We start from the raw sequence: 57,405 nt of genomic DNA on the forward strand, positions 1-57,405 counted from the left end.
GGTTCAGGAACGCCGTTATAGAGAGTATGTGGAACAGGCCTGATCATGAGATGCGCCTAATGTGGCTACATGTTTCAAATAATAAAGGACACAACTTCCACGCCGTTCATGCGGTCAAAGAATGTGTCCTTTTTAATATTGAGAATGGCTTAATTAACTGAATGAACTGAATCAAAGCAATAAACAAAGGGATTGTGCATTAAAAAGTAACCTAACCTAGCTTCATTCCTTACTTCGTAGTAATGTATGCAGCAAGTAGCTTGGCTGTATTGATTACCGCGCTTTTATGCGTGCGCTCCATAGAATGAGAAGCGTGAACGCCTGGGCCAATCAGGGCAGCGCGAATATTGTTTCCTGCACGCAAGGCAGCACTGCCATCAGAGCCGTATTGAGGATAAATGTCTACCACGTAGTCCATGCCATCCTGTTTGGCTAGCTCAATTAGACGACTTGTCATATCGTAGTCATAAGGACCGGAAGAGTCTTTTGCACAGATGGATACATCCGTTTCTTTACAGCTAAGATCATCACCCATGGCACCCATATCCACAGCAATCATTTCGCTGATCTCTGCCGGAATATATGCCGCTCCGTGTCCAACTTCTTCATAGTTTGAGATGAGCAGAGAAACGTTATGTACAGGCTTCCAGCCTTCACGATGAGCGGATTCAAGAATACCAAACAGGGCCGCTACACTGGCTTTATCGTCGAGATGGCGAGATTTGATGTAACCGCTTGGTGTAATGACAGCCCGGGCATCAAAAGAGATAAAGTCACCTACACCAATACCAAGCTTTAATACATCCTCCTTGGACGATACCACTTCATCAATCCGGACTTCCATATGATTTTCCGAGCGTTCAAACGTACGAGCATCAGGGTATACGTGCACGGATGGATGCAGAGAAAGAATCGTTCCCGTATATGCATTGCCGTCTCTAGTGTGAATGGAGCAATACTCGTTCTCGATGCTATGCATCGTAAAACCGCCAACAGAGGTCAGTTTTAACGTGCCGTAAGAGGTGATGGACCGCACCATGGCACCGAGCGTGTCTACATGCGCACTTAAAGCAATGGTTCTGGAAGGATCTTCACCGAGCAGTGTGAGCATAGCTCCACCTTTGTTGTTCAGTTCACAGGAGATGTTCAGGGAACTCGCTTCCTTGCGAATCATCTCTATAATGTGGTGAGTGTATCCGCTTGGACTGGGTGTATCCAGTAATTTTTTCAAAAAAGACAGAACGTAAGATTCATCAATAGTAAAATTCATCAATATTTTCCTCCTTTGTCTTGCAGGTACAGGTCAAATAGAATACAGCCTGTCTGGGGGAATACATGTCCATTCCGATCTACCAGCAGGCTGTTTTCTGATTGATTTCTACAACGTACCTGTATTGTTGCCTTTTTGCTGAGTCTGGATTGAATCGTTGTGCAGCTGGTGATCGTGTTCAGGTTCGGTTGAGCGGGTGGAATCCATGTTATCGTAAGAAACGGGTGTAGTAGCGCTGGCTGCAGAAGCTTCCAATTCAGCTACACGCAGATGCAGGCGTTTATTCTCCCGTTGCAGTCGATATTGACGGTAAATTCCGTAAGAGCCTACAATGATACCACCAATTAAAGTACAGCCTAAAATCAGCAAAATCAATGGAACCCGAACCGTATTGAACAGCAGGTTAACCTGAACAGAATCTACATTGATGACTGCAAAAATTCCTGTCAGCAGCGCAAAAACAAGACCTGCGATAAGTGCCCATTGCATTTTCATGATGTTGCCTCCTTGTTGTGAACCAAATGCTAACTAGAATGCATTACCCTTTTTCAAGAGTACTGCATCTCGCTTGATTATAAAATCCCTTGCCCGCCCGGGGCAAGGGATACAGATTACAGGGGATTGCAACCTTATTTGGTTAACTGTTCCATCTGTTCGATCAATTCTTTGAATACACTCATCGCTTCGCGGATAGGCTGCGGTGTTGACATATCCACACCCGCTTTTTTCAAAATATTAATGGAGTAGTCACTTCCACCGCTCTTCAGGAATCCGAGATAACGATCGACTGCAGGTTGGCCCTCTTCCAGAATTTGCTTCGAGAAGCTGGTCGCTGCCGAGAAACCTGTAGCGTATTTATATACATAGAAGCTGTTATAGAAGTGGGGGATACGTGCCCATTCCATCTCGATATCTTTGTCAACGACCATATTTTTACCATGGTACTGTACATTGAGATCGTAATAAATTTCTGACAGTAACTGTGGTGTAAGAGCTTCGCCTTGTTCAGCGCGTTCATGAATAATTTTCTCGAACTCTGCGAACATGGTTTGACGGAATACCGTAGTCCGGAACTGATCTGCATAATACGTAAGTAAATACAGTTTTTCCTTCGGATCTGTTGATTTATTCAACATGTAGTCCATGAGCAGTGCCTCGTTTGTCGTTGAAGCTACTTCTGCAAGGAAAATCGTATACTGTGCATCACGATACGAAAGGGTTGTATCCGAATAATGGGAATGCAGCGCATGACCCATCTCATGTGCCAATGTGAACATGCTGTTCAGATTGTCTTTATGATTAAGCAGTACATACGGGTGAGTGCCATAGGCACCCCATGCATACGCACCTGAGCGTTTGTTCTCATTTTCGTACACATCAATCCAACGATTATCATATCCAGCCTGAAGAGCCTCTGCATATTCTTTGCCGAGTGGCGCGAGACCTTCCTTGACTGTCTTTTTAGCTTCTTCATAGGTGATGTCCATCTTGTATTCATCCACAAGTGGAGCGAATAGATCATACATATGTAGTTGATCCACACCAAGCAATTTTTTACGGAGATCCATATAACGGTGCAAGAGCGGAAGACTTTCATGAATCGTGTCTACCAGGTTGTTATACACATCCGTTGGGATGTTGTCACCATACAGGTTCATTTCCATGACAGAAGGGTACTTCCGCACGTTGGCATAAAACATATTTTTGGTTACGTTGGCATTCAGTGCTGCGGCGATCGTATTTTTCTGTTTTGCGTAGGTTTCATATACCGCTTTGAAAGCGCGCTCCCGAACTTCACGGTTTGGGTTCTCAAGAAACTGAATATAGCTGCCGTGAGTCAATTCGACTTCTTTGCCATTCTCATCTTTAATCCGTGGAAACTTGAGATCCGCATTGTTCAGCATGCTGAAGATGGTCTGCGGTGCTTGGGACAGATTGCCGACCTGTGCGAGCAGTGCTTCTTCCGCCTGGCTTAATACGTGTGCCTTTTCCCGTTTCATCTCTTCCAAGGTAAACGTATATGCGGAGAGACTCTCATTCTTAATAAGGGCGTCAAGCTCTGAATCCGGTAAAGAAAGAATCTCAGGTGTGACAAAGGAAAGTGCTTCGCCTACCCGTACTCCGAGTTTTTGAGCTTTTTGGGACAGGCTTTGATATGTAGGATTAGCTGTGTCTTCATCTTGGTGCATGCGAGCATATACGAAAAGCCGTTCAAGCTTGAGCCCGATTTCGTCTTCGAATTCGAAGCTGGCTTTAAGGACGTCAGGCTGATTTAATTTGCCTTGAAATTCGGAGGCTTTTTTCATCATAGAAGATACTTCTTCATACTCCTGATCCCAAGCCTTCTGATCGGCATATAAATCTTCCAGTTTCCATGTATGCTCGGCGGGCACCTCGGAACGTTTCAATAGTTTACTCATGGGAATCCTCCTTTGATTATGTGCTGAAAATACGGGCATAGCCGCCTTCGTCTCCTGTGCAAGTGCAGCAGGAGACGAAGGAATAAGACTAAGAGCCAGAAGAACAGATAACGATTTCTGATATTTCAACGGCCTTCCTCCTTACCATACGAATCACTCGTCCCTAATAACTTCGTATAGTATGACCTGGGCACAGCCGAAATATTTGAGCGCCTTGAATCGCGTGTTAACACGTTCAGAATTCTGTATCAGGCTCCCATGTTAACGAGGTAATATACGATGAGGAAAAAGGCAAAACATACGAGCAATGTAGCGATTAGCGCCATTCCTCTTCTAAGACGATCCGGGACGGAATTACGTCCCAGGATCAGCGCAAACCCCAGTGCGAAGGCAAGGATAATGAAGATAACGACATTGCCTGAATCAAGCTGCATCGATTAAACTCCCTTGAAGGCAGCCATTAACGCACGCCATTCCTCTTCACGATTTTCGAAATCCTCTTTCGGGAAACGACGCTCGGCCCAATGCATTAATGCAGGACGGCTAAGGAATGTGTGGCATTCTTCGCCCCATTCTTCTGATATTTCCCGTAGAACGAGATACTTGCCTTGTACTTCTACAGTCATCATATTCCACTTGTCTGTTTTGTATATTTCATGTTTTTTTATCATAGGTAGTCTCCAAACTAACGGTTTTGGTAAAATGATACCGTACACTACGATGCAAAGCAAATTTTTTCATCAATTATGGAAAAGATAAATTGCAAAATGGAAGCCCATACAGTATAATAAGGATATTCGCCATAGATGGCGATATTTTTAGGAGGTTGTTCATTTGAAAGGTACAGTTAAATGGTTTAACGCAGAAAAAGGCTATGGCTTTATTTCAGTTGAAGGCGGCGAGGACGTATTCGTACATTTCTCCGCAATCCAAGGCGACGGCTTTAAAACATTGGAAGAAGGTCAAGCGGTAGAATTCGAAATCACTGATGGAAACCGTGGTCCTCAAGCAGCTAACGTAACTAAATTGTAAGATTTTTCCGTCATTCACGGACTTCTTATAAATGATCGATTATAGCTGAACATCACAAACACAAGCACAGTCCCCATTCGGAGACTGTGCTTTTTTTGGTTTTCAGCGCTCATGTGGAACGATGCGTTGTCGTGCGTAACAATTGAAAGCCGAAACCAATCAATGAAGCTAGTGCAAAGGACATAGCGGTAAGATAGAACGTCTGACGTCCTGTAAGCTCTAATAACAAGCCACCCAAGGTTCCGCTTAAAAGTCCAGAAGAGCTAGACCACACAATCGTAAATAAAGCCATGCCCGTTGCTCGAAAATTATCAGGAACGAGTCGGGTTATATAACGGACCGCAGTGACATAAAAGATACCGAATGTAACGCTATGCATCGTTTGAATAAGAACAACGGCTGCTGGTGTATGCGAGATAGACATGAATAATAATCGAATGGTATACATCAAGGCCGCTAAGGTGAGAAGTGGGAGTTCCTTGTATTTGTTTCCATATTTGCTTAGTAGCAAAAATATCGGAATCTCACTCACAGAGGAGATGAGCAAGGACCAGCCGATCAATCCTTCACTGGCACCCAAATCTTTGAGTGTGATCGTCAGAAAGGCTTCGTTCATCCGATGACCCATAGCTAGCAGAAACACACAGCCGAAAAAAGCAAGAACATCTCGGCGTTTCAGGATAGCCCACAATCCGGATAAATCCATTTTGCTACTGCTACCAGCAGGCTGGTCCCGTAATTGGAAGCTGATCAGTAAGGTCACAGCTGCAAGGCTAATGCAGATCCACATCGTCCATTCGGAACCAAAAGAGCCAAGGACGTAACCGATGCTAAGGGCAAAAAAAGCATATCCGATGGAACCGAACACTCGAATGGACGTGAAATTGCGACCATATTTATTCGCCGTTGTAATTGCCATCGTATCCGACAGTGGGTAGACCGGATAATAGAAAAAGTAAAATAGAGTTACAAGGACAAACACTTCGCCAAAGCTTGATGCATTGGCAAGCAGAATTCCAGTGATTAGCTGGCCGCCGAGCAGTAGGATCATCACTTTCCGTACGGTCTTGTATTTATCACTCGCCATGCTCCAGAACATATTGGAGAATACAGAAATGAGCGGTCCGATGCCATACAGGTAACCAATCTCGGCAGGACTGAAGCCAAGATGGCTGAAGTAAAGCTGGAAGTACGAGACTACCAGTGCGGTAGAACCAAAGATGGTGAACATTAGTGCCCGGAGCCAGTTCTGATCTGGCCGGGCCGTATGACTTGATTTCATGATGAGAGACTCCGTTCTTAAATCTAATTCAGATTATTTCATGATTTAGACTTCTGATAATTTGTTTCATAGATCATATGATATGACTGTGTTCCCAAATGGACTAGCCTTTCAGGGATGAAGAGCCGCGAGATGGCGGGATAGACATCGTTGGTTCTTTTTGCGTGCGCCGGATGACCAGCCAGACAATAACAAGTTCTGCAAGCAAACCAAGTGATTGGGCGGCTGCCCCGATCATACCGTTCCAAGCGGGGAAAATGCTTACAAGAATAAGCAATACTATAATTGTGCAAATCGCATTGGCGCTCTGTGAACGAAACATCGTTTTGGTCTGACCGCGAAGCAGAATAAGACCATTGCTGAAGTCCAGAAAAGGAGAGATCAGCGGAAATAACACAAAGGCGCGAAGTGTCCAGAGACTTTGCTCCAGTAGCTGGCCTTGAACGCTCATAATATTTTCGAGTACCCATGGACCTAAAGGCGTATACGCAATGGAGACAGTCATCGCGAACGGTATAAAACCGGTAACGAGCGCAAATTTCTTAACGAGTTTGGCATCGATCAGATAGAAGTTGAGCACGATCTGATGAATGTAGGTAAAAAAGCTTAACATGAGCTGCATCAAACTGCTCGCTACAGCAAAAGAGGATATAGCCAGCGCGATTCCGGTTGTTTTACCGAGAACAATGTTAATGACAGGACCTATAAACAGGGCTACAAAACTGGATAATAGCAGTGGTTTGTAAAAGCGATACACATCTCCCTTGCTCTCAACGGGATGATCCTCAAGCTTGGCAGGCATTTTTCTCATAATGTTTCTGCCTTCCAAGTAGCTAACCAGGGCTTCAATCATCATTCCCGCAGCAAAGATGATAGCGCCTACACGACCACTGTTAATAGAATCTGTGTAGATGAAGTACAGGGACAACCCATACATACCTGCTAACCTGAATACCATACCAATGGTGAGCCATTTGGTTCGATTGTTCGTGATGATTATGCCTTGGTAGATGTTGCGGATGACAGAAAAAATACTAACGTACATCAGGATCTCGTATACGTCGATCACTTTGCTTAGTAGATCCGGGCTGACGCCGAATAAATATTTGAACACACCGGTACCAATGGGTGAGTACACAATAAGAAATCCGATGAGTAGCACGCAAGCCAGAAATATTTTGGTCACAAACGTAAGAGCCTGAAAAGAGAGGCGGTCCCGCACCAGGGCGGAACAGGTTTGACGCAACAAGGTGGAGGGACGCTCCGTGAGGGTCAGCAAACTTCCCGCAATGGCATAACTTGCAATAACAGTCTCTGGATGAGCAGAGCGTGCAAGTGTGCTGTTAATGATTACGTGTGATATCGTAACTAGAGAGGCGGAGATGCCAAGTGGCACAAAAAAAGAAAATAACCGTCTCCACGAAAGTGGTTCACCTGACGACATGTCAACGACTCCTTTGATGGATAGAAATATGGATAGTATATCATAAAGCTTTGAACGGGGATGCGATTTTTTACGCGGTTTATGCGGTAGATCATTTGTACAATTAAGGGGATCATATTATAATAGGAATGGTTAAAATCGCTCTAATACGTATTCAACCAAAGTGGAGGCACATTTATTTTGAGCCAATCAAATCGAAAACGTCATCAGTACCCGCGAGGACCGCTGGCATTGATGAGAGGGGTGTACAAATACACCATTCCGGAAACGCGTAAGGCATTGGATGGATGGCGTGCTCAGGCAGAGACAATTCCAAATGAGGAATTACGTACTCAAGCACTTGCCAGTCTAAGGGATAAGCAATTTCACTGTGAAGGTGGAACTGTCTATGCATTAGCGGATATGTCCAATAGACATATTCTTATTCCGCTAATCGTTTCGTATCAAACCATAAGTGATTATTTGGACAATCTGTGTGACCGCAGCACCTCGATGGACCCGGCTGATTTTCGCTTGCTCCATCAATCTATGCTTGATGCGGTAGATCCCGAGGCAACACCTGTCAATTATTATGCGCTCCGTGAGGATCAGGATGACGGTGGTTACCTACGGAATCTGGTGACGACATGTCAGGAGCTCACTCGTCAGCTACCAGGATATGCGTCAGCCAAGCCCCAAATACAGGATCTGGCAGGCCTATACACGGACCTGCAGGTATATAAGCACATCAAACCGGAACTGAGAGAAACGGCTTTGCTCGAATGGTGGTCGGAGCATCGCCACCGCACACCTCAGTTTCGCTGGAACGAATTTGCCGCTGCTACGGGCTCTACTCTGGGTGTATTTATGCTGTTTCTCGCTGCAAGTGACGATCAGCTGACCGAAGAGCAGGCGGTTTCGATCCACACTGCCTATTTCCCGCACGTATGCGCATTACACATCATGCTCGATTATTTGATCGATCAGGATGAGGACCGTGTTGGTGGGGATCTCAACTTCTGCAATTATTATGAGAATGTAGAGATGATGCTGGATCGAATTGCTTTTATTGTGGAGATGGCTCGCAGTGATGTGCAGAAGATTCCGGGAACTTCTTTTCACCGGATGATTATTGAAGGACTGATAGCCATTTACCTGTCTGATCCCAAAGTCAGCGAACAGCATGAAGTTCGCGTCGTGTCCAAACGCTTGATGAAGAACAGTCCAATGACACGTGTGTTTTTCTTCATTTTCAGTCGCTGGATACGGAAGCATATGTAAGTCAGGTGTATTGTTGCGGAGCCTGAAGTGAAACTAGAGGAGGAAGAAACATCATGACAGCAGTAAAGAAAATCGCAGTGCTAACGAGCGGTGGCGATTCACAGGGGATGAACGCGGCTGTTCGTGCGGTTGTTCGCAGCGGACTATTTCACGGATTGGAAGTGTTCGGTATTCAGCGCGGATACCAAGGGCTTTTGAACAATGATATTTTCCCGATGGATCTGCGCAGTGTTGGGGATATTATTCAGCGCGGGGGAACCGTTCTGCAATCTGCACGTTGTAAAGAGTTCTATACCGCGGAAGGCCAGCAAAAAGGAGCAGATATTTTGCGCGCACGCGGTATTGATGGTCTTATTGTTATTGGCGGAGACGGTTCATATCATGGTGCAAACAAATTGAGCAAGCTTGGCATTAACACGATGGGTTTGCCAGGTACGATTGATAATGACATATCATTCACGGATTACACGATCGGATTTGATACATCCGTAAGTGTTGTGGTTGATGCGGTGAACAAATTGCGTGACACGATGTCTTCGCATGAACGTTCTTCCATCGTTGAGGTTATGGGCCGTCACTGCGGAGATATTGCGCTCCATGCCGGACTTGCTTCGGGAGCAGAAACCATTCTGGTGCCGGAAGTACCCTTTGACATGGACGAAGTGGCTGAACGTATGAAAGCAAACTTTGCACACGGCAAACGCCACAGTATTATCATCGTAGCTGAAGGTGTAGGTAAAGGCGAAGACGTGGCCAAAGAACTGATGGAACGCTGCCCGACATATGAGCCGCGTGTTACCGTTCTTGGACACATCCAGCGCGGTGGTACACCAACGCCATTTGACCGTAACCTCGCTAGCCGTCTTGGTGACTTCGCTGTTCGTAGTCTGATTGCGGGCGAGACGGATAAAGGCTGTGGACTTGTCAAAGGTGAGCTGGTTCTTACGGACATCGATAAAGTCGTAAATACGAAAAAAGCATTTGATATGGAAACGTATGAGCTTGCACAACGCTTGTCTCAATAATTCCTTTCAACAAAAAAAGAGCACACTCCGTATGATTCGGAGCTGTGCTCTTCTTTTTGTATTCGGTGTATTCTCTTTCTTCTGTGTGAAGAAAGAAGAAAAGCATGCGAGGAGAACGCAGTTTGCTTACGCGCGAAGGGAAGCTTTCTTCTGAACCCGGAACAGTCTCCACAACAGCGCAGTTGCCCCCACTGCGAGTCCTGCAATAAGACCAATCCAGTATCCAAATGCCCCAAGTGAAGTGTAAGTTGCCGTAAAATAACCAACGGGCAGACCGATAATCCAATAAGCGACAAAGGTAATGATTAACGCCGGATTGACATCTTTGTACCCCCGTAGTGCTCCTTGTGTCGGCGTAGCAATGGCATCGGAAATTTGGAAGAAAATTGCGTAGATTAGAAAATGCTGCGTTAGTGTAATTACTTCCTGTTCGTTGGAATAAATTCTCGCAATGGGCTCTCCGAAAACCAGCAAAATAATCGCTGTAATCAAGGAAAGGCCAATAGCTCCCCCGATTCCTAGTAGACTATACTGTCTGGCGTCTTTCAGCCGGCCTGCACCATTTTCAAAGCCAACCAGAATGGTGAGTGCCATACAGATGCTCACAGGTAACATATAGAGTGTAGAAGCGAAGTTCAGTGCTGCCTGATGGGCGGCTATCGTGACCGTATCGAATCGGCTCATCAGCAAGGTGACCGCAGCGAAGATAGACGTTTCAAAAAAGGTTGCAAATCCAATCGGGACCCCAATGACCAGAAGTTCCTTCCATTTGCTAAACGAGATCCGTGACCATTGACGGAAAATAGAATACTTGGCGAATGGCTCGATACGATGGGCGAAAAACAGGCTAATCAAAAAAATAAGCCAATATGTACATGCTGTGGCCACACCTGCACCAACACCGCCTAATTGAGGGAAACCCCACCGCCCAAAAATGAGCAGATAGTTGAGCAAAATATTAACGGGGAGCGAGACGAGTGTGATGAGCATGGTAACACGTGTCTGTCCAAGTGCATCCATAAAACTGCGAAGTACTGTATATCCGAATAGGGGCATAATGCCAAAAGCTAGCGCACACAGAAAATAAAACGCTACATTTGCAACATGCGGCTCGAGGGGCATCGCGTTTAAAATGGGACTCAACAATAAAGCGCCTGCTCCTAGCACAATAAGACCTACAGCAATGCCCAGGTAGAGCGCCTGAATGACGCTCCGTCCAATCTGATCATGTTGCCTGGAGCCGAGCAGGTGAGAGACAACAGGGGTTATTCCCATTAAAATCCCGCTAAGTCCGGTCTGCACGGGCATCCATAGGCTTGTACCTATAGCGACTCCTGCGAGATCAGCTGGAGAAAATTTGCCGGACATATTCGTATCAAAGAACGACATGGCCGAAAGCGCAATTTGAGTGGTGAAGATGGGCAAAAATATAATCAGGAACTGTTTGATCTTTTGTGGAAAGCTCGATATGTTCATATTCACTTAAGGTGCCTCACGATCTATATAGTTATCATGCTGATGTCATATCAGACAGCTATTAATTGTAGAGGATTTTTACGAATTTGGATAGTGCAACAGGAGAAAGGGGCTTGAAGCAGGAACAGAGTGCCTTAACAAATATTCAGGATGTTAAAATATAAAAAACCTCGCTCCCGCGATAAACGGGACGAGGCTCGAGATTATGGAGTTCATAATCAAATCTGCGGTTAAACGAATAAAATTTTATAAGTGCTAATTAAGTTATTTGTACTGTACGCCAGGAGTATAGCGATTGGATGCATTCCATAGCAAATATTCATCCACATTCATTTCTTTCATCGCTTTAATCTGATCTTCGACCTGTTTCTTACCGTATTTGATATAATGTCCGCTACCCAGCCAACTTGCGGTGAAGTCTTGAATCCATGGCCGAATGATTGGTTTGAGTTCTTTGGTAGGGTCGAGCTTCTTATGTGTATCCTTCATAGAACCTTTAATCGTTGTGTAGGGGTCTTTGTCAGGGTCTTTCACACCATACCAGCCGGTGGAATAATGACTTGGATAGACCATAGGTGAGATGACATCCACGTTTTCTGATATTTTCACAAAATCCTGACCAATACCTTCGGCTGCCGGCACAGAGGCTGCATATCCAAAAATATCTACCGAAACTCGGACACCAAGAGGTGCGAGCTCTTTACGTGCGTATTGCACAAATTCGGCGACAACGTCAACGCGTGATTGATCGGTCTGTGTGTACTTTAGTGTATCTGCGCGTGTTTCAAATCCCTCGGGAAAGCGAACGTAGTCAAACTGAATTTCCTTGAAACCGAGCTTCGCCGCTTCTTTGGCAATTTCAATATTATAATCCCATACCTCTTTGCTGTAAGGATTCACGAAACTGTCTCCTTTACCGTTGGCCCATACAGAGCCGTCCTTATTACGAAAGGATAGTTCGGGGTTCTTCTTCGCTAGAATGGTGTCCTTGAATACAACAACTCGTGCGATAGGATACACTTTGTGTTTCTCTAATCGTTTCATCAAGGCATTGATATCTCGAATAAAAGATTTTGCTTCGCCCATAGTTTTCACGGCTTTGTTTTTGGACGGATATGTGATATACCCGAGATCATCCTTGATATCAATAACCATAGCATTTAGTTCTGTCTGATCGGTTAGTTCGAGCAGTTGTGCCATTCTTGCGCCACCAGCACTGTACGCTGTGACATATATGCCTTTAACAACAGGAGCATCAGGTTGCGGATCGACCTTGGCAGGGGGATTGTCAGCATCAATGACGACTTGTTCTTTTTGTGATTGAATAATGGCTGTGTTAAAACTGTTGCTTAACGAGGGTAATTGACTATTATTGCTATGACCCAGATCCGGAGCTACCGACGTTCCTCCGAAACCTCCCAAGGCCATTGCGAACAAAGCCCACAGTATGTTCATACTTTTTCACTCCCTTTATGTACATTCCATACTTGATTATACAACAAAGCCTCCGTGCTTTTAACCATATTAATCCTTTTATGAAACATGTGGAAAAAATGAAAACCGCTCCCTGACTGAGGAATACCTCGTCAAGAAGCGGCGTAATCGATCTGAAAAATATTATTGAATATACACATCATTCTGATGCTCACAAATACTGTACTGAATGATTTCCATTGCATCTCCCTGTTCCAGGATGCCCAGCCCATCCCGGAGAACAATCAAAGAGTCGAGTTCATTCGGTTTTAAGAAAGGGAGCATTTCCGGGCACCATTTGTTGACAATTTCAAACAGTTTTACCGTTTCCGTATCCACAATAATCACCCTTTCCTACTCGAATTCCAAAATGGTAAGTCATTCGGCGCGAATCGGGAAAGCATATGGCTTTGTGAAAAGTAAAGGTTAGAACCTGCTTACAACATATTTAAGAGCGGTGCACCATTATTATACCACAAACTTGCGAATTGTTAACGGGCAGATAACTAACTGCGGCGGAATGAGCCCATCACGCCTACGGTTTCCACGATGTTAACAAATGCTTTTGGATCGGTCTCTTTGATAATGCGTTTGATCTCAACCAGTTCGTAACGGGTAGTCACAGTCATTAACATATCCTTTTCAATGTCAGTGTATGCCCCTTGGGTTTTAATTTTTGTGACGCCGCGTGGACGAGTCAGAAGTTTTTTCAGCATCGCTTCGGTTTCATTGGTGATGATGTAGAGCGTAACCTTGACGTGACTGATATGGATGAGATCCAGCACTTTACCTGTAACATAGATTGAAACCATGGAGGCCAGAGCGGTATTCCAGTTATTATTCAGATAACCAGCTAGTAAAATGATCGCTCCATTCATACCCGCCATGACGGTGCCAATCGGGAAATCACGATTTCTGGTGAAAATGGAACCGACAATATCCAAGCCTCCGGTAGAGCCGCCCACTCTAAAGGAAACACCGGTACCTATTCCAACCAGCACGCCGCCAAACACACAGCTTAGAATTGGATCGGTCGCTACAGCAGAAACAGGCAGCAGTCCAATAAACCAGGAAGTGGCTGCTACCGACACAATGCTCAATATAATGAAACGTCGTCCAAGAATAAACCAACCTGCAATGAGCAGAGGGATGTTAAGAACAAAATACATTATACTAAGATTCAAATTGGTAAAATAACCTAAAAGCATGGAAATACCGGATACTCCACCGCTCAGAAGCTGGTGGGGCACCAAAAACCAGTTAAAGCCGCAAGCAATAGCTGCAGCACCCAAAATGATCACCAAAGAGTGCCAAATTATTTTGGGCAATTTAATCACCTCATTTTTATTTAAAACCAGATTGCTGGTAATCTTGAATAGTTTTATGATATAATGATTTGTGGATATTCTTGAGTAGGAAACTTTTCCCAAATCGAAAGCTAAAATTTGAAATGTTTCAAACACATGATTGTAGTTTTAGTCTTATCTTGGGGACCCATTCATGGAATTATGTTCGTTCATGAAAATAATTCGTCCCGTTGGGATACCCTATAAATATTAACGCTACTTAAGAATACAGACAACAAAGTGGATTGTCCACCATGTCCACCATATAAAAGGAGTATGAATAATTTTGACAAATTTAAATTTCACAGATTTCAATCTTGAACCACTGGTGCTGCAAGCCATCACTGAGCTCGGGTTTGAAGAAGCAACACCGATTCAATCCAAATCGATTCCTTTTGCACTTGAAGGTAGAGATTTGATCGGTCAAGCTCAAACAGGTACAGGTAAAACCGCTGCATTCGGTATTCCGTTGATCAGCAAAATCTCCAAAACGGATGATAAAATCCGCGCCCTCATTATGGCACCTACACGTGAACTTGCGATCCAAGTCGCTGAAGAGATCGAAAAACTTACTCGCTTCAAAGGTCTACGCTCCCTGCCAATCTACGGCGGACAAGATATCGTACGCCAGATTCGTGCATTGAAAAGAAAACCACAGATTATCATCGGTACACCAGGACGTCTCCTTGACCACATCAACCGCAAAACAATCAAACTTGATGATGTACAAACTGTTGTATTGGACGAAGCAGATGAAATGCTCGACATGGGTTTCATGGAGGATATTCAATCGATCCTGAAACAAGTTCCAGACGACCGTCAAACGATGCTGTTCTCTGCAACAATGCCTCCTAACATTCAAAAATTGGCTCAACAATTCTTGACTAATCCAGAACACGTTTCTGTTATTCCTAAACAAGTCAGCGCTCCGTTGATTGATCAGGCTTATATTGAAGTACCTGAGCGCCAAAAATTCGAAGCTCTTAGCCGTTTGCTGGATATGGAATCCCCAGAACTGGCAATCGTGTTCGGACGTACAAAGCGTCGTGTTGACGAATTGGCTGAAGCTTTGCAAAAACGTGGATATTCCGCTGATGGTTTGCATGGTGACCTGTCTCAAAACCAACGTGATACGGTAATGCGTAAGTTCCGTGATGGCAGCATTGATGTACTCGTTGCAACAGACGTGGCGGCGCGTGGTCTCGACGTATCTGGCGTAACACACGTTGTGAACTTTGACCTTCCGCAAGATCCGGAAAGTTATGTTCACCGTATTGGCCGTACAGGTCGTGCGGGTAAAGAAGGTGCGGCATGGTCTTTCGTAACTCCGCGTGAGATTGATCACTTGCACTTCATCGAGCGTGTAACACGTCACCGTATTCCGCGTAAACCGTTGCCTACGATGGCAGAAGCTGTTGAAGGAAAACAACGCGTAACGGCTGAACGTCTCCTGGAGATTGTACAATCCGGTGAGCTGAACGAATACAAAGGTATTGCCATTCAAATGCTGGAGCAATATGATTCCGTACAATTGTTGTCCGCAGCTTTGAAACTCCTGACAGGCGACAAAAAAGATGCTCAGGTTGATCTGACTCCTGAAGATCCAATCCGTGCTAAACGTCGTAGACCAGATGTTCGTTCTGGCGGACGCAAACCATCAGGTTACAGCGGTAACCGTAGCAGTGGTGGCGGTGGTGGTTACAACCGTGATCGCAACAGCAGTGGTGGTGGACGTGGCGGTTACAACCGTGACCGCAACAGCAGTGGTGGAAGTGGAAGCAGAGAAGGCGGCTACAACCGTGATCGCAAACCGCGTCCAAGCAATAACGAAGGACGTCGTCCGGCTAGAGATAACTCTTTCGAATAAGTGTAACATTTAATGAGGATGGGGCAGGAAGCTGCTCCATCTTTTTTTACTTTGTAAAAGTTCATAAACTTTCCATTTATTAGAACGATCAGTCTTGCCTAAAGTGATCTACTTTCGGGAAGTGCTGGCTTTTCCTATATATAATAAGGTATATTAATATTAGAATTCAGGTTAGACGCAAGGTGCGGAGGAGGAGAAATGTTTGGAATTTAAAGGAGCTATGGGCGGGCTTTACCGGCTGACAGAATGGATTACAAGACTGGCCGCAAGCAATCTCTTGTGGGCGATCTGTTCTTCACCATTCTTGTTTTTCATGATTATGAAGCTGCTCGTCATGCAACAGAATCTCGCGAACGAATCATTACAAATGAACTGGGCTATAGCCATTGTGGCACCGCTTACACTGTTTCCGGCGACCTCGGCTTTGTTCACGGTTGTTCGTAAATGGAATATGGGAGATACGGATGTGCCGATCTTCCGTACATTCTTTACAGGTTACAAGGAAAACTACAAACAAAGTTTAATTGGTGGCATTTTTTACACACTGCTGTTCGCAATCATGTATCTGGACTATACGGTTTATATGACCCAGTTCCGTAATATGCAACTGGTTGGCATAATTATGCTCGTGTTGTTGCTGCTATTGTTTGTATCACTGTTTAACTTCTTTTCTATGGTTGTACATTACCATATGTCGATCGGCCTTATTATTAAAAATGCAGTCCTGTTAACGCTGATTCGACCTTTCCGTGTGTTCTCCACATTACTGGGAAGCGGGTTGTTGTTCTATTTCGGATTGCGTTATCCGGTGCTGTTTATCTTTTTCATCATGAGCATCGTGGCTTGGTTTGCGTTCTTTAACTTCTATGCAACCTACAACAAAATGCAGGAGCAGATGCAAAAGATTCAATTGCAAAAAGAGGAAGAAGAGGCAGCTGCTTTGGCTGAAAAATCAGGAGAACAGGATGAAGCACAGAGTTCTGAATCTGCTGAAAATAAAGAGTTTACACAGCAAAAATAAAACATGTCTGTATGGCATTTACTTTTTACACAGTTAGGGATATAATAGGTGTACATCCTGCGATGTACGTTTCGGTTATTCGTTGTTTTGAACCAATGATGATGTCTTCGGGAGATTAATACAAAGTGTTGCTGAAAAGCCCTGTCTATACGACATGGGGACTTCAAATGCATTTTTGCAGTCACCCACCTGCCAAGCAGGTTCATAAGACAATGTAGCCGGACGGCATAGGCGGGTTTCTAATTTCACCATGTACAGCACCCTGACTTTTCCTTTTTACGAGGAAGCCAGGGTGTTTTTATGTTGATTTTTGGGTGGATCTGATGAATGATTTAATTCGGATTATTGTTGATCCTAGTATTTTTGTTAAATATGATGCTTACCCTTTTGTTACTACTTGAACAATGTTACACTAGAATACATAATGGAACGGTTACACTCAAAGGAGGAAGGGTCTTGACCTTAAAGAGAACGCTCGTCGGTATCATCCGAAGTATGGAGGGGACCAGCGATCGAGCCAAGGATCCCAAATTAAAAACACGCTATTACAATTTATCCAAAGAAAAAGCCTGGGAAGAAGTATCTTCGACACTAAAAAAAATTCCGGGTTATAAAGTACTGCATGAGGTGCACTCTGTAGGCGAGATTATACTGGAAAAACGCACGACGTTTGGGCGTACAATGGATATTACGGTTTCCATTATTTCGGTGAGTCCTGTACGAAGTGCAGTGGATATGTACTCTGCTTCCCGCGGTTCATTGGGAGATCTCGGTTCCAACTATCGTACGATTATGCACTTGTTCTCCGTACTTGATAAAAAGCTCAGCAAGTATAAGGCGAATGAGTGAAATAAATGATGAAATAATAAAAAGCGAGAGAAGGATGACCTTCCTCGCTTTTATTCTGCAATTACGAAAGTTGTTTTACAGCAAAGCTTTTACTGCAGCAATGGCTTGCTCGAAGTTAGGGGAGTCTGTCATTTCAGGCAAGTACTCCACATATGTAATTTTGTCTTCGGCATCCAGGACAAAAATAGAGCGCATGTCCAGTTGGAATTCTTTGATCAGAACGCCATAGTTTTCGCCGAAAGAGCGTGTTTTGTAGTCGGAAAGGGTAACCACGCGGTCAACACCAGCCGCACCGCACCAACGCTCCTGTGCGAATGGAAGGTCTACGCTGACGGTCAGAACAACAACGTTCTCGCCGAGTTCAGCTGCCTCAACATTGAAGCGGCGAGTCTGAGCATCACATACGCCAGTATCCAGAGAAGGAACAACGCTGATTAATTTAATCTTGCCTGCGAAGTCTTTCAGAGATGCATCTTCAATCAAGTTTTTGCTCACGGTGAAGTCAGGTGCTTGATCGCCCACTTTCAATTCAGGTCCGATCAATGTGATAGGGTTGCCTTTAAATGTGGCTGCGCCTTTACGTTCTTGTGTCATAAATAATGTTCCTCCTTATAAATTGGTGATCCGTGCCAAAATCCATTATAATCTTTTATGAAAGACATTGTCCAATCTGGACGTGTATCATTGTGATGGATTCAAGAGAAGGTCTGATTTTAACAGGGTGGAGTGAAAGTGAAAATCTATGATATTTATCCGTTATGAAAATTGGAAAGATTACTTGAAGTACTTCCCTTTGACGTCGATTCTTTTAATTGCGAATGTTGTTATGTTTATCGTGTTAACGTTTAATGGTGGCTCCACCAACAATATGGTACTGCTCAAGTTTGGGGCGCTGACGAATTACGAATTGTTTGCCCAGGATTGGTGGCGTTATGTGACTTCCATGTTTTTGCATGCAGGGTTCGGTCACCTCTTGTTTAACAGTTTTGCGTTAATTGTATTTGCTCCGCCGATGGAACGCTTGCTTGGATCGTTGAGATACGGTGTCTTGTATCTTGGGGGAGGAGTAGTAGGTAATATTCTTGCTGTTGCCTGGTATAATTCGATCGACAAAATTACGATTTCGGTAGGCGCGTCTGGTGCAATCTATGCTGTCTACGGGGCATTTCTCTACGTGGCATTGTTCCAGCGTAACATTATGGATGAAACCTCGCGCAAAACGATGTATACACTGTTGTTGTTCGGGATTATTTTCTCCTTTGCAGTGTCTAATATCAATTGGATGGCGCATTTAGGTGGTTTGCTCGGTGGATTCTTTATTTATGGTTTGATTATTCGTTTATGGAAACCACGGATTTTTAGGAAATAGGTAGAACGTTCTCGAGATGGAATGTGCGGTGAACGATATAGTAGGGTATAACAGATTGGAGCGATCAGGCAAGTGGAATTAAGACAGTTGCATTATTTTCTGAAAGTTGCTCAAAAGGAACATGTTACACAGGCGGCGGAAGAGTTGCACGTGGCACAGTCTGCGGTCAGCAGGCAGATTCATCAGCTTGAAGAGGAGCTTGGTGTGGATCTTTTTATGCAAAAAGGACGGAATTTGCAGTTAACTGCGGTAGGACAGCTTTTTTGCAAACGGGTTGAAGGTATTTTAAAGGATCTCGACAAAGCTGTAGGTGAAGTACATGAATTTCTTGACCCGGAGCACGGGGAAATTCGGATCGGCTTTCCGCACAGTCTAGGAATTCATCTCATACCTTCTGTAGTGGCGGCTTTTCGTCAGAAGTATCCGAACGTAAAATTCAGATTTAAGCAAGGGATGTACCCGACATTGATTCGGGATGTATTGTCGGCAGAAGTGGATCTTGCATTTATTTCACCATTTCCAGAAAAACATGATCAGGTTGCTGGTGATATTGTGCTTACTGAGGAATTGCATGCGATCTTGCCGCCGAATCATCCGCTTGCAGGAGAAGAGACCATTGCACTCGAACAGCTGAAGGATGAGAAGTTTGTGTTGTTCAGCAAAGGTTACTCCCTGCGGCCTATTGTATGGCATGCCTGCCTGGAAGCTGGATTCACACCGAAAATCGCCTTTGAAGGCGAGGAGACGGATACGATTCGTGGTTTGGTAGCGGCGGGCATGGGTGTCAGTCTGTTGCCGGAAATGGCGTTATTCCAGACGAATCCCTTGCAACCTGCACATGTGGCGATCTCTCAGCCGAAAGTAACCCGCACGATTGGGTTGATTCACCGTGCAGATGATAAGTTGCCACTCGTTGCTCAGTCTTTCCGCTCATTTTTGCTTCATTATTTTGGTTTACAACAAAACAATACCCCATCCGAATAACGGTGGGGTATTGTTTTGTTTTTATTTATTTAACTTGTTCATTGAGTATCTGCAGCAATTAGTCCCGGCTATTAAAGATTCCGATGTAACGAATCAGTTCAAGTAAAGAGATCAATGCAGCGGCAACGTAAGTTAAAGCTGCGGCATTCAATACTTTGGCTACGCCTTTTTCTTCTTCATTACGGATATATCCTTCTGATACCATTATTTCACGTGCTCGATTGCTGGCATTGAATTCGACCGGTAATGTAATCAACTGAAATGCAACAGTGACAGAGAAGAAGATAATACCGATTCCGACCAGGTTCATCGCGTTAAAGAGGAAACCTGCAATCAACAGGAATGGTGCGAGTCCAGAAGCAAAGTTCACAATCGGAAAAATCCGGTGACGCAATGCAAGCATAGGGTAACTTTCCTTGTGTTGAATGGCATGGCCGACTTCGTGACATGCAACGGATAATGCCGAGATGGACTTTTCGTAGTACACAGGTTCTGACAAACGTACAACCCGATTGATCGGATCATAGTGGTCAGAGAGTGAGCCACGAACTGGTTCAATCGGCACATCGTGCAGACCGTTAGCATCGAGCATATGACGGGCTGCATCGTAACCGGTCATTCCGTTCTGGTTCGGTACTTCGGACCAACGTCTAAAGGTGCCCTTAACGCGAAATTGCGCCCATAACGAGAGCAAAAAGGCGATGATAATCAATACGAACATACCGTTATTAAAACTCATATCCATTCCTCCGCTTTCATAATAAGCTACATCATGGTGTTTTCAAGCAAGATTTTTAATGCCTCCATTGTACCCGCGCTTTTGGTGAGTAGTCCTGCCATCATCTTACGTGCTTGTACAGGTTTCATCTCTCCAAGCAATGGTTTGAGTTCATTGACCTCTCGCTCAAGTTGCTGAACATGAAGTTCAAGTGTTGTCAGTTTGCTGGCTACTTGTTCTTCAGTACTGACCAGACGCCACTTCTCAAGAGATTGTTTAATCTCTTCGAGACTATACTTCTCTTGTTTCATCTGTACAATACGTTCAAGTCTGGTTAAGGTTTCATGACTATAAAGACGATAATTTTTTTGGGTTCGTTCTTCAGGAGCGATTAACCCGAGCTTTGTGTAATAGTCAATTGTCCGTTCGCTTACACCAGCCGTTTTGGCGAGTTCGCCAATTCGAAAAAGTTTCATATCCCCAATGATATTCACCTCGCTTGCAAGTTCAAATGTAGGGAAATGTAGTTTCCACAAGCGCCTCAATGTACACGCTCAATTTTTCTTTCTAATAAGTATGATACATGATCATGAACCGTACAGTCAAACGTTATGCTTTGAAGATAGCTTGCTTTATTCCTATATCTATGTACTCAAAGTGTATGAATATGTACTTAAGTGCAAGAAAAAGACGTAAGACTTTATTCCCATAAAATATTTTTGGAAATGATAAAAATACTCTTGTCAACTTTCCTTACTTCTGCTTATAATGACATTAAGAGTTTCACGATATGTAAAGAAACATAACACAAGAGGGAGTGGGGCAAATGAGAAAGAAATGGTTGGTTTCAATGTTAGCAATGCTTACTTTACTGGCTTTTCCGGTAAGTGCATTCGCTGCTGCGGAGGGTCCAAGTACTATTGAGCTTCAAAGCGGTCTGAACTCGGCATTTACGTTTCTGGCAGTAGTGCTAGTGTTCTTTATGCAAGGGGGGTTTGCACTCCTTGAAGCGGGTTCGACACGAATGAAAAATGCAGGACACATTGCTGGTAAGACGATCCTGACATTGGGTATTTCAGTTATTGCATTCTGGGGGCTTGGCTTTGGTCTAGGCTTCGGTAACGGTAACGGATTCTTCGGAACAACCGGTTTCTTCATGAGTGGAGACAACATGGCAGCTTCCTTTGAATCACTCGCTTTCTCCGATGTTCCACTAACGATTAAATTTGTTTTCCACCTTGCATTTGCTGCTGTCTCCCTGGCTATTGCCTGCGGTGGTATGGCAGAACGTGCAAAGATGAGCGTATATATCGTGTTTGGTACACTGTATACCATTATTATGTATCCGGTCGTTGCTCACTGGGTATGGGGCGGTGGCTGGCTCGCAGAGCTGGGTATGCAAGACTTCGCGGGTTCAACAGTAGTTCACTTAACGGGTGCGACAGCAGCGTTGGTAGCTACCATCTTGCTGAAACCTCGTATCGGTAAATATAACAAAGACGGCAAACCTAACATCATTCCGGGTCACAACCAAGTGTATTCCGTACTCGGGGTCATCATCCTCTGGATCGGTTGGTTCGGTTTCAACCCAGGTAGTACGTTGTCTGCGATGGGTGAAGGATTCTTCGGTTACGTGGCGCTCACTACAAACGTGGCTGCTGCTGCGGGTGGTGTTGCCGCACTGTTGATCTCCTGGGCAGTTCTCGGAAAATCAGATATTCCTAGCATGTTGAACGGGGTGCTTGCTGCACTCGTAGCGATTACTGGTGCTTGTGCGTTCGTAGAACCTTGGGCTGCACTAGTCATTGGTGCAATCGCAGGTATCATTACATTCTTCACGGCTCAATATTTCGATCGCAAAGGTATTGATGATCCGATCTATGCGTTCTCTGTACACGGTATCGCTGGTATGTGGGGTGCCATCTCCACCGGTTTGTTCGCAACACCTGAGCTTGCTGAGAAAGTAGGCGTAGGTCAAGCGGGTCTGTTCTATGGCGGTGGATTCCACCAACTGGGTGTTCAATTGTTAGGTCTTGCTGGCGCATTTGCCTTCGTACTCGTGATGTCCTTCATTATTCTCGGCGGTATGAAAGCTGTAATGGGTATTCGTGTCACGGAAGAAGAAGAGACAATGGGGCTTGATCTTAGTGAACACGGGACATATGGATATCCTGAGCAAATGAAACATGCAGAATCCAAATCAGGTGGTACATTCAGCTCCTGAGGTAAATCAAGATTGAAATTGCTTCAAGGAGGCTGGATATGATGGAACCTATCTCAATAACAAACCTTTCCTGGTCTTATCGAGGGATCGATGGTGCAACTTCTGCACATGAACTGCGCCAGGCACGTGTTATTTTGCAGAGAGAACTCCAGAAATCAATGTCCGTTTCCTTGTCGCTGGTCGAATGGTACGAGATGGTAAATGAACTGCATGACCGCATTGCACGGAAAGCATTAGAGTTATGCATTCAGGGGATGGTAGAGGAGGGCTTCGGCCAGCCTCCCGTCCCCTATGCCTTTATCGTATTTGGAAGCTCCGGCAGGGAAGAAGCGACATTATGGAGTGATCAGGATAATGGCATGATTATCAGTGATGCTCCGCATGCAACTAAAGAAGAATATTTCAAGGAACTGGGAAACCGTATTGCGGATTTATTGGAAGAGCTGGGTTATGCCAAATGCGAGGGCAAGGTGATGTGCTCGGAATCTCTTTGGCGGAAAACGCTGGCGGATTGGCAAAAGCAATTATTCGAATGGAGTTCCGACTTAAACTGGGAACCGGTGCGTAACCTGATCATCGCTTCTGATATGCGTTTTATTGCAGGGGAATCTAATTTGGCAGAGGCTTGGCTTACGAGCTTTTATGAACAGTTTCGCCGGGTTCCACAGCTCTCTGATGCGGTATTACGTAATACGGTAAAACATAAGGCGACATTAAATATACTGGGTCGTGTCGTTACAGAGCGATTTGGTGAACATGCGGGCGGCTTTGATGTCAAATATGGCGTTTATATCCCGCTGGTCAACAGTGCAAGATTTTTGGCTTTGCAGCATGGGATTCAGGAATCATCAACATTAAAACGTATGGAAAGGCTGACTTCGCTTGAGGCCATTCCTTTTCAGTTAACGGACACATGCCAGCGTGCATTTACGTCTGCTTTGAAGCTACGTCGAAACACGCCGGTTGTTATACGTGAGGATTTACAGCAGAGCAGTGGTTTTCTGGATGAGAAACAGATGAAGCAGAAGCAAATTCATTATGAACTGAGGGAGACACTGGGATTGGTCAAGCGAGTGCATCGTGCTTTGCAAAGACAGTTGCGTTTTGCAGAAAGGAGACGTCCATGAGAGAGCCGGCAAGGGGCAGTACAGGGTTTTGGAATTCGCTGCGTCAGGGAGGGGTTCCTTCCGCCATCGCTTCCATTATGGGAGCCCCTACGGCGCAACATATGGCGTTTATCCGTTCCATGATGAGGGAGCAACGTAGACCAGAAGTGTTGCATACGCCTCTGGGCGAATTGGATGCTGTTGTATTTGATCTGGAAACAACAGGTTTTTCCCCCCAGCATGGAGATGAAATTTTGTCCTTTGGTGCAGTGCGTCTTCGAGGTGGCGTTGTGTTGGAAGAGGAACAGTTCTATACGCTGGTCCAGTCAAAAACGGCAGTGCCGAAGCATATTACCGAACTCACCGGGATTACGCAACAGATGACAGAGAAGGCGCCTACACTGCTTCAAGGATTGCATGATTTCATGTCCTTTGTGGGTGGGAACGTACTAGTAGCTCACGCGAGTGCGCATGACCGGGCTTTTCTCAATGCAGCGTTGTGGCGAACCTCCAAAGTTAGGTTGACTCATCGTTTAATTGATACGATGATGCTCGCCCGCTGGCTTGAACCTTCGAGACCCGGATACGGGCTTGACGAACTGCTTGAATCTAGAGGCATTCCAATCTATGGACGGCACCATGCGCTTGAAGATGCTAAAATGACGGCGCAGTTATGGTCTTGTTATCTTGAGGATATGCAACGCAAAAATATAGAGACCTTGGGTGACCTTTACACCCAATTAAGTCATGCGTAACGTTAATGGTGTTAAGCTGTAGGGGTATAGTGGAAACGAAGCCTCACCACGTGGCTGTGCTTCATTCGATATAATTTGATAAGCGTTCAGGAGCATAGATGATTTGGAGTTCTCTGAAGCTGAAACCGAGAGATCGGGTGCACCAATCAGATATGTGTGCATCATTCCCGCGAAGTTCGGGAGGGCTTGCAGGTCCTCTTGCGAAGGAATCGGCAATGAACACGGATGGGTGTGGAAAATGCCAACGATCGTAACATCAGAGAAAAAACATTGAATCCATTCCGATTGATCCAGCGAGAAGTGATGCAGCGGGTCAGGCGCTACGTTACGAATGGGCTGAAACCGACTGATTCGTATGCCGCCCGCTGCGGATTCACCCAGCACAACCCCGCAGGCTTCTTGCGGCAGCGAAAGATGCATGTGCCTGGACATTTCTCGTTCCACCGAGCGAGGAAGGGTTAAGGTATTTTGCTGCCCGTGAAGTGCTGCCATTTGTATTCACCCCTCTCTCTTTTGGCTCCTGCTTCATGCAGGAGTCCTTTTTTATTTTATTTTGTTCGGTGCCGATTGTAAAATTTTAAGGGAAAAGGGTACAATATGAGAAAGGAATGATGTAATTCCATTGGATACACATTGAATGAACAAGAGGGTGGCGAGTGATGAAACGTAACATATACATACTGCTCGGAGCTGTCCTGCTTATTGGTATAGCTCTTGCTCAGAATACGGATAGTGGTATTGCCGCAGTTTTTAAACAGGAACAGCCTATGCCAACGGAGACGGGGCCGAAGGCAGGGTTACTGGCACCGCCATTTTCGCTGACTGGACTCGATGGCAAGACGTATAGCGTAGGCGGGGCGAAAGAGAAAGCGACCTTTGTCAGTTTCTGGGCGTCATGGTGTGACCCTTGTAAACAAGAAGCACCTGAACTGAACCATCTGGCTGAAAAATACCAAGATAAGCTGGATCTTTACGGTGTAAATGTTACTTCATACGATAAATTGAAGGATGCCAAAGCGTTTGTGGACGAGTACAAGTTGACATTCCCGATCCCGCTTGATGAAAAGGGAACCGTCTATGCTCAGTATAATGGCGTTGCATTTCCAACGAACGTTCTTATTGACTCCCGGGGCGTAATCCAAGAGATCGTTCTTGGCATCCTGCCAGAAAAAGAGTTGGAGAAAAAAATTAAAAAGCTGATCGCAAACTAAAAGAAAAGATTTTTTGCTTATCGTTTTGCATTGAAAAAGCTTCCGCCACCATCGTTAAAGGTGACAGAAGCTTTGTTTATTTTCCGGGAAATAAGAAGCAGGATCATGTGTAGTGTTTGATTTAGACTTCTAGTGATTGATTAGACCTGGGGTTGGCATCGAAAAGGATTCCGGCTCATCCGAGATATTTTCCTGGAGTAGAGCATACCGGAAGCTGTGTACGAGCGCTTCCCAGCTGGCTTCGATGACGTTCTCGGATACACCGACAGTGTTCCATGTGTTCTCGGTATTTTTGGATTCGATCAATACACGAACCTTTGCGGCGGTAGCATCCTTTTCATCCAGTACACGAACTTTGTAGTCCGACAGGTGCATATGAGCAAGAGAAGGGAAGTACTGCACAAGTGCTTTCCGAAGTGCATTATCCAGTGCGTTGACCGGGCCGTTTCCTTCTGCTGCGGTATACACACTTGTTCCGGCAACATTCAGTTTGACAAAAGCTTCGGATACCACGGATTTGCCTGCCGTTTTCTCCACAAGCATTTTGAATGATTCAAAGGTGAAAAGTTCTTTCATATCTCCGTTCGCTTCACGAATCAACAATTCCAGCGATGCATCGGCGCCTTCGAATTGATAACCTTGATGCTCCAGGTCTTTGATTTTTTCAATGATTTGACGGGAGTTCGGGCTGCTTGGATCAAATTCCAATCCCATTTCCTGTGCTTTGGACACAATGTTGCTCTGTCCAGCCAGTTCGGAGACAAGCACACGTTGCTTGTTGCCGACAAGTTCAGGCACGATATGCTCATAGGTTCGGGAATCCCGCAAGATGGCAGACACATGGATACCACCTTTATGAGCAAATGCCGCATTACCTACATAAGGTTGGTTGATTGGCATATTCACATTCGCAATCTCGCTGATATAACGAGCAACATTCGTGAGTTGTTTCATGGAATCCTCAGAGACACATTCGTAACCCAGTTTGAGCTGCAAGTTCGGGATAATGGAAGCGAGGTTAGCGTTACCGCAGCGCTCTCCATAACCGTTCATTGTGCCTTGAACCTGTCGGGCCCCTGCTTGTACAGCACTAAGCGTGTTTGCAACCGCTAGCTCACAATCATTATGGGTGTGGATACCAAGATGTGCTTGCGGCAACATCCGATGCAGGGTGGATACGATCTCGTGAACTTCGTGAGGCATCGTTCCTCCATTAGTATCACACATGACGAGCCAGTCCGCCCCGGCTTCGTGGGCTTTGGTCATGACAGCTTGTGCATAATCCGGGTTGTTTTTAAATCCATCAAAGAAATGCTCGGCATCAAAGATCACTTCCATGCCATTTTGTTTCAAATACGCGATGGAATCATAGATCATGGACAGATTTTCTTCAAGCGTAGTCTGCAAGGCGGTATGCACATGGAAGTCCCATGATTTTCCGACCAGCGTTGCAGCCTGTGCACCGGATTCGATCATACGTTTCAGATTGGCGTCTTCGCTGGCGATACTGCCTTTGCGGCGAGTGCTTCCAAATGCAACAACTTTGGCGTTCAGCTTCAATTCCTTGACTCTTTTGAAAAACTCAATGTCTTTGGTATTGCTACCGGGAATTCCGCCTTCAATATAGTGAGCACCCAGGTCATCCAGCTTTTTGGCAATTTTGAGTTTGTCATCTGCTGATAAGCTGACACCCTCTCCTTGTGTGCCGTCGCGTAATGTTGTATCGAAGATGGAAATGGCCTTTGACATGAAGATCCTCCTTAAGGTAAAGCGCTTTTTTATAAGTTTTGATGGTATGGTTGAAAAAAGGTAAGAACGTTAATGGATAAATCCTTCGATGTAGCAACGCTACACTGTGTTAAACTGGTTAGATGGATTTGTCCCAAACTCGTGAATTTGTATAATTAATTATTATAGCATCATTATAGCCAAATGCTACATAGAATTCGCAGGTTGACGTAAACAATTTTGATTTAATTGTGAAAAAGGGTCCGGGGTATCAAAAGGCGACCTATGTTATAATTTTAACAACGACAATAAAGCGAACTCCCGGCCGGGAGGAGAGAAAGGGTGGGGGGCGTGAAGTCTTCAGACAACAATCCTCCAATGAATGTAAGCGAGTATTATCCAGCGGCTGGCAGAGTGATTCTGCATGTCGACATGAACGCCTTTTATTGCTCAGTACATGAAGCAGAAGAGCCGGCGTTATATAGAGGAAAAGCGACTGCTGTTGCGGGTAGCAGCGAGTTGCGTAAGGGTGTTATTGTCACTTGTTCTTATACAGCCCGAAGCAGAGGGATTTCAACCGGCATGGTTGTGCAACAGGCGATGAAAAAATGTCCTGATCTGATTGTCATTCGACCGGATTTCCACCTGTATCGTCAATACTCCAGAGCGTTTATGCAGATTGCGTATAGTTATACGCCTTTGCTGGAAGCAACCTCAATTGATGAGTGTTATCTGGATATTACGGGGTCGAAACAATTCGGTACACCTATTGAAATCGCTGAACAGATTCAGCAGAGAATCATGGAGGAACTTGGCCTGCCCTGTTCCATTGGGATTGCGCCGAACAAGCTGCTTGCCAAAATGGCTTCGGATCTGAAAAAACCGAACGGCATATCGATTTTGCGAATGAGGGACGTGCCGCGCATTTTATGGCATAGACCATGTAACGAGATGTTTGGTATCGGGAAAAAGACGGCCGAGAAGCTTAAAAAGCTGGGCATTGATACGATCGGCCAACTGGCTAAGTCGGACGAAAAAATGCTGATAGACCTGTTTGGTGTAAATGGAACTTGGCTCAAAAATTCGGCTAATGGCATTCATCACTCGCCTGTCGTTGCGGAGCGGGAAGCGAATAAATCGATTGGGCATACAACAACACTGCCAGCCGATGTCTCTGAAATGGGGGATATCCACCGCGTGTTTCTCAACATCAGTGATCAGGTAGCCCGAAGATTACGCAAACACGAAATGCTCAGTCAAGGCATACAGATCACGATTCGTACACCTGATATGAAAACGATCACGAGGTCCCGCATGATGGATATACCTACAGAGGACGCGGCAGTCATCTATCGTGAGGCCTGTAAGCTTTTTGCAAAACACTGGGGAAATGGAAAACCTGTACGAATGCTTGGCATCACGTTGCAGACATTGATTCCGCGAGAAGAGTCAGCTGTGCAGATGGATTTGTTTGAATATGAACAAAAGCCGAAAAAGGAAAGTTTAATTCGAATTATGGATCAGCTCCGGGATAAATTCGGTGAGAATGCGGTAGTGACTGCAGGGATGCTGGGGGATGACCCTTCCGTATTGCTTCGTAATCACAAAGTAAGGGGAACGTCACTGCAAAAAGATAACTTGCAAAGTTTCGACTAAACAGGGATAATGTAAAGTTGTGGTTGTTGCAATTTGATTTGTAATTATTCAAACTTTGGTTTAATATGTTTTTAGATAAAAACACGGTTCGTGGTGAACTCTAGGAGGAGAGATTGTACAATGAGTAAATATACTTGGGTTGAAAAAGACACATGTATTGCATGTGGTGCTTGCGGAGCAACAGCTCCAGATATCTATGATTATGATGATGAAGGTTTGGCAGAAGTGATCTTTGATGGCGATGCTAACAAAGGAATCAAGGCCATCCCTGATGATTTGTTCGATGATATGCAGGATGCATGCGATGGTTGCCCTACAGACTCCATTAAAGTAGCGGACGAGCCTTTTAATAAAGAAGGTTAAGTTTTTTCATTTCATGTACATCAAAGCACATTTTTTGTCGCAGAGACAGAAGGTGTGCTTTTTTATATGTGCCAAATTCAATTGGTTAGTACCAAGTACTGAAGTCCTATGCATATTTTGACGCTGGATGCCGATATATAACTCTATAAGCTTACGCCGGAATAGTGGAGGATTAGATGCAAAATACGGATCTAAGGTCATATGTCAAGAAACATCCAGATAATAAAATGGCATGGTATTTGTTAGGCAAAGAGTACCTTGGCGAAGGACAGGAAGGAAAGGCCAATTATTGTTTTCAGCAAGCGGGCGAAGTGTATGAAGCTTTCGAGCGGAGTAAAGCCCCTGCTGACATATGGATGGACTATCAGGATAAGTTAGTAGAGATGTCTGAGCTTAAGGAGAAAAAGAAACGCAGACGCAAAATGTGGCTGACTCTGTTAATGATACTACTTTTAGCGGGTTTACCGCCTGCAGATGCCCCTGGTGCCCATAAAGGGGCGACGGATGCCCTGTCTGAAGCCCTGGAGTCAGAGGACGACACACCTCCTGCAGAGCTTGCTAAAGAGCAACAAGGAGTGAGTCCAACGTCCATAGAGCAGAGCAATGTGTTCACAGCGGCTGGATTTGGCAATGGAAACGATGGGGGAGATGCTCTTGCTACTGCCTGGTCTGGATCAGGTGCTGGAATGAATACGACGGCTGTTCTCGGCATGCAGACCTCAGAGAAATGGTCTGTCTGGAAGCGGGATATGCCAGTCAAATACATTGTGCAGACCAATGAAAAAGGCAAGCTCACGGCCCAAAGTTATGATGCAGAACAATGCAACTGTGAACCGCCTAAAGTATCCTCTAAGATCAAACGTATGGCATCCGCGTGGACAGCTAAACAGGAGACAGCCGCAGCGTTGTCAAGTGCAATCCTTTCATATCATAAACAACACAAATCCTGGCCAAAGACTGTCACAGCACTGGCCCAGCCGTTTCCTAACAATATTTTGGGAGAAACTTCAGCTGAAATGAGTGAGATGTTTCCACAGCTGTTAGCCACTCATCAATCCAAGGCTCAAGAGGCAAGTTCTAACGGTAACGGGAAACAACAGGCTACCGGGTCATCCAAGACGAAAAAGGCACCGTTTGCTGATACGTTAGGGGGACAGCCTTTTTTTGAAGAGCCGCTTGAGATTGTGATCGACAAGAGTAACCACAGGTTGGCACTCATCAGCGGGGATACGATCATTCGGATGTATGAAGTGGGTCTGGGCGGAGAGCGGACGCCTGAGGGCTCTTATGTCATTACGGATAAAGTGGTTAATCCGAATGGCCACTCTAATGGAGAGTTCGGAACTCGAGGCATGCAGCTCTCGAATACGAATTATGCCATCCACGGGACTAATGAGCCTGATAGCATCGGCCTTGATGAGTCCCTTGGATGTGTGAGGATGAGCAAAGCGGATGTGGAAGAGTTGTTCGCTCTTGCTCCGCAAGGAACTCCGGTGCGCATTGGTAAAGATCTGCTCCCAGAGCTAACATCTGTGCCAAAAGCCGAACAGCGGTATAAGTACAAACTTGTTCCTCAGCAGAACAATCCAAACAAAACATATCACTGGCTAAATTGACCCTGCAGTTCTCTGATATAATTGTAAAGTTCCCTTTAAGCTCAGAGATTACTATATGTAAGTTCGGTTAGTGGATGCTGATTCAACTACATATTGGCAATAATAAGCAGAGCACCAATGATAACGATCAAACCGCCAACGCTGGCTGCTGTCCATATGATGGCTTTGCGATTGACCTCTTCTTTTTTTTGTTGCAATGCAGGTGGTTTACGTTTCTGAGCCATGTCTTTTTTCCTCCTTCATAGGTATCGAAATGGTCTAGAGTAACCATGCTTTCATTGTAAAGAATTCAGCCTGCTATTTCCAGTGGGTAGGTCGATTTCTTATGCTTAGATCATCTGATTTGAAATTTGTTTGTCTATGCGTAAATGACTTTCTTTTTGAAGGAGAAACGGCTAGACTTGTGTGTAGAGTTTTTTTACATATAAGAGACGGAGAGCGGCCATATGGCGTACCGAACCAGAACGGAGTGAGTGATTTGTTATACAAAAGTCTTGCTAAACCTTTATTGTTTAAGATGGACCCTGAACAGGCCCATCATCTGATTATTGGTGGCCTAAGCGGTGTGGGTAGTGTCCGTCCAGTTCCATCCGGACTACGTGTCATGTACGGCGTGCGTGAAACCCCGGATCTGGCGGTGGACATGTTCGGTTGTCATTTTCCTACACCGGTTGGTCTAGCCGCAGGTCTGGATAAAAACGGACAGGCTGTTACCGGCTTCTCTTCGATTGGGTTCGGATTTATGGAGGTTGGAACGGTGACCCCGCTCGCACAGTCCGGTAATGATCAACCCCGTCTATTCCGTTTACCGCCAGATGAAGCGCTGGTGAACCGGATGGGCTTTAACAATCTCGGTGCAGAAGCGATGGCGGGTGAGCTTGCGCGTCTGCAAGAACGTCGTATCCCTGTAGCGGTCAATATTGGAAAAAATAAAGTCACTCCAAATGAGGAAGCTCATCTGGATTATGCGAAATGTATACAAGCGTTATATACTTATGCAGATTTGTTTGTGGTCAATATCAGTTCACCAAATACACCGGATTTGCGTAATCTGCAACATGGGAATGAATTGAAAGAACTGCTGGCTGCAGTGATGGAAGAGATGAATCGCCAACAGGCTAAGGTTGGTGGAGCAGCCAAATCCGTACTTGTCAAAATAGCTCCTGACGTGAATGAGCAAGAACTCGAATATATGGTTGGTACGATTGCGGCGAGTGGGGTGTCGGGTATCATTGCGACGAATACAACAATCAGCCGTGAAGGTCTCTCGCATCAGCACGCGAAGGAAACGGGCGGGCTCAGTGGAAAGCCGCTACGTGAACGTTCAACAGAAATCATTCGTCAGGTATACAGACAGACTGAAGGCAAGCTCCCCATCATCGGCTCCGGTGGCATTTTTACCAGTGAGGATGCTTATGAGAAAATTAAAGCCGGAGCAAGCCTGGTAGAAATCTATACTGCGTTAATCTATGAAGGACCAGAAGTAAACCGTAAAATCCATGCTGGATTGCGCGAATTACTGCGTAAGGACGGATATCATCATATTTCAGAGGCGGTTGGTGCAGACCACCGTTAAAGAGCGATATACCCCCAGAACACGGAATAATAGAAGCGTGGGAGAGTGTAGAATGGATCGGGACTCTTCCCCCCGGCAAACATCATGTATAATGGATAAGAACAGGGGATGCTATAGAGACAGGAGGCTTAACGATGGACGGTAGAGACTGGGGTACATTTTTACTTCCTTATGAACAAGCGGTAGAGGAATTGAAGGTCAAATTCAAAACGATGCGGGCCGAATTGAAGAAACGGGAAGAATATGCCCCGATAGAATTCGTTACGGGCCGTGTCAAAAAAATCTCCAGTATTCTGGAAAAATCAAGACGTCTGAATGTGGCACTGGATGATGTGGAGACGGGGATAGAGGATATTGCGGGTATTCGGATTATGTGTCAGTTCGTGGATGATATTAGGCGTGTTGCCGAGTACATCAGAGCACGGAAAGATTTAACCGTATTGATTGAAAAAGATTATATAACCAACTTCAAAGAAAGTGGTTATCGCAGTTTTCATATGATCATTGAGTATCCTGTACAGACGGCCTTGGGGCAGAAAAAAGTGCTTGCCGAAATTCAAATTCGGACACTTGCCATGAATTTTTGGGCAACGATTGAACATTCTTTGAGCTATAAATACCGGGAAAGTCTGCCGGAGGACATGCGAGCGAGACTTAAGAAAACAGCGGAGGCCGCTTTCGTCCTCGATAATGAGATGTCAGCGATCCGTCTGCAGATTCTGGAAGCGCAGAAGGCTTTCGAGGATGATTCCAATATTGTGTCAAGAACGCTCAGTATCATTCAACAGCTGTATTTCTATCATCTGGTTCATGAGGCAATTGAAGCACAGAGACGATTCAATGACTGCTGGGAACGGAATGATATGGAGGGGCTCAAAGTGCTGCTGGATGATGTGAAGGAACTTCTGAACAACGCCAGAAAGGGCGAAAATCCAGATGAGCAGTTATGAACCGCTCTACATTGATTATCTGATTTATTTTAATCGAGATCGGGATTATTTCGAGTGTCATGAGGTGCTTGAAGAATTGTGGTTGGAAAGAGATCGAGACCCGCTATACAAAGGCCTGCTGCAAATCGCGGTGGGACTGTATCACTATAGAAATCGTAATTTTCGCGGTGGACGAATGATGCTGCAAAGTTCTCTCGAACTGCTGGAATCGTATCCTGACAGTATTCTCGGTATCCATCTGGGCGATTTGAAAGCTGACGTTCACAGAATTGTGAACGAGTTACAAGATCATGATTCTGAAAAACTGGAGTATCGTGATCTGTCTATCCTTATTGAGGATAAGGCACTTGTACAGCATATACAGAAAAGGTCGCTGGAGCTGAAACCTAATGTTCCGCAGCGGCGAAGTCCAACCCGGGGACGAATTTACGAAGAGAAAATGAAGGCACTACATCAGACAGAGTTACATGAGCATGACGAGAACGCTAATCATCAAGCAAATAATTAGGGTCCTACATCCTATGTTTGTATAACAAGACACCCCGACGATTCCTTTACAGGAATGATCGGGGTGTTTTTGGTTTATTGAATTTAATTTTACCAAAGTTCATTGAACTAGCTTTTACTTGGAGTTGCACTGCCTTTATACTTATCAAAAAATTGCTTGTAGTCGTCCAGAGTATAACCGTTGTCGCTTCCGTTCTCTTTCAAACCGCCAACCATGCGGTCTTTCTCAACGCCATCTTGGTAATAAACGAGTGTAGGTGTGAATTCAATGTTGTAATCTGTCCAGCCGGATTCGAACTCGCGCAGGTTAAACTGTGGAAGCTTAATTCCTTCACTGTCTACCAGCGGCATCAATTGTGGTGTCGTTGCACGGCAGTGTGAGCAGTCGGAAGCAAAGAAATAAACAAAGAAGCTATCCTTGTTATCGATTCTAGCTTTCAGATCAGCCGGCAGGATGATTTGTTGATAGTTAGGATCTTTGAGCAACTCTCTTGTAGCCGGATTAAGCTTGGAAGCTGCAATGCCATAAGCGTTTTCTACAGTATCCATCTGTTTCTTGGATTGTTGGTTCACGAGAACCAGCGCAGCAATCATGACGACTAGTATGCCGAGGAAGATAAGGATTGTAGCGCTTTTCTTTTTCTTCTTGGAATTCATTGTTCATCCCCCATTTTTCATATCGAGATAAAATTTGCAACAAAAATGCAGGCTGGGATAATATGCATAAACAACCGAATTTTTGCTGATAAAACAATCTATTAGCATTATACTACATTACACGCTGTAGTGGAATACACATGATAGGATAGGCAAGCAAAATCAGGATATGATAACATAGAGCAATATGTCATTTTAACAGGATAGGATGAGTGGAACTATGGCCGTACAGTTGCCTTTGGACTTCGCAGAGCGAATGAAACGTTTGCTTGGCGATGAATTTGAATCTTTTATACAATCGTATGAACAATCCCCGCATGCCGGGCTCCGCATAAATACGCTTAAAATATCAATGGAACAATTTAAAGAGATTGCCCCGTTTGACTTAAGACCTATTCCCTGGTGCGAAACGGGTTTTTACGTGCCTCATGGGGTGAAGCCTGGTTTGCATCCCTATTACCACGCGGGTCTCTATTATATTCAGGAACCGAGTGCAATGGCTCCCGTGGAGCAACTGAACGTCCAGCCTGGAGATCGCGTACTCGACTTGTGTGCTGCTCCTGGGGGGAAATCAACCCAGATTGCTGCCAAGTTGCAAGGTAAGGGCGTGCTTGTCACGAATGACATTCATTCAGAGCGTACCAAAGCACTTGCCAAAAACGTGGAGCTGTACGGCGTAAGAAATGCCGTTGTGCTGAATGAGTCACCTGAGCGCATCGCGGATGCGTTTCCTCATTATTTTGATAAAGTGTTGATCGATGCACCGTGCTCAGGCGAAGGCATGTTCCGTAAGGATGAAGACATGGTGAAATCCTGGGAACATCATTCTGTGGAGAAGTGTGTGTTGATGCAGCGAGATATTCTCGAAACGGCAGCGCGGTTATTGGCTCCAGGAGGAACGATTGTTTATTCGACCTGTACCTTTGCGCCGGAGGAAAACGAAGCGATGATTGCCGAGTTTTTGAAGTTAAATCGTGATTTTGCTGTAGTTAATATTGCTGATACCGCTGGATTTGCCCCAGGACGTCCGGATTGGGTGCGTGAGATGTTGCCAGATCAGGCGACGGAGACAGAAGAAGTGCTGGATCAAACGCGCGGTACAGCCCGATTGTGGCCTCACTTGTTAGAAGGAGAGGGACATTATGTTGCTGTGATCAAACACTCTGATGAATCTAATCTAGAGTTAGATAAAGAGTTACATGAAGAAAAACGTGGTGCTGGACAACGTGTGCCTGAGTCCAGATTGTTGCATGAACCGAGTGAGGATCGTTCCTTTTTACGATCGGCTTCGCTTCCTATAACCAAAGCCGATCGTAAAAAGGAACGTTTGTTACGGGTTGAATCTAGAGCAAGCAACGACAAAAGTACACGCGGTGGTAAACACACCGCGAAACCAGGCAAGAAAGGGAAAGAGGCTGGTGGTCGCAAGTCTGACCGAGGGCAAGGAAGAGCTTCGGATTCCAGCTCCGTTGATCCATTAGCGGTCTATGCTCAGTTTGTAAATGAGAATCTGGTTATACCGCTTGAAGGTGAAACGGTATGTTACGGGGATCGTGTATACCAGTCAACGGTAGGTGCTGCCCGTCTGGAAGGGTTGAAAGTGATTCGCCCCGGATGGTTTATGGGCACGGTTAAAAATGGGAGATTCGTTCCGTCCCATCCCCTGGCGTGCGCATTGCGTGCATCCGAGGCACATCGAAGTGTGCATCTATCTTCTGAAGATGGAGAAGCAGTAAGGTACTTGAAAGGGGAAACGCTGAATATAGAGCAAGAACGGCTTAACCTTCTGGAAGGAGCAGCGCCTAAGGGGTATGTGCTCGTATGCGTGGATGGATATGCAGCCGGCTGGGGCAAATGGCTGGATGGTGTATTGAAAAATGAATACCCTGCAGGATGGAGGTGGACATCGGTATGAGTGGGAAAGGCAAACAAACACAGCGATTGGATAAAATTTTGAGTCATATGGGTGTAGGTACACGCAGCGAGCTTAAAAAAATGGTGAAGCAGGGACGTATTCATGTGGATGGCAAAGCGGTAAAGGACAGCGGCATTCAGGTTGATCCGGCAATAAACATCATTGAAGCGGATGGTGAGCGGATTGTTTACCGTGAAATGATCTATCTGATGCTTCACAAACCGCCCGGTGTTGTATCTGCGACGGAAGATGCTCGGGATAAAACGGTGCTGGATCTGCTGCGCAAAGAAGATCGGATCTTTCAACCATTCCCGGTAGGGAGGCTGGACAAAGATACGGAGGGACTTCTTATTTTGACAAATGATGGCCCTCTTGCCCATGATCTGTTATCGCCTCGAAAACATGTACCCAAAACATACGAAGCACGGGTGCTCGGGAAAGTGGATGTGGATGACGTGCAGCGTTTCGCAGCCGGCGTTAGACTCGATGACGGGTATGAGGCCATGCCGGCGGAGCTGACTGTGCTGGGATATGAAGAAACAGATGAAGGCATCGTATCGCTTATTTCGCTTATTATCCATGAGGGGAAGTTTCATCAGGTCAAACGCATGTTCCAGGCTGTGGACAAACGTGTCATCTATTTGAAACGTGTAGCCATGGGAGAACTTAAGCTGGATTCCGATCTGGCAATCGGGAGTTACCGCGAGTTAACTGCAGAAGAGCTGACTTGTTTGCGAAATAACAATGCAACCAACTAAACACAGATGGGATGAGAAGCATATGACGTACAAATTGATTGCACTGGATGTTGACGGAACTTTATTGAATGATGATCATGAATTGACTGAATGGACACAAGAAACACTGATTCAGGCCTCACGCCAAGGGGCGGAGATTGTGCTTTGTTCAGGCCGAGGCCCGGCCAACACGATTCCTTTTATGAAACAGATGGGTCTGGATGGTTATGTTATCACGCATAATGGTGCGGTTACTGCGCATGTGGAGACACGTGAAGTTATTCATCAGTTTGCTCTGGATACCCAGGGACTTGAACCTATTATGACGTACTGTCGTGAAAATGATGTGCATTTTGACATCAATACCGCCTTTGGTCTATATGTGGATCAACCCGAAGGTTTGGAATTACAGGTAAGGCAGATGTATTATAATTTCCTGGCTGAGCCGCTTAAGCTACCCCGTTGGGCAGATATGACTGAACCTCTGGCGAAGTTTACAGCTTTTGGCCCCATCGAGCAGATGGATATGGTCCAGCGCGAGTGGACGTCCTGGAATCTGCCGTATTACATGACACGTAGCGGTGACTTTTTCATTGATCTGATGCATCCCGAAGCTTCCAAAGGTACGGCGCTTAAAAGGCTGGCAGATTCCAAAGGCATTGTGCCATCCGAGATCATGGCCATTGGTAACTATTTCAATGATATTACGATGCTTACTTTTGCCGGTAAAGGGATTGCGATGGATAACTCTCCAGAAGAGGTGAAAGCCGCATCCGATGAAGTGACCTTGTCCAACAATGATGAAGGGGTTGCGCACGCGATCCACAAGTATATTTTGTCCGTATAAACCTTCCGCTGTTTCCTTACTTGATCTACGAAAAGGCTCCATCATCGTTCGAAAATGTACAGTGCCTCATAAACTACTGTCTCTAGGGGCATCCTAAGAGAATACGTTAGGAATGAGGAGGACTGTCAATGGTACAGATTGATTTAACGGCGGATCTGCGCACAGCAAGTGGTGAAGTGCAGGATATTATGGTAGATGGCAGATATACAGGTTCGCTTTTACTGATCTACAGAGAAGGGGAGCGTCTGTCAGGCAGCCTTCAACTGGAACAGGAGTCTATAGAAGAGGAAGTAGAGCAGCTCATTATTGATAAGGTACATGCTTATGTTCGTACGCTTGCAGATGCGGTGGCGGCATCCTACTATGAAGTATTGGTGAGCTGTGGCACGTTGCATTCCGTCCTGCAACCAGCGGAACGAAGTGAAGAGACGTTATGGTCTTCTCGCGGAACAGCGGCTACGGAAGATGATGAACTGTATGACGAAGAGAGCCGTTATGGTGATGACTTTTCAGGCGAGGTGAATATCATTCCCGCATCTCGGGATGGATCGTTTACATATGAAGACCAGGAACATTTGCTGGAAATGGAGATGATCAGTGCCGGTCGTAACTTATCTAGCTATGTATTCAATGATGTTGAAGGGGAAGAGGTAGCAGAGGCTACGCTCAAACAGTATGGAGCCGATGCACAGGGGGAGATTCACTGGTACGAAGAACCTGACGACATGGTACAGGAAGCTGCGGCAGAATTGCTTGTACGGGAACTGGATGAGGAGATCATTGATACGATTACCATTCGGATATGGCATCAGGGGAACGAGTTGCAGACGCTAGAATGGGTGCATCGTGATTTTTCCGAAGAGCTGGAGGAAGATGAAGAGCAAGATAACTCCATTGATGCGATCGGAGATATGATTGAGCCAGAAGAGGCGGAAGAAGCATGTTATGTAATGCTCAGGAACAAGGATCGGGAGTTCAGAATATATGATCTTTTCGTTCAGGAGCGCGGAGGTTTGCCCGTGGGCACAGCGACCATCGATACGTCACATTCTGATTTGACAGGTTATATGGATTACGATGTGCCAGGCACGAGTGTGCAGCGTAAAACGTTGGTAGAAGTGCTAATGAGGGAGCTAAATAAAGAGATCGAATTCGACTCACTACATCTCACGATGCTCTACCGTAATCAGATTATTGACGAAGCCAGAATGGAAGGGTAAGAGGCGGACGCCTTTTATCCTTTTTTTAGCATTTAAATTTGATTTTTTGACGAAAAAAACTTTTCTCGGTATATTACGACTAGTTCTTATAATTAATGCAGTTGCGATGGTATCGAATGGGAGCGACTTTTGGATTTGGACGTAGTCCAAACCAAGGGAAGCGAGCAGTGGAAACCGGAGCATATAGGAGGGACATGATGACACACACATTCACCATTCACAGCCAGTACATTAATGATGGCTTTGAAGCTGTTCAAGCACAGCCGGAGGACACGGAAGAGGTGCTCTCATTGCTTGCAGAGACGGCATCCTGGTTGAAAAGTAAAGGCTCTTCCCAATGGAATGCATTGTTACAAGGGGAAGATTCTCATGATACACCTTCGGCCATTCGCCGAGGGGACGTCTTTGTTTTCAAAAAAGAAGCGCAGATTGCTGGAATGGTCATTCTCATGCAGAAGCCGAGTCCATGGGATCTCAAGTTGTGGGGAGATCAGGCCCACGCGGAAGATGGGGCGCTCTATCTACATCGACTTGCCATACGAAGAAAATATGCTCGAACAGGTCTGGGGAAGTCCATATTGGAATGGTCGAGTCGTGGCATACAATTCGCAAATAAGTCTCTTGTACGATTGGATTGCGGGGCTGACAATGTCACGTTAAACACGTTTTATGCAGGAAATGGATTCGGCTATGCAGGTAAGCATGATGGGTTCAGCATTTACGAGAAACCGGTTGACTTGTAGCAAGAATTCGTAACGAGTTGTTGATGACATCATGAGGAAGGACCTGGAAGCAGTTAAGCTTATGCGTCTAATTTTCTATATTCAGCTTAGTCCTTTGATGAAGAGATAAATGTAAAACATAAGCTTCTGCATGTGGAGTTGACTGAATATGTTGTATATACGACTCAATAATTAAGTTGTCAAAGCGGTGGATGTTCTTGCTTTTCTATGTCATAATAAACATTAATGGTATGCAATAAAATGCATGAAAATACATTTTCGTGTAAAGAACGGAGTTGGAGGCTCAAGAGCCGCTTTACTGAACATATGTTCTAATATATCATAAATGAATGTGGAAAAAGAGAAATGAAGTTGGAAAGGGGGATAATGACGTTGAAATTGCTACAGGCTCTATTCTTTCCTCCGGAGCAGCCCGGAGGTGTATCCTCTATGATTCCTTATATGCAGGAGAGGTTTGCAAGCCCAAGATGGGAGATGGACCTGTTTTCCTTGCCCAAACGTATTCGTAACAAAGGGAGAGAGGAAGTACAGTTTGATACGTTTGACTGGACCCTCTATCAGGATAGTCCTGTGGTACAAAAGTATATTCAGACATATCGTGACTATCTATGGTGGACCAAGCTTCGCATTCAGAAGCCCTATGATCTGATTCATGCGCATCATCCTATTGCAGGGCTTGCCATGAAGTCGGTGTTTCCTGAGGTTCCCCTCATTCAAACCATTCACTCCAGTTATGAGAGAGAGCTTATTTTGAATGGCCGTATAGAGCCTGACGGGCTGGAACATCAATTCCTGCAGGCCATCTATGGAGAGCTTGAGTATCGTGCCGAGCGTCTGCTAACGGTATCTGATTCGTTCCGTCGATATTTGAGCCCGTATGTGAAACATCCAGACCGCATCGGCATCATTCCGAATGGTTTTGATGAGAAGCGGTTCAAACCGATTCCCCATGATAATGCGGTCCCGCAACTGGTAACGGTCTGCCGGCTTGTTCCTGCCAAGGGGCTAGATATTTTGTTTAAAGCATGTGCGGAGTTAAAGGATAGGGGACATGATTATGTACTTCATATTATTGGAGATGGACCGATTCGTCCTGATCTGGAAGAGCTCGCACAGCGTCTGGGAATTTATAATGAAACGATTTTTTATGGATATACGCTACATCCTGAAGAGTTTATGCCATTCTTTGATGTGTTTGTACTGCCATCGCGTGCAGAAGCCTTCGGTTCAGTGTTCGCCGAAGCGGCGCTTAGCTGTCTGGCGCTTGTAGGCACCGATGTGGGGGGAATCCCTGAACAGATTGAGGATGGTGTAAATGGACTGCTCGTACCGCCTGAAGATCCAACTGCGCTGGCTGATGCCTTGGAAAAGGTCATGCTGGACCCGGCATATCGCTATGAACTGGCTCGTTCCGCTTGTGAAAAAGCCAAAACATTTTACTCGCTGGGTAGATCGGTGAATGATTTGAAAAAAATGTACTTGCAATTTCAGTCGTAAAACTGGGAAAGCAAATATATGAAACAAGCCGCTGTAGTGATACAGCGGCATTTTTGTATATAACGTATTTTACAACAGCCAATCCTCTGGATTGTTTGCTAATTCCTGAACAGCATTCATGAACAATCCGGCATGGAAACCATCACAAACTGAGTGATGAACCTGTAGTGATAATGGTAAAAATATCGAATTACCTTTGTGGATGAATCTCCCTGCCGTAATGATGGGAAGAAGGTAACGGTTATTATTGTTGATATTTAAGTTAAATCCAGTAAAAGATGTCCAAGGAATCATCGAAAGGGAAAACACATTTTCAGGTATAGGTGTCTTGGGAAACAATTTGCCTGAACGTTTATATTTTTCTACATCGATAATGTAGGCATCTTGAAACGTGTTGAAATCATCGGTAACACGAGTCCAAATGGCAGAGAACGACTCAGATGAGTGATCAAAGATGGTATAGAGCGGTTCCAGCATATCCCAATATCCCAGATCTCCATCCTTGTTGTAACCCGTTCTAAAAGCACGATTTGAGTTAACCACACTTGAAATTAAAAAGATAAATGCAGGATAGAATCGATATTCTTTTTGTTTGATGAGTTGATATACAGCAGTTACATCCATTTCATTGGTTAGGCTGAATGAAGTATTTTGATTCATATAGTGATGAAATATGTCTGTTCTATTCCAAGTGTTAAAATCAATTTTGTTAAAATTCATTAGATGAGCCTCCTAAATTTTATCTAAAACGAATTTAGGAGGCCAAGTTGTCTGCTTTTTTCATCAGAACCCATCCTTTACTAAGGTTTACTTTAAATTGTACCATAACTTTATCCATTTAAACTGCTTCAATCTCATATCTAAGCCTTCAATTCATATTATTCCGACCACGAAATGTACCCCAGCGATCCCTAATGAGCTTACCCGCCCAAAAGAGTGCCATGCATCCGAAAATGGGATAAAGAACGGATAAAAGGGAGCTGAATCCAAATTGGCTAAACGAGTAACATAACATCATGATGACTAGTGTAATCAACCGGGGATGAACATCGATATGTTGTCTAAGTTGCAAAGTCATGCCGTAGATGTCGGCAACAAACGTTGTAAATATTTCCATGAAAATCAATGAGACATATACAGATTGCACTATCCATCCCAGTTGAAAAGCGATACTTCCCATAGGGATTTCAAACTGTACGATGCCTGGCATCTGGGCCGACATTGCAAAATGGGCTGCCATCAGCATAAAACCTACGCCAATCCCGCCTAGAATTCCGCCCCATTTTAATGTATTGCGATGACGAATCTGACTGCCTACAGGTACAAGTACCGCTTGAGCGAGCGCAAGGTTAAATGCGGTGTAAAGTAATGGGGAAATCCATGCCTGAAACGGATTGCTATCTGTTGTCAGTGTGACAAAACGAAAGACACCCGGATGATGTAGCGTACTGAAAATCATAAGCAGGGACAGCAGAAGCATCATGGGCACCACAATACTGTTCATTTGCAGAATGGCCTGCATTCCACGTCCCAGAAGAAGATATGTACCGATCAAAGTGATGATCAAACCTGTTTGGTAGTGCAAACCCAGATGTTCCATAAAGACAGAACCCGCCCCGGCGAGCATCACGCTGTTTACACCGATCAGAACAATAAGAGTAATCCATGTAATCCATTTGCCAGCTTTGTGACCAAACAGATGTTTGTTAAGATCCTCATAGGAACGCGAACGGGTATCATGAGCAATAAGCATCATTTTGGTTCCGAGCCAGACAAAGAGCATGGTGGACAAAGCAATGGTGATTGTGGCCCACTTGCCATATTGGGTAAAAAACTGCAATATTTCCTGTCCTGTGGCAAAGCCGGCCCCGACAACAGTTCCGATGTATGTGAATGCAATCTGTAGCACCCGGAATACCTGTTTCATGTGTTTCCCCTTTCAGGTCCCGGGATTGTTGGACATGCGGGTACCATAGTACAAGTTATGCTTGACCAATGAAAGTCATGACTGCAGGATCGGCTAACGACTCTGAATTATCAGGTTCTGTGGACTTAGGGTTGATTTCGCTTGAACTTGTAGCTGGATATATGATACTTTATACCTCATAGGATAGGCTTGGGAGGTCAAATCATGGACGTATTAAAACAACGAATTTTACAAGAGGGTGTCGTCATCTCGGATCAGGTATTGAAACTGGATGGTCTTCTGAACCATCAGATTGATCCTGCATTAACGATGGAGATGGGACGGGAGTTTGCTGCTCGTTTTCGCGAGAGTGGAGTTACTCGGGTGATTACGGTGGAATCATCAGGGATTCCGGTTGCTTTTGCCGCAGCACATGAACTGGGAGTACCTTTGGTATTTGCCCGCCGCAAAAAAACGCTTCTGGCCGATCCTGATGCCTACTGCGAACGTGTACCATCCTTTACGAAAGGAATCGTAACGGATATTATGGTGTCTCGCGAATACATTCATGAAAATGACCGCATTTTGTTCATTGATGACATTATTGCAAACGGAGATGCAGCCCGCGGCGTAATTAAAATTATTGAGCGTTCCGGCGCAGAACTTGTGGGATTTGGTGTTGTGGTGGAGAAGAGCTTCCAGGCTGGTGCTCGCACCATCCGTGAACAAGGGATTCCAGTAGAAGCTCTTGTACGCATTCGTTCACTGAATAATGGCACCGTGCAATTCGACGATAATGAAATGTGACTTTTTGAAGGAAATTGGGCCTAATTTTTGAAGTATGACTTTGCATGGCCTTAGATTTCCTTTATAATGGGGTTATGTTAGGGAGAGGAGGCAACACCATGGGGAACCAACCGGCAACAGAACAATTCTTTATTGATAAGCTGGCGGAATCGAAAGTTCATTTTGAACGTGCCCTGGATTGTAAACATACGGAATTCGATGACCTTTATCCCTATATGATTGAACATCCTCAATTTTTCTGGTACAAACGCTATGTTGCCTGGTCAGAATTACTGACGATTGTAGGCTTGTGTGAAGAGTTGTCCTTCTCTTGGAAAGAACAATTTACACCGCACCAAGTAGAGTACCTTGAAGAACGTGTGATGTCCGCCAAAGTGCTTGATTTTTGGTTCGAGAAGAACGACAGCAAAGAGCACGCGCAGCGGTAACTCTCAGTCGGGACATTTTTTTCGAATGACATGACAGTCCAATACAGTCACGTGAGACCTAAATGACTTTTCATTTAGGTCTCTTTTTGTAAAGAAATTTGAGTATAGGAGTTATGACATGATTAGTGATACAGAATTGGATGCCCTGCGTTTGTCAGGGGAGAAGGTAAGAGTAGTGCGGGATGAACTGGAGTCTAATGATGTAACGGGCATCGTGGTAGCCTGGGATGATGAGCAAGTACTTATTCGCAGGCAAAATCGCCGTGTTGTGAAGCTGGATCGGTCTTACCGTTATCAGCTGTTCAGTGAGCCTCGTCAAAGTGTTTTAAGTGAATAAATGACATGAGTGCTTAGCTTAACGGATTCACGTTACCGGAAAGCTCCTTCAAAGAGAATGTCTGCTACACCAAATGTTTGGAATTACCATCAGGATCAGGCATATTTGCGACGCACGCGAGAGAAGATAGGTACAGTGGAACAATTCGCTGTATTTACAGCCGAAAGGGTGTGTTGCAAGTCATGACATTGATGAATGATAAAGTTCATGCGTATAAGGATCAGATTGGCGCATTAAGCGACGTTCTCCCGGATGTGGTGAAATCATATCATGAGTTTACGGGAGAGTGCTTCCAGCCGGGTGTGCTTGACGCCAAAACCAAGCAGTTAATTGCGCTAGGTATCGGTTTGTTTGCTAATAACGAAGTGTGCACGTTCTATCATGTGGAGGAAGCCCGGTCCAAGGGAGCGACCGATCAGGAGATCATGGAGACGGTAGCTGTTGCTGGTGCAGTGGGCGGCGGACATGCTCTGTCACAGGGAGCAATGAGGGTGCAGAAGGCGCTCCATTAGTGAATGAAGTAAAACAAAAATTAACAAGGTCATACACCTCTTTAATAGAGGCGTATGACCTTGTTTTTTTATAGCTCATCTTTACTTTCTTTACTGTAAGGAGGTAGCCAAAGGCTACTCCCCGTTCTTTAAATTCAATTAAAGTTTACCCAACATTTTGTTATACATAAATTGACCTGTCACCCGTCTTGCGGTTACATAACGATCACTGAAATACGGATTGGACAACTTGGTGATGCTGACACCTTTGCTGCTGGAGGCATGTGCGAATTGACCTCCACCGATGTATACTCCTGTATGTGAGATGCCTCTACCTGTTGTGTTGAAGAAGACCAGATCTCCTGTACGAATGCTTGCTTTGGAGACAGGTGTTCCGGCTTTCGCTTGTTGTTGCGACGTGCGAGGGAGCTCAATGCTATATTTGTTGAAAAGATATCTCATAAACCCGGAACAATCGAAGCCAGCCATGGTTGTGCCGCCCCATTTGTACGGGATGCCTGTCATATTGTTAACCATCGTATTAATTGTGCTTGCCTCTGTGCTTGTTGCCCCGGATGTAAATAGTACAGCAGCCCCAAAAATGGAAATAATCAGTTTTTTCAAAATCAATGTTCTCCCTTCGATGCCTACGGAGTTAGCTAAGGGTTCGGTAGAAGGTTCCCTATATTTCCTATGTATAAGAATAATTCACCCAAAATGGTTCCCCCGTTTTCAATCCTGAAACTCGGCAAATGAATAATTAAGTTTTTGTAACTATTTGAAACTATATTGCATAAATGCGTAATTGTCAAACCTGTTTAAAGGTGTTCATTTAGCCTCAATGTTAGCGGAATTATCGATTTTAGTTATCATTTTGTTGAAATTAGGGAGTTAAAGATTACAAAAAAGTCATTTGTGTTTCATATGAGAGAACTTGGATAATAAACAAGATTGTTATGAGCTAAAAAGGAAACCATTCTGTTTAACAAATTTTTTTGGTTTGTTGCATATATTGACAAAAATATATTTATTGCATATTATAACCATATTAAATACATAATTTGTATTTAAATTGTTTTCATTGGAATATATGTGATAAAGGTAATCAAATTTGTGAATGGGGGAGAGTGTTGTCGAGTGAAAGCAAAAAAATTAGTAACATTTGTACTGGCGTGTTCTATGGTATTCTCCGTAGCGGGAATGGCTATCCTTCCTGTACCGACCGTATCGGCAGCTGATGCTTCCGGTACAACGGCGAGTATGTCCGATATCTTAAAGAATCAGCGCCCTGATGGAGGCTGGAGAAAAGATTACAGTCAGACGTCAGGTGAATGGGCCAAATCAACGATCGATAACAAAGCTACATACTCAGAAATCAGAAGGCTAGCAAGTGAATTCAAAAAAACAAATGATCCGCGATACTCTGCTGCAGCGGTCAAGGGCATCAACTTTTTGCTTAATATGCAGTATTCCAATGGCGGTTGGCCTCAAGTCTATCAAAGTTCCGGCTATCATAAACATATTACCTATAATGATGATGCGATGATTAATGTGATGTACATGCTTGATGAAGTCGCAGGACGTAAGGGGAACTTCTCCTTTATCGACAGTTCTCTTGCAAATCGCAGTAAAAATGCAGTTTCCAAAGGAGTCGATGCTATCCTGAATACCCAGGTGGTATCCGGTGGGAAGTTAACGGCCTGGGGACAACAGCATGATTCCAGTTCACTTAGACCTGCGGGAGCCAGAATCTATGAAGTGCCTTCATTAACGGCAGGTGAAAGCGTGAACATTGTGAAGTTTCTGAAAACGAGACCGGCTAATTCAAGAATCACTGCATCTATCAAAGGTGCCGAAGCCTGGTTTAATAAAGTGAAAATTACAGGATATCGGTATGAGAGAGCGAATGGGGATAGCCGAATTATTGCTGATTCCAGTGCATCACCGATTTGGGCACGTTTCTATGAACTCGGTACGGACAAACCGATCTTTGTGGGACGTGATGGCGTTGTGAAATATAAGCTGAGCGATATAGAAAAGGAAAGAAGAGGCGGTTATGCATGGTACGGCAACTGGCCGTCCAAGCTATAGAAAATTGTTTATTTAACCAATTTTCTAATAAGTCCACTACTTACGGATATATAAGCTTAATCTGAAGCAGGCCTGATAAGTGCGAATCGGATACATATCTGTTTCGCACTTATTTGGTGATGAATAGATGTGTTGACATGTTAAACTACGCGTGGTATATTAATTCTTGTCGCCGATATTAGTTGGAAAGATACAATATATGCGGTCGTGGCGGAATTGGCAGACGCGCACGGTTCAGGTCCGTGTGGGCTAACCCCCCGTGGAGGTTCGAGTCCTCTCGACCGCATTAGATAGAAAAAGACCTCTTAGCAATAGCCTAAGAGGTCTTTTTCTATCTAATGATATAAAGAACAATCAACAGTCTTTAATTACAGTATTGTCTCAAAATAGACGAGTAGAGCAACTTAGGTCTATTCCACATGGGAGCTTGGCTACTTTTTGCCCAGCTAAAAAAGAAAAAGGTTTAGAATCAGATAACTTATGATGCTGCTGTCACCGTAATGTTATCAATGTTGGGTCCCTCTGTACCTGTTGTTACGATTCGGAGTGTATTCGTACCTGAATTCATAGGTACTTGAATTGTTTTTTCACCCCAAGTAGACCAGCTTCCTGTTTGAGTAAAGGGCTCATTACTGAGTACTTTTGTGCCATTAACATAAATATCTAGAGTCCGCGTACCACTTTCCAAAGCGTAACGAAACTTTACATTTTTGGTGCCTGTGATTGTGTTATTGATATCATTCCATTGGATTGCGGAGCCTGTATAAGCGTTGAAGTTAACATATCCAGAACCGGTGAAGCCCGGATAAGCTGTTTCAATGACTGCATCCGTAAGTGTTGTTCCTGTTTCGGCCTCATATGTGGTGCCCGTGCCTACATTGCCGCCACCGTTGCCGCCAGTAATATTAGCAACAAATGTTGTTACACTCTGTGCTGGGAGTTGAGCTGTGAATGCGCCATTGGAAACGTTAATTGGTGCAAGACTTGCCAGATTACGACTGCTGTCTGTTACATACGAAGATACAGTGGATGCATTGCCATTTTGCAACACAAAGCGTTGACTTTTTGCCGAAGTGCTACGGTTAATGGCTACGATGACGACCTTGTTATCACCTTTGTAAGCGGACACGTAAGTATTTGTATCCGGATTTTTGGAAGCATCTACTCTGACATAGCCTGGGCGAACAAATTTGGAGAAATGGGCCATATTGTATCCGCGCTTACTGATTGTACCGTCTTCCTTCATTGGTCCATATTGCCTGCGGATATACCACCATACATAGGCTTGGAAGTCGCCTTCAACCATGGCATTATGCATGTGGTAGGAGACGTCTAAGGCTTCCGGCCAGCGGTCAGCGGAATTGTTGTCACTGTTTGGATAGTACACTTCGGTCATCCAAAGCTCTTTGCCAGCTCCTTTCTGTTTGAAAAGAGGATAAGCAAAATTGTTGACCTGTGTTCCATACAAATGCGCTCCCAAAATGTCCATGTTAGCAAGTGCTTGTGGATCATTCAGGATTGGGTCGGATATGTTTTTCAGGTATTGGAAGGATTCTGGAGCCATGACTTTGGTACCTTGGATGCTACCTGCATTTTCTTTCATGAAACGCAGGATTTCCTGTGGAGTCCACCAGGTCCAGTCATGGGCATAATCCGGTTCATTTTGAACGGATATGGCATACAGATTCACGCCGTTATTTTTCATAAATGTTACAAAGTCATTCAGATGTTGTGCGTAAGCAGCGTATTTGTCATAACGTAACCGCTTAGCATTGGTATCACCATTTCGATTAAACGTCTCAACCATGCTGCTTGGAGGGTTCCAAGGCGAGGCAAAAACGATAGCTCCCTTTTCAATCGCACGTTTGGCTGTAGCAACTTCAAGAGCCCAATTATTGGGGTTCGGGTCTACCCAGATTCGGAGTACAGAGAATCCTAGCTGATTCTGATCATTTCCGAAAGCGGTTTCACGTTGTGCTGCAGTTAAGTCACCAACCCAAACCGGATGGTTGATACCACCAAAGCCACGGATTACTTGTTTTTCCGAGGATAAGTTGATGTTGGCGTCACTTGCTGCAGATACGTTGGTTGGAGTCAACATTAGGGGGAGGGCAGTTAAGCAGGCTAACAACAGGTTGACTGATTTTTTAAATTTAAACCTCATCTTCAATGTGTTCACTCTCCTCAATATAGATGTGACTTGCGAAAGCCTGGACAAGAAAAATAAATTTCTCGGCATAACTTCGAAAAGGGAGGCATCACATCCTCTCAGAAATGATTGGGATAGATCTTTTGACAAAAAAAGGATTTGTTTTGTAAATTCTACTATATTATTCCTGTAAAAAATACCCGATATATTGCAGTTGTTTGTAATTTTTTATGTTTTTTTGACTCGAATGCTATTTTCATAGGATAACAGCGTTGTTTAAAATTTATGTCAACCGGTTGACATATTGAATCATCAGCGTTTATGATAAAGCTGTATTCAAAATGTAAACGCATTCATAACAAACATCAGGGGGGAAGTTAAGAAATGAAAAAGACGTGGGTACCGTTTGTTGGCGTATTGATACTGATGTTGGTCATTACCGCCTGTTCCTCGGGTAAAACAACGGATTCTTCAGCAAAGGGCTCTGACAAACAGGCTGGAGAGGCTTCAAAAGAGGTGAAATTGACCTTTTTTAACACATCCGCAGAAGTCAACGGTGTTTTTGAGAAATTGTTCAAGACGTATCATGAGCTGCATCCTGAGGTAACCATTGAGCTTATTCCTACCCCGATTGGTGGAGCGCAGCTGGAGAAGTTCCAATCCTTGCTTGCTTCAGGCAATCCGGCAACAATTGCCAATCTGGATGCAGGCACAATCTTGCAATATAAAGACAAATTCCTCAATCTGGATTCGGAAAAGTCAACGTATGAAGGGTTAACGAAGCCTGGTGCGGTAGATGGAGCGCTACTGGATGGTCAGTTTTTGGGTATCCCATGGACAGCACAGGGGTATGGCCTTTTATACAATAAACGGGTTGTAGAAGAGGCGATGGGTGGCTCTTTTGATCCAAACAGCATTAAAACTCGTGACGATCTGGAAGCTGTTTTCAAAAAAGTAGAGGCGGCTGGCAAAGCACCTGTCATGCTTCATGGCGCAGATTGGTCACTTGGAGCGCATTATCTGGGACTGACCTATTCTCTTCAATCTAAGAACGTGGAAGACAATCGTAAGTTCGTAAAAGACTTGGAAAATGGAACTGCGAAGCTCGCGGACAATGCTGCATTTAACGGATTAATCGATACCTTCGATCTGCTGAAAAAATACAACGCACGTAGTAAAGATCCACTCGTGGCAGATTACACCAAGGATAGTACGGATTTCGCCAAAGGAGATGCGGCTTTTTATTTCATGGGTGACTGGACATGGGCTGTTATAGGTAATCTGGAAGGCCGCGACAAAGAGTTTGGCATTATCCCTGTTCCGATTAGCAACAACCCTGAAGATTACGGAAATACTCAAGTAGCTTACAGTGAACCGAAACTCTTTGCTATTGATAATTCAGGTTCTACGGAAGAACAACAGACTGCAGCCAAAGCATTCATTCAGTGGATGGTGACGAGTGATGAGGGGCAGGATGCGATTGTAGCACAAATGGGGCTGGCACTGCCATACAAAGACGTCAAAGTGAAAAGCAGTAACATTTTATCTGAAGCAGTGAGTAGTTACGTAGACCAAGGTAAAGTGTTGAATATCAGTGTGATTAATTATTTACCACAGGATTATTGGGCAAAAACGGGTGCATCAATGCAAAAATATTTGGCAGGTGTAATTGATCGAAATGGACTGGCAGAGGAAGTGCAAGCTTACTGGGCTAGTCAGGCAGGAAAATAGAATTATAAACGTTCGAAAGAGGATGTGCATCCATACAGGGGGCGCATCCTCCATTGTTCCAAATCGTTCATCAAATCTTTCGTCAAGCCGTTACCAAGGGAACCACAGGAGGTCAACATGGATAGAAAAATACGGATGAGAAACGCGGGAACCTTTTTACTGTTTGGAGCTCCTTCCGTTGTCGCTTTTCTCGCAGTGGTTGTGATCCCGTTCATCGTTGGATTGTACCTTACGTTCACCAATTGGGATGTTCGTACCGGGGATAACACATTTATTGGTATATCCAATTATATCGCGGTTTGGCAGGATACCGTGTTCTGGACTCAATTATGGTTTACCCTTAAATATGTATTTTTCACTGTCATTATCGCAAACGCTGCTGCTTTTTTTATTGCTCTTGTGCTGACGGGTGGTGGGAGAGGCGAGCAATGGCTTCGCACTGGTTTTTTTACACCCAATCTGATTGGGGGCATCATTCTCGGATATCTTTGGCAGACTTTGTTCTCACAAGTACTTCCTTACTTAGGGCAAAAGTATGGCTGGTCTTGGTTTGAAACATCCTGGTTAACCAATACAGACACAGCTTTCTGGGCGCTCGTCATCACAACGTCATGGCAGTTGATTGGTTATCTCATGATCATCTATATTGCCGGCTTTGCCGGGGTTCCGAATGATGTGCTCGAGGCTGCCAGCATCGATGGGGCAAGCCGCATGGCAACGATACGCCGGATCATGTTACCGCTCACCATTCCAGCCATTGTGATCTGTGTATTTATTTCGATTTCTCGATCGTTCCTGACCTATGATATTAACCTTGCGTTGACCAAAGGGGGGCCGTTTAACTCTACGGAGCTCGCGACTTATCATATCGTGCAAAAGGCATTTCTGTCTAACCAGTACGGGGTCGGTCAAGCGGAGGCTGTGGTGCTCTTCGCCGTAGTCGCCATTATTGCGTTGACGCAATCGTATCTGCTGAAGAGATTGGAGGTCGAGTCCTGATGTCGATCCGCCAATTCCTTCCTTCGTTGAAGAAAATACTACTATACGTGTTGCTGTTTCTTTTTCTCACGCCGTTTTTGTTGATTATTATGAACTCATTCAAATCGACCCAGCAGTTCGTAGAAAATCCGTTATCGTTGCCAACGGGAATTCAACTGGACAACTATGTCAGTGCATTTGACAATATGAATTTTCTGGATGGATTTCTGAACTCGTTGCTGATTACCGTCGGCTCCGTGTTGCTGATTCTTTTTTTCTCATCCATGACGGGGTATCTGTTTGTTCGTTTTAAATGGCGTGTGAATGGCATTCTTTTCTATGCGATGCTGGCTTCACTTGCTCTTCCGTTTCAAGTTTTAATGATCCCACTGGTGATGTTATACGGCAATATGAGTCTGCTCGACTCCAAAATAACCTTGCTGTTTATGTACCTGGGTTTCGGTGTACCTTTTGGCGTATTTACGTTCCATGGATTTATCAAGGGTATCCCTTATGAACTCGAAGAATCTGCTTTTATCGAAGGGAGTTCGCGTATGCGGACGTTCTTCCAGATTGTGCTTCCTTTGTTAAGGCCGGTATTTGTGACATTAATTGTGCTGGATGTGTTATGGATCTGGAATGACTACTTGCTACCAAGCCTGGTGCTGTTATCGCCGGAGCACAAAACATTACCACTATCTACGTACAATTTCTTCTCGTCCTATTCAGTGGATTATGCGCCGCTCATGGCTGGGTTGATTATGACGATTATTCCGGTACTGATCATGTATTTGCTTCTGCAAAAACAGATTATCAAGGGGATTACAGAGGGGGCACTGAAATAGCACTGAAGTACCAAGAAGTGAACTGGAGTGAAATGGAAAACGATTAAGCTTATAATGGATTAAAAAGAGCAAGGTGGTTAACGGTTATGCCCAAGATTGATGATGTTGCCAAAAAAGCAGGAGTATCGGTTACAACCGTGTCCCGCGTATTAAATAATAGAGGATACATTAGCGAAGAAACGCGCGAAAAGGTCTATCGGGTAATGAAAGAGCTTGATTATCAACCCAACGAGATGGCCAGAGCTTTGTTTCGTAAAAAATCGAATATGATTGGTCTGATCATTCCAGATGTATCCCACCCTTTTTTCAGTGAGATGACTTATCATCTGGAGTATTATGCGGACAATTCTGGTTATAAGCTTTTATTGTGCAACTCCAATCGAGATGTTAGTAAAGAAAGCAAATATATTGATATGTTGAAAAAAAACAAGGTGGATGCCATCATTACAGGCAGTTCTGTTCTTGATGTACAGCATTACCTGAATCTGAATCTTCCGATTGTTTCATTGGATCGTGAAGTGGCCGACAACATTCCGGTCGTTTCTTCGGATAACGAGATGGGGGGCAGGCTGGCTACGCAGCTACTCCTTGATAAAAATTGCAGCCAGCCAGCCTTTCTCTATCGAGGGATTGGAGGGCCACACCATGTCGCTTTGCTGGCAAATGGCCGAGCACAAGGATATGAAGCCGTGATGCAGCATGCAGGACTTGAACCGATTCATCTGCAACTGGATGCTTCAGCCGGGGATGAGCTGGAGATTCAAGAGGAGATCATAGGCTTCCTGGAGCAGCATCCAGCCGTTGATGGTATATTTGCGAGCAGTGATGTCATCGCTGCTGAAGCTGTGCAGGCTTCTCGCCAGGCGGGAAAACGTATCCCTGAGGATATGCGAATTATCGGTTATGATGATGTGAAAATCGCTTCTCTGCTCAGTCCACGTCTGAGTAGTATACGGCAGCCAATACAGGAGATGGCTGAACGAATCATCGGCTTGGTTCTACAACAGATTCAGGGAGAAGAAATTGCTTCGGGTACAAACCTGTTCCCAGTCCAGCTGATTGAGCGGGAAACGACATAGAAGGGGTGCTTTCAAGAAAGCACTCTTCTTGTTTGCTATATATGTCAACCGGTTGATATATAAGGTGTAAGCATATCTTTGTTCATTATATTTTTTGTAATAATGTTCTTGTATATATCGATTGTTCAACTTATATCGTTCATGACTATAGCTTCATTAATTAAACATTGGATCGAGACAGGGGGATACAGAATGGATTTTATTAATAGAGTTGCACCGGAGCTAAGGGCGGGTCTGTTAGGACTTGAAGTTATACAGCTGCCTGAAGACCTGATGAGAGCACGTAAAAATGCAGATCCGAATGTATCACAAGTTGATCAGACTTCAGACGCAGTTCAAATCGTAAATGAGTATATTCAAGGATCGGATGGAAACGAACTGCAACTGCGCATTTATTCACCTGTACATGAGAATACACAAGAGAGGCCGGCACTGCTATGGATTCATGGGGGAGGAATGATTCTGGGAAGTCCAGAAGGGGATGACCAGCTCTGTACAGATTTTGCGATTCGAGCTGATTGCATCGTTGTCTCTCCGAATTATCGATTGGCACCCGAACATCCTTATCCTGCAGGACTTGAGGACTGTTATAGCACACTTCAATGGATGTCAGAAGAAGCCGAGGCACGAGGCATAGATCTGAAGCGTATAGCCGTTGGGGGAGCCAGTGCAGGAGGCGGGCTGGCGGTAGCCCTCACCCTTTTGACAAGAGATCGCAAAGGGCCTGAACTGTGCTTTCAGCTACCGCTATATCCGATGCTGGATCATCGGAATGGCACATCGTCCAGCTATGAGATGACACATCCTTCGATATGGAATCGGGCGCATAATGTAGCGGCCTGGAAGATGTATCTCGGACACCAATTTAACATTGAAGTTCCTGTATATGCTTCTCCCAGCCTTGCTACCGATCTTACAGGCCTGCCGCCTGCGTATATTTGCGTGGGTGAGCTGGATCTGTTCCGGGATGAGATCTTAGAGTATGTGTCTCGTCTGTCCAGAGCAGGAGTTAAGGTTGAATTTCACTTGTATCCCGGGTGTTATCATGCTTCAGAGCATGTTGCTCCCGAGGCAGAGAGTAGTCAGCTGATTCGAACGGAGTATATTGAGCGTTTAGCTCAGGCGTTAAAACGTTAACCGGAGAGGGCAACCTCTGATTTTTGAAAAAAGTGATCGTCTTAATGAAAGTATTGTACAGCAGATAGCCCTACAATAAAGGAGTCATGTCAGTCAGGTGACAGCTTTTTGAATGAATACCGTGATTGGTTCAGGGAGGAATCAGGATGATTGGGCTGGATGAACGGATGAAACTGGAGGATCGCTTCAATGATCTCTTGGCCATAGGGGAACTGCTAGTAGACATGATATCGAATGAATATGGTGATCATCTGGGTTCTGACGGGTATACGCGTTTTGTTGGAGGCTCCCCCTCCAACATTGCCATTAATGTCAATCGGCTGGGTATCCGTTCGCATATCGTCTCAGCTGTAGGGGAGGACGGATTCGGCACTTTTCTGCTGAATCGTCTGGGTGAAGCGGGCATGGATACTGGCGGGGTTCGGCGCGTTAATGAAGCGACAAGCATGGTTGTTGTTAGCAAAAGCAAGGGTACACCTGTCCCGATTTTCTATCGGGCGGCTGATTTTCAACTATCATTTGAGGCAACTCTCGTGGAATGGCTTCGCAATTCCAAAATCGTTCATTTCTCTTGCTGGCCGTTATCTCGCCAACCTGCCAGAGAAACCATTGAAAAGGTTATTGTTGAAGCAAGAAAGCATGGTGTATTGATCGGTTTTGATCCCAATTTCCATAAGATGATCTGGCAACCGGGAGAAGATGGTGCGGCTTATGTGCAATCGATTATTCCGCAGGTGGATTTCATTAAACCTTCCAAGGATGATGCAGATCGTCTTTTTGGTGAAGCATCTGCCGAGGAACATCTGAAACATTTTCTAGCGTTAGGGGCACGACTGGTCATTCTGACGTTAGGTGAAGAGGGAGCACTGGTTTCGAATGGCCAAGAAACAGTGGAATTTGCGACCTGTGCAACGAAGGTTGTAGATACTACAGGAGCGGGTGACGCGTTCTGGTCAGGGTTCTATACAGGTCTGGTAAAAGGTTACACAGTTCAGGAAGCCTTAAAATCGGGTTTTGCTGTAAGCGCGTACAAATTGAAGTATCACGGTGCGATTGTAGAACTGCCAGCTCTGGGGGCAATCAGAGAACAGTATGGACTGGAAGAGGGGGAGCATTTTGCTTAAAAATCAGGTTCAGTTAATTACCTATCCGGATTCGCTTGGTGGCAATCTGAGTACACTGAATCATTTGCTTCAGAACGAACTGGCTGGTCTGTTTACAGGAGGCGTGCACATTCTGCCGCCTTTTCCTTCATCAGGAGACCGTGGATTCGCTCCATTAA

At 44.9% G+C, this 57,405-nt stretch carries 59 protein-coding genes, 1 tRNA gene, 1 other RNA gene and 1 riboswitch (2 of these 62 running past the window's edge); of the genes, 39 read left to right on the forward strand and 22 right to left on the reverse strand.

The window, feature by feature from the left end:
• Positions 1–43, forward strand: partial view of a hypothetical protein gene (locus H7T88_RS01210; protein WP_221786521.1) — the 3' end only. The gene continues 902 nt to the left of window position 1, outside the view; the window shows 43 of its 945 coding nt (coding positions 903–945); its start codon lies off the left edge, out of view; it ends in the stop codon at positions 41–43.
• A 186-nt stretch (positions 44–229) separates the two neighbouring features.
• On the opposite strand, the gene H7T88_RS01215 is transcribed toward H7T88_RS01210, so the two are convergent.
• From H7T88_RS01215 to H7T88_RS01235, 5 genes are all read right to left on the reverse strand, one after another.
• Positions 230–1,270: a M42 family metallopeptidase gene (locus tag H7T88_RS01215; protein ID WP_221786522.1), complete on the reverse strand. Its 1,041-nt coding sequence runs from the start codon at positions 1,268–1,270 to the stop codon at positions 230–232.
• A gap of 108 nt (positions 1,271–1,378) precedes the next feature.
• Entirely contained in the window at positions 1,379–1,765 is a 387-nt protein-coding gene (locus tag H7T88_RS01220) for a LapA family protein (RefSeq protein WP_154886587.1), read from the reverse strand.
• A 134-nt stretch (positions 1,766–1,899) separates the two neighbouring features.
• A complete protein-coding gene (gene pepF / locus H7T88_RS01225) occupies positions 1,900–3,690 on the reverse strand; it encodes an oligoendopeptidase F (protein ID WP_154960060.1) in 1,791 nt (596 codons plus the stop codon).
• Positions 3,691–3,938: 248 nt separating this feature from the next.
• Positions 3,939–4,124 carry a hypothetical protein gene (locus H7T88_RS01230; protein WP_090924720.1) on the reverse strand — a complete coding sequence of 62 codons (186 nt, stop codon included), beginning with the start codon at positions 4,122–4,124 and terminating at the stop codon, positions 3,939–3,941.
• Positions 4,125–4,127: 3 nt separating this feature from the next.
• The gene (locus H7T88_RS01235) at positions 4,128–4,361 is read right to left on the reverse strand and encodes a hypothetical protein (RefSeq protein WP_090924721.1); all 234 of its coding nucleotides are present in this window, start codon (positions 4,359–4,361) and stop codon (positions 4,128–4,130) included.
• A 163-nt stretch (positions 4,362–4,524) separates the two neighbouring features.
• Here H7T88_RS01235 and H7T88_RS01240 point away from each other — a divergent pair, with 163 nt between their 5' ends.
• The gene (locus tag H7T88_RS01240) at positions 4,525–4,722 is read left to right on the forward strand and encodes a cold shock domain-containing protein (protein ID WP_056700251.1); all 198 of its coding nucleotides are present in this window, start codon (positions 4,525–4,527) and stop codon (positions 4,720–4,722) included.
• Between the two features lie 109 nt (positions 4,723–4,831).
• Here the strand turns inward: H7T88_RS01240 and H7T88_RS01245 are convergent, their stop codons facing one another.
• Together H7T88_RS01245 and H7T88_RS01250 are read right to left on the reverse strand one after the other, a co-directional pair.
• The gene (locus tag H7T88_RS01245; protein ID WP_221786523.1) at positions 4,832–6,004 is read right to left on the reverse strand and encodes an MFS transporter; all 1,173 of its coding nucleotides are present in this window, start codon (positions 6,002–6,004) and stop codon (positions 4,832–4,834) included.
• Positions 6,005–6,107: 103 nt separating this feature from the next.
• Positions 6,108–7,448: a polysaccharide biosynthesis protein gene (locus tag H7T88_RS01250; RefSeq protein ID WP_154886581.1), complete on the reverse strand. Its 1,341-nt coding sequence runs from the start codon at positions 7,446–7,448 to the stop codon at positions 6,108–6,110.
• Between the two features lie 180 nt (positions 7,449–7,628).
• On the opposite strand from H7T88_RS01250, the gene H7T88_RS01255 reads away from it, so the two are divergent.
• Together H7T88_RS01255 and pfkA are read left to right on the forward strand one after the other, a co-directional pair.
• The gene (locus tag H7T88_RS01255) at positions 7,629–8,708 is read left to right on the forward strand and encodes a tetraprenyl-beta-curcumene synthase family protein (protein WP_186809557.1); all 1,080 of its coding nucleotides are present in this window, start codon (positions 7,629–7,631) and stop codon (positions 8,706–8,708) included.
• Between the two features lie 53 nt (positions 8,709–8,761).
• Positions 8,762–9,733 carry a 6-phosphofructokinase gene (gene pfkA, locus H7T88_RS01260; protein ID WP_123064288.1) on the forward strand — a complete coding sequence of 324 codons (972 nt, stop codon included), beginning with the start codon at positions 8,762–8,764 and terminating at the stop codon, positions 9,731–9,733.
• Positions 9,734–9,859: 126 nt separating this feature from the next.
• On the opposite strand, the gene H7T88_RS01265 is transcribed toward pfkA, so the two are convergent.
• The 4 genes from H7T88_RS01265 to H7T88_RS01280 all read right to left on the reverse strand — a co-directional run bounded on the left by H7T88_RS01265 (position 9,860) and on the right by H7T88_RS01280 (position 14,010).
• Positions 9,860–11,209 carry an MATE family efflux transporter gene (locus H7T88_RS01265; RefSeq protein ID WP_221786553.1) on the reverse strand — a complete coding sequence of 450 codons (1,350 nt, stop codon included), beginning with the start codon at positions 11,207–11,209 and terminating at the stop codon, positions 9,860–9,862.
• A 264-nt stretch (positions 11,210–11,473) separates the two neighbouring features.
• On the reverse strand, positions 11,474–12,664 hold the full coding sequence (locus H7T88_RS01270; RefSeq protein WP_221786524.1) for a putative glycoside hydrolase: 1,191 nt from the start codon (positions 12,662–12,664) through the stop codon (positions 11,474–11,476).
• A gap of 162 nt (positions 12,665–12,826) precedes the next feature.
• Positions 12,827–13,021, reverse strand: coding sequence for a hypothetical protein (locus H7T88_RS01275; protein ID WP_090924726.1), 195 nt, complete (start codon positions 13,019–13,021; stop codon positions 12,827–12,829).
• Between the two features lie 167 nt (positions 13,022–13,188).
• Positions 13,189–14,010, reverse strand: a complete 822-nt coding sequence (locus H7T88_RS01280; RefSeq protein WP_090924727.1) for a YitT family protein — start codon at positions 14,008–14,010, stop codon at positions 13,189–13,191.
• Between the two features lie 304 nt (positions 14,011–14,314).
• On the opposite strand from H7T88_RS01280, the gene cshA reads away from it, so the two are divergent.
• From cshA to H7T88_RS01300, 4 genes are all read left to right on the forward strand, one after another.
• Entirely contained in the window at positions 14,315–15,895 is a 1,581-nt protein-coding gene (gene cshA, locus H7T88_RS01285) for a degradosome RNA helicase CshA (protein WP_154886576.1), read from the forward strand.
• A gap of 202 nt (positions 15,896–16,097) precedes the next feature.
• The gene (locus H7T88_RS01290) at positions 16,098–16,916 is read left to right on the forward strand and encodes a YesL family protein (protein WP_154960063.1); all 819 of its coding nucleotides are present in this window, start codon (positions 16,098–16,100) and stop codon (positions 16,914–16,916) included.
• A 51-nt stretch (positions 16,917–16,967) separates the two neighbouring features.
• Positions 16,968–17,158: non-coding RNA, 6S RNA (ssrS, locus tag H7T88_RS01295), on the forward strand.
• 214 nt (positions 17,159–17,372) lie between these two features.
• On the forward strand, positions 17,373–17,765 hold the full coding sequence (locus H7T88_RS01300; RefSeq protein WP_090924730.1) for a DUF1499 domain-containing protein: 393 nt from the start codon (positions 17,373–17,375) through the stop codon (positions 17,763–17,765).
• Between the two features lie 75 nt (positions 17,766–17,840).
• On the opposite strand, the gene tpx is transcribed toward H7T88_RS01300, so the two are convergent.
• Positions 17,841–18,359: a thiol peroxidase gene (tpx, locus tag H7T88_RS01305; RefSeq protein WP_090924731.1), complete on the reverse strand. Its 519-nt coding sequence runs from the start codon at positions 18,357–18,359 to the stop codon at positions 17,841–17,843.
• A 148-nt stretch (positions 18,360–18,507) separates the two neighbouring features.
• Between tpx and H7T88_RS01310 the strand changes: the two genes are divergently transcribed.
• Entirely contained in the window at positions 18,508–19,134 is a 627-nt protein-coding gene (locus H7T88_RS01310) for a rhomboid family intramembrane serine protease (protein ID WP_090924732.1), read from the forward strand.
• Positions 19,135–19,206: 72 nt separating this feature from the next.
• Positions 19,207–20,118 carry a glutamate biosynthesis transcriptional regulator GltC gene (gene gltC, locus H7T88_RS01315; protein ID WP_090924733.1) on the forward strand — a complete coding sequence of 304 codons (912 nt, stop codon included), beginning with the start codon at positions 19,207–19,209 and terminating at the stop codon, positions 20,116–20,118.
• A 58-nt stretch (positions 20,119–20,176) separates the two neighbouring features.
• Here the strand turns inward: gltC and H7T88_RS01320 are convergent, their stop codons facing one another.
• Both H7T88_RS01320 and H7T88_RS01325 read right to left on the reverse strand, forming a co-directional pair.
• The gene (locus H7T88_RS01320; RefSeq protein ID WP_090924734.1) at positions 20,177–20,857 is read right to left on the reverse strand and encodes a zinc metallopeptidase; all 681 of its coding nucleotides are present in this window, start codon (positions 20,855–20,857) and stop codon (positions 20,177–20,179) included.
• A gap of 26 nt (positions 20,858–20,883) precedes the next feature.
• Positions 20,884–21,312, reverse strand: coding sequence for a MerR family transcriptional regulator (locus H7T88_RS01325; RefSeq protein WP_090924759.1), 429 nt, complete (start codon positions 21,310–21,312; stop codon positions 20,884–20,886).
• 350 nt (positions 21,313–21,662) lie between these two features.
• Between H7T88_RS01325 and H7T88_RS01330 the strand changes: the two genes are divergently transcribed.
• Genes H7T88_RS01330 through H7T88_RS01340 form a run of 3 tightly spaced genes read left to right on the forward strand, consistent with a single transcriptional unit; the run spans position 21,663 to position 24,921 of the window.
• Positions 21,663–23,060 (forward strand): ammonium transporter, encoded by a 1,398-nt coding sequence (locus H7T88_RS01330; protein ID WP_154886570.1) that lies wholly within the window; start codon positions 21,663–21,665, stop codon positions 23,058–23,060.
• A gap of 41 nt (positions 23,061–23,101) precedes the next feature.
• Positions 23,102–24,187 carry a DUF294 nucleotidyltransferase-like domain-containing protein gene (locus H7T88_RS01335; RefSeq protein ID WP_423246115.1) on the forward strand — a complete coding sequence of 362 codons (1,086 nt, stop codon included), beginning with the start codon at positions 23,102–23,104 and terminating at the stop codon, positions 24,185–24,187.
• Entirely contained in the window at positions 24,184–24,921 is a 738-nt protein-coding gene (locus tag H7T88_RS01340; RefSeq protein ID WP_154960065.1) for an exonuclease domain-containing protein, read from the forward strand. Before H7T88_RS01335 ends, H7T88_RS01340 begins: the two co-directional genes overlap by 4 nt.
• Here the strand turns inward: H7T88_RS01340 and H7T88_RS01345 are convergent.
• Positions 24,907–25,413 carry a M67 family metallopeptidase gene (locus H7T88_RS01345; RefSeq protein ID WP_221786526.1) on the reverse strand — a complete coding sequence of 169 codons (507 nt, stop codon included), beginning with the start codon at positions 25,411–25,413 and terminating at the stop codon, positions 24,907–24,909. The genes H7T88_RS01340 and H7T88_RS01345 overlap by 15 nt on opposite strands.
• 167 nt (positions 25,414–25,580) lie before the next feature.
• Here H7T88_RS01345 and H7T88_RS01350 point away from each other — a divergent pair, with 167 nt between their 5' ends.
• Positions 25,581–26,132, forward strand: coding sequence for a TlpA disulfide reductase family protein (locus H7T88_RS01350; RefSeq protein WP_090924739.1), 552 nt, complete (start codon positions 25,581–25,583; stop codon positions 26,130–26,132).
• Positions 26,133–26,261: 129 nt separating this feature from the next.
• Here H7T88_RS01350 and cimA read toward each other — a convergent pair whose 3' ends face one another.
• A complete protein-coding gene (gene cimA, locus H7T88_RS01355; protein ID WP_221786527.1) occupies positions 26,262–27,881 on the reverse strand; it encodes a citramalate synthase in 1,620 nt (539 codons plus the stop codon).
• A 357-nt stretch (positions 27,882–28,238) separates the two neighbouring features.
• On the opposite strand from cimA, the gene H7T88_RS01360 reads away from it, so the two are divergent.
• From H7T88_RS01360 to H7T88_RS01370, 3 genes are all read left to right on the forward strand, one after another.
• On the forward strand, positions 28,239–29,516 hold the full coding sequence (locus H7T88_RS01360; RefSeq protein WP_221786554.1) for a DNA polymerase IV: 1,278 nt from the start codon (positions 28,239–28,241) through the stop codon (positions 29,514–29,516).
• A gap of 120 nt (positions 29,517–29,636) precedes the next feature.
• Complete coding sequence (locus tag H7T88_RS01365) at positions 29,637–29,879, forward strand: ferredoxin (RefSeq protein ID WP_090924741.1); 243 nt, start codon at positions 29,637–29,639, stop codon at positions 29,877–29,879.
• Positions 29,880–30,055: 176 nt separating this feature from the next.
• Positions 30,056–31,495, forward strand: a complete 1,440-nt coding sequence (locus H7T88_RS01370) for a L,D-transpeptidase (protein WP_154983999.1) — start codon at positions 30,056–30,058, stop codon at positions 31,493–31,495.
• Positions 31,496–31,581: 86 nt separating this feature from the next.
• Here H7T88_RS01370 and H7T88_RS01375 read toward each other — a convergent pair whose 3' ends face one another.
• Complete coding sequence (locus H7T88_RS01375) at positions 31,582–31,719, reverse strand: hypothetical protein (protein WP_167375854.1); 138 nt, start codon at positions 31,717–31,719, stop codon at positions 31,582–31,584.
• 254 nt (positions 31,720–31,973) lie between these two features.
• Between H7T88_RS01375 and H7T88_RS01380 the strand changes: the two genes are divergently transcribed.
• From H7T88_RS01380 to H7T88_RS01390, 3 genes are all read left to right on the forward strand, one after another.
• Positions 31,974–33,071: a quinone-dependent dihydroorotate dehydrogenase gene (locus H7T88_RS01380; protein WP_154886558.1), complete on the forward strand. Its 1,098-nt coding sequence runs from the start codon at positions 31,974–31,976 to the stop codon at positions 33,069–33,071.
• Positions 33,072–33,205: 134 nt separating this feature from the next.
• On the forward strand, positions 33,206–34,021 hold the full coding sequence (gene yjbM / locus H7T88_RS01385) for a GTP diphosphokinase (RefSeq protein WP_090924744.1): 816 nt from the start codon (positions 33,206–33,208) through the stop codon (positions 34,019–34,021).
• A complete protein-coding gene (locus H7T88_RS01390; RefSeq protein WP_221786528.1) occupies positions 34,008–34,529 on the forward strand; it encodes a DUF309 domain-containing protein in 522 nt (173 codons plus the stop codon). The genes yjbM and H7T88_RS01390 overlap by 14 nt, the downstream gene beginning before the upstream one ends.
• A gap of 107 nt (positions 34,530–34,636) precedes the next feature.
• Here H7T88_RS01390 and H7T88_RS01395 read toward each other — a convergent pair whose 3' ends face one another.
• Positions 34,637–35,185 (reverse strand): thioredoxin family protein, encoded by a 549-nt coding sequence (locus tag H7T88_RS01395; RefSeq protein WP_145412612.1) that lies wholly within the window; start codon positions 35,183–35,185, stop codon positions 34,637–34,639.
• Between the two features lie 220 nt (positions 35,186–35,405).
• Here H7T88_RS01395 and H7T88_RS01400 point away from each other — a divergent pair, with 220 nt between their 5' ends.
• From H7T88_RS01400 to H7T88_RS01425, 6 genes are all read left to right on the forward strand, one after another.
• The gene (locus tag H7T88_RS01400) at positions 35,406–37,100 is read left to right on the forward strand and encodes an RsmB/NOP family class I SAM-dependent RNA methyltransferase (protein WP_221786529.1); all 1,695 of its coding nucleotides are present in this window, start codon (positions 35,406–35,408) and stop codon (positions 37,098–37,100) included.
• Positions 37,097–37,858: a pseudouridine synthase gene (locus H7T88_RS01405; protein ID WP_154886553.1), complete on the forward strand. Its 762-nt coding sequence runs from the start codon at positions 37,097–37,099 to the stop codon at positions 37,856–37,858. Before H7T88_RS01400 ends, H7T88_RS01405 begins: the two co-directional genes overlap by 4 nt.
• 22 nt (positions 37,859–37,880) lie before the next feature.
• A complete protein-coding gene (locus H7T88_RS01410) occupies positions 37,881–38,684 on the forward strand; it encodes a Cof-type HAD-IIB family hydrolase (RefSeq protein ID WP_221786530.1) in 804 nt (267 codons plus the stop codon).
• A gap of 128 nt (positions 38,685–38,812) precedes the next feature.
• Complete coding sequence (locus tag H7T88_RS01415; protein WP_221786531.1) at positions 38,813–39,904, forward strand: hypothetical protein; 1,092 nt, start codon at positions 38,813–38,815, stop codon at positions 39,902–39,904.
• Positions 39,905–40,098: 194 nt separating this feature from the next.
• Entirely contained in the window at positions 40,099–40,647 is a 549-nt protein-coding gene (locus tag H7T88_RS01420) for a GNAT family N-acetyltransferase (protein WP_260510641.1), read from the forward strand.
• A gap of 372 nt (positions 40,648–41,019) precedes the next feature.
• Entirely contained in the window at positions 41,020–42,144 is a 1,125-nt protein-coding gene (locus H7T88_RS01425) for a glycosyltransferase family 4 protein (RefSeq protein ID WP_221786532.1), read from the forward strand.
• Between the two features lie 69 nt (positions 42,145–42,213).
• Here H7T88_RS01425 and catA read toward each other — a convergent pair whose 3' ends face one another.
• Together catA and H7T88_RS01435 are read right to left on the reverse strand one after the other, a co-directional pair.
• Positions 42,214–42,864 (reverse strand): type A chloramphenicol O-acetyltransferase, encoded by a 651-nt coding sequence (gene catA / locus H7T88_RS01430; RefSeq protein ID WP_154886545.1) that lies wholly within the window; start codon positions 42,862–42,864, stop codon positions 42,214–42,216.
• Between the two features lie 148 nt (positions 42,865–43,012).
• Positions 43,013–44,071, reverse strand: a complete 1,059-nt coding sequence (locus H7T88_RS01435) for a YkvI family membrane protein (protein ID WP_221786533.1) — start codon at positions 44,069–44,071, stop codon at positions 43,013–43,015.
• Positions 44,072–44,275: 204 nt separating this feature from the next.
• Between H7T88_RS01435 and H7T88_RS01440 the strand changes: the two genes are divergently transcribed.
• From H7T88_RS01440 to H7T88_RS01455, 4 genes are all read left to right on the forward strand, one after another.
• Positions 44,276–44,857 carry a xanthine phosphoribosyltransferase gene (locus H7T88_RS01440; protein WP_090924753.1) on the forward strand — a complete coding sequence of 194 codons (582 nt, stop codon included), beginning with the start codon at positions 44,276–44,278 and terminating at the stop codon, positions 44,855–44,857.
• A gap of 98 nt (positions 44,858–44,955) precedes the next feature.
• Positions 44,956–45,285 carry a hypothetical protein gene (locus tag H7T88_RS01445; RefSeq protein ID WP_024629266.1) on the forward strand — a complete coding sequence of 110 codons (330 nt, stop codon included), beginning with the start codon at positions 44,956–44,958 and terminating at the stop codon, positions 45,283–45,285.
• A gap of 118 nt (positions 45,286–45,403) precedes the next feature.
• Positions 45,404–45,622: a hypothetical protein gene (locus H7T88_RS01450; RefSeq protein ID WP_090924754.1), complete on the forward strand. Its 219-nt coding sequence runs from the start codon at positions 45,404–45,406 to the stop codon at positions 45,620–45,622.
• A 182-nt stretch (positions 45,623–45,804) separates the two neighbouring features.
• On the forward strand, positions 45,805–46,134 hold the full coding sequence (locus tag H7T88_RS01455) for a carboxymuconolactone decarboxylase family protein (RefSeq protein WP_090924755.1): 330 nt from the start codon (positions 45,805–45,807) through the stop codon (positions 46,132–46,134).
• 138 nt (positions 46,135–46,272) lie between these two features.
• On the opposite strand, the gene H7T88_RS01460 is transcribed toward H7T88_RS01455, so the two are convergent.
• Entirely contained in the window at positions 46,273–46,737 is a 465-nt protein-coding gene (locus H7T88_RS01460; RefSeq protein WP_145412618.1) for a C40 family peptidase, read from the reverse strand.
• A 5-nt stretch (positions 46,738–46,742) separates the two neighbouring features.
• A riboswitch (cyclic di-AMP (ydaO/yuaA leader) is annotated at positions 46,743–46,874 on the reverse strand.
• 376 nt (positions 46,875–47,250) lie between these two features.
• Between H7T88_RS01460 and pelA the strand changes: the two genes are divergently transcribed.
• Entirely contained in the window at positions 47,251–48,204 is a 954-nt protein-coding gene (gene pelA, locus H7T88_RS01465; protein ID WP_244159453.1) for a pectate lyase, read from the forward strand.
• A 201-nt stretch (positions 48,205–48,405) separates the two neighbouring features.
• Positions 48,406–48,490 (forward strand) — tRNA-Leu (locus H7T88_RS01470).
• A 192-nt stretch (positions 48,491–48,682) separates the two neighbouring features.
• Here the strand turns inward: H7T88_RS01470 and xynC are convergent.
• Positions 48,683–50,368 (reverse strand): glucuronoarabinoxylan endo-1,4-beta-xylanase XynC, encoded by a 1,686-nt coding sequence (gene xynC, locus H7T88_RS01475; RefSeq protein ID WP_221786556.1) that lies wholly within the window; start codon positions 50,366–50,368, stop codon positions 48,683–48,685.
• Between the two features lie 369 nt (positions 50,369–50,737).
• Between xynC and H7T88_RS01480 the strand changes: the two genes are divergently transcribed.
• The 7 genes from H7T88_RS01480 to gtfA form a co-directional block, all read left to right on the forward strand.
• Complete coding sequence (locus H7T88_RS01480; protein ID WP_221786534.1) at positions 50,738–52,084, forward strand: ABC transporter substrate-binding protein; 1,347 nt, start codon at positions 50,738–50,740, stop codon at positions 52,082–52,084.
• Positions 52,085–52,201: 117 nt separating this feature from the next.
• The gene (locus H7T88_RS01485) at positions 52,202–53,083 is read left to right on the forward strand and encodes a carbohydrate ABC transporter permease (protein WP_090924368.1); all 882 of its coding nucleotides are present in this window, start codon (positions 52,202–52,204) and stop codon (positions 53,081–53,083) included.
• Complete coding sequence (locus H7T88_RS01490) at positions 53,083–53,907, forward strand: carbohydrate ABC transporter permease (RefSeq protein ID WP_090924369.1); 825 nt, start codon at positions 53,083–53,085, stop codon at positions 53,905–53,907. The genes H7T88_RS01485 and H7T88_RS01490 overlap by 1 nt, the downstream gene beginning before the upstream one ends.
• 86 nt (positions 53,908–53,993) lie before the next feature.
• Entirely contained in the window at positions 53,994–54,986 is a 993-nt protein-coding gene (locus tag H7T88_RS01495) for a LacI family DNA-binding transcriptional regulator (protein WP_221786535.1), read from the forward strand.
• Between the two features lie 192 nt (positions 54,987–55,178).
• A complete protein-coding gene (locus H7T88_RS01500; RefSeq protein WP_221786536.1) occupies positions 55,179–56,123 on the forward strand; it encodes an alpha/beta hydrolase in 945 nt (314 codons plus the stop codon).
• A gap of 146 nt (positions 56,124–56,269) precedes the next feature.
• Entirely contained in the window at positions 56,270–57,247 is a 978-nt protein-coding gene (locus tag H7T88_RS01505) for a carbohydrate kinase family protein (RefSeq protein ID WP_221786537.1), read from the forward strand.
• Positions 57,237–57,405, forward strand: the start of a protein-coding gene (gene gtfA / locus H7T88_RS01510; RefSeq protein ID WP_154960128.1) for a sucrose phosphorylase. The gene runs 1,301 nt beyond the window's last position; the window shows 169 of its 1,470 coding nt (coding positions 1–169); its start codon is at positions 57,237–57,239; its stop codon lies off the right edge, out of view. Before H7T88_RS01505 ends, gtfA begins: the two co-directional genes overlap by 11 nt.

The organism is Paenibacillus cucumis (ex Kampfer et al. 2016), from assembly GCF_019748695.1.
Taxonomy (GTDB): Bacteria; Bacillota; Bacilli; order Paenibacillales; family Paenibacillaceae; genus Paenibacillus; species Paenibacillus polysaccharolyticus.

What these genes read in the sequence shown, in the direction of transcription:
- H7T88_RS01215 (WP_221786522.1), bottom strand. Translation starts at nt 1,270, where the DNA reads ATGAATTTTACTATTGATGAATCTTACGTTCTGTCTTTTTTGAAAAAA.
- H7T88_RS01220 (WP_154886587.1), bottom strand. Translation starts at nt 1,765, where the DNA reads ATGAAAATGCAATGGGCACTTATCGCAGGTCTTGTTTTTGCGCTGCTG.
- pepF (WP_154960060.1), bottom strand. Translation starts at nt 3,690, where the DNA reads ATGAGTAAACTATTGAAACGTTCCGAGGTGCCCGCCGAGCATACATGG.
- H7T88_RS01230 (WP_090924720.1), bottom strand. Translation starts at nt 4,124, where the DNA reads ATGCAGCTTGATTCAGGCAATGTCGTTATCTTCATTATCCTTGCCTTC.
- H7T88_RS01235 (WP_090924721.1), bottom strand. Translation starts at nt 4,361, where the DNA reads ATGATAAAAAAACATGAAATATACAAAACAGACAAGTGGAATATGATG.
- H7T88_RS01245 (WP_221786523.1), bottom strand. Translation starts at nt 6,004, where the DNA reads ATGAAATCAAGTCATACGGCCCGGCCAGATCAGAACTGGCTCCGGGCA.
- H7T88_RS01250 (WP_154886581.1), bottom strand. Translation starts at nt 7,448, where the DNA reads ATGTCGTCAGGTGAACCACTTTCGTGGAGACGGTTATTTTCTTTTTTT.
- pfkA (WP_123064288.1), top strand. Translation starts at nt 8,762, where the DNA reads ATGACAGCAGTAAAGAAAATCGCAGTGCTAACGAGCGGTGGCGATTCA.
- H7T88_RS01265 (WP_221786553.1), bottom strand. Translation starts at nt 11,209, where the DNA reads ATGAACATATCGAGCTTTCCACAAAAGATCAAACAGTTCCTGATTATA.
- H7T88_RS01270 (WP_221786524.1), bottom strand. Translation starts at nt 12,664, where the DNA reads ATGAACATACTGTGGGCTTTGTTCGCAATGGCCTTGGGAGGTTTCGGA.
- tpx (WP_090924731.1), bottom strand. Translation starts at nt 18,359, where the DNA reads ATGACACAAGAACGTAAAGGCGCAGCCACATTTAAAGGCAACCCTATC.
- H7T88_RS01310 (WP_090924732.1), top strand. Translation starts at nt 18,508, where the DNA reads ATGATATTTATCCGTTATGAAAATTGGAAAGATTACTTGAAGTACTTC.
- H7T88_RS01320 (WP_090924734.1), bottom strand. Translation starts at nt 20,857, where the DNA reads ATGAGTTTTAATAACGGTATGTTCGTATTGATTATCATCGCCTTTTTG.
- H7T88_RS01325 (WP_090924759.1), bottom strand. Translation starts at nt 21,312, where the DNA reads ATGAAACTTTTTCGAATTGGCGAACTCGCCAAAACGGCTGGTGTAAGC.
- H7T88_RS01330 (WP_154886570.1), top strand. Translation starts at nt 21,663, where the DNA reads ATGAGAAAGAAATGGTTGGTTTCAATGTTAGCAATGCTTACTTTACTG.
- H7T88_RS01335 (WP_423246115.1), top strand. Translation starts at nt 23,102, where the DNA reads ATGGAACCTATCTCAATAACAAACCTTTCCTGGTCTTATCGAGGGATC.
- H7T88_RS01340 (WP_154960065.1), top strand. Translation starts at nt 24,184, where the DNA reads ATGAGAGAGCCGGCAAGGGGCAGTACAGGGTTTTGGAATTCGCTGCGT.
- H7T88_RS01345 (WP_221786526.1), bottom strand. Translation starts at nt 25,413, where the DNA reads ATGGCAGCACTTCACGGGCAGCAAAATACCTTAACCCTTCCTCGCTCG.
- H7T88_RS01350 (WP_090924739.1), top strand. Translation starts at nt 25,581, where the DNA reads ATGAAACGTAACATATACATACTGCTCGGAGCTGTCCTGCTTATTGGT.
- cimA (WP_221786527.1), bottom strand. Translation starts at nt 27,881, where the DNA reads ATGTCAAAGGCCATTTCCATCTTCGATACAACATTACGCGACGGCACA.
- H7T88_RS01360 (WP_221786554.1), top strand. Translation starts at nt 28,239, where the DNA reads ATGAATGTAAGCGAGTATTATCCAGCGGCTGGCAGAGTGATTCTGCAT.
- H7T88_RS01365 (WP_090924741.1), top strand. Translation starts at nt 29,637, where the DNA reads ATGAGTAAATATACTTGGGTTGAAAAAGACACATGTATTGCATGTGGT.
- H7T88_RS01370 (WP_154983999.1), top strand. Translation starts at nt 30,056, where the DNA reads ATGCAAAATACGGATCTAAGGTCATATGTCAAGAAACATCCAGATAAT.
- H7T88_RS01375 (WP_167375854.1), bottom strand. Translation starts at nt 31,719, where the DNA reads ATGGCTCAGAAACGTAAACCACCTGCATTGCAACAAAAAAAAGAAGAG.
- yjbM (WP_090924744.1), top strand. Translation starts at nt 33,206, where the DNA reads ATGGACGGTAGAGACTGGGGTACATTTTTACTTCCTTATGAACAAGCG.
- H7T88_RS01390 (WP_221786528.1), top strand. Translation starts at nt 34,008, where the DNA reads ATGAGCAGTTATGAACCGCTCTACATTGATTATCTGATTTATTTTAAT.
- H7T88_RS01395 (WP_145412612.1), bottom strand. Translation starts at nt 35,185, where the DNA reads ATGAATTCCAAGAAGAAAAAGAAAAGCGCTACAATCCTTATCTTCCTC.
- H7T88_RS01400 (WP_221786529.1), top strand. Translation starts at nt 35,406, where the DNA reads ATGGCCGTACAGTTGCCTTTGGACTTCGCAGAGCGAATGAAACGTTTG.
- H7T88_RS01405 (WP_154886553.1), top strand. Translation starts at nt 37,097, where the DNA reads ATGAGTGGGAAAGGCAAACAAACACAGCGATTGGATAAAATTTTGAGT.
- H7T88_RS01410 (WP_221786530.1), top strand. Translation starts at nt 37,881, where the DNA reads ATGACGTACAAATTGATTGCACTGGATGTTGACGGAACTTTATTGAAT.
- H7T88_RS01415 (WP_221786531.1), top strand. Translation starts at nt 38,813, where the DNA reads ATGGTACAGATTGATTTAACGGCGGATCTGCGCACAGCAAGTGGTGAA.
- H7T88_RS01420 (WP_260510641.1), top strand. Translation starts at nt 40,099, where the DNA reads ATGATGACACACACATTCACCATTCACAGCCAGTACATTAATGATGGC.
- catA (WP_154886545.1), bottom strand. Translation starts at nt 42,864, where the DNA reads ATGAATTTTAACAAAATTGATTTTAACACTTGGAATAGAACAGACATA.
- H7T88_RS01435 (WP_221786533.1), bottom strand. Translation starts at nt 44,071, where the DNA reads ATGAAACAGGTATTCCGGGTGCTACAGATTGCATTCACATACATCGGA.
- H7T88_RS01440 (WP_090924753.1), top strand. Translation starts at nt 44,276, where the DNA reads ATGGACGTATTAAAACAACGAATTTTACAAGAGGGTGTCGTCATCTCG.
- H7T88_RS01445 (WP_024629266.1), top strand. Translation starts at nt 44,956, where the DNA reads ATGGGGAACCAACCGGCAACAGAACAATTCTTTATTGATAAGCTGGCG.
- H7T88_RS01450 (WP_090924754.1), top strand. Translation starts at nt 45,404, where the DNA reads ATGATTAGTGATACAGAATTGGATGCCCTGCGTTTGTCAGGGGAGAAG.
- H7T88_RS01455 (WP_090924755.1), top strand. Translation starts at nt 45,805, where the DNA reads ATGACATTGATGAATGATAAAGTTCATGCGTATAAGGATCAGATTGGC.
- xynC (WP_221786556.1), bottom strand. Translation starts at nt 50,368, where the DNA reads ATGAGGTTTAAATTTAAAAAATCAGTCAACCTGTTGTTAGCCTGCTTA.
- H7T88_RS01480 (WP_221786534.1), top strand. Translation starts at nt 50,738, where the DNA reads ATGAAAAAGACGTGGGTACCGTTTGTTGGCGTATTGATACTGATGTTG.
- H7T88_RS01485 (WP_090924368.1), top strand. Translation starts at nt 52,202, where the DNA reads ATGGATAGAAAAATACGGATGAGAAACGCGGGAACCTTTTTACTGTTT.
- H7T88_RS01490 (WP_090924369.1), top strand. Translation starts at nt 53,083, where the DNA reads ATGTCGATCCGCCAATTCCTTCCTTCGTTGAAGAAAATACTACTATAC.
- H7T88_RS01495 (WP_221786535.1), top strand. Translation starts at nt 53,994, where the DNA reads ATGCCCAAGATTGATGATGTTGCCAAAAAAGCAGGAGTATCGGTTACA.
- H7T88_RS01500 (WP_221786536.1), top strand. Translation starts at nt 55,179, where the DNA reads ATGGATTTTATTAATAGAGTTGCACCGGAGCTAAGGGCGGGTCTGTTA.
- H7T88_RS01505 (WP_221786537.1), top strand. Translation starts at nt 56,270, where the DNA reads ATGATTGGGCTGGATGAACGGATGAAACTGGAGGATCGCTTCAATGAT.